At 53.8% G+C, this 57,671-nt stretch carries 47 protein-coding genes and 1 riboswitch (1 of these 48 only partly in view); of the genes, 20 read left to right on the top strand and 27 right to left on the bottom strand.

What is annotated here, in order from left to right; all coding sequences use genetic code 11:
* Positions 1 to 242: 242 nt before the first annotated feature.
* The gene (locus CRO19_RS26315; protein WP_320204532.1) at positions 243 to 371 is read left to right on the top strand and encodes a hypothetical protein; all 129 of its coding nucleotides are present in this window, start codon (positions 243 to 245) and stop codon (positions 369 to 371) included.
* Positions 372 to 411: 40 nt separating this feature from the next.
* Here CRO19_RS26315 and CRO19_RS23785 read toward each other — a convergent pair whose 3' ends face one another.
* Complete coding sequence (locus CRO19_RS23785) at positions 412 to 855, bottom strand: VOC family protein (protein ID WP_097098292.1); 444 nt, start codon at positions 853 to 855, stop codon at positions 412 to 414.
* 475 nt (positions 856 to 1,330) lie between these two features.
* Here CRO19_RS23785 and CRO19_RS23780 point away from each other — a divergent pair, with 475 nt between their 5' ends.
* Together CRO19_RS23780 and CRO19_RS23775 are read left to right on the top strand one after the other, a co-directional pair.
* Entirely contained in the window at positions 1,331 to 1,564 is a 234-nt protein-coding gene (locus CRO19_RS23780) for a YgdI/YgdR family lipoprotein (protein ID WP_097098291.1), read from the top strand.
* A gap of 20 nt (positions 1,565 to 1,584) precedes the next feature.
* A complete protein-coding gene (locus CRO19_RS23775; RefSeq protein WP_097098290.1) occupies positions 1,585 to 1,815 on the top strand; it encodes a YgdI/YgdR family lipoprotein in 231 nt (76 codons plus the stop codon).
* Positions 1,816 to 1,918: 103 nt separating this feature from the next.
* Here CRO19_RS23775 and malT read toward each other — a convergent pair whose 3' ends face one another.
* Positions 1,919 to 4,621, bottom strand: coding sequence for an HTH-type transcriptional regulator MalT (gene malT / locus CRO19_RS23770; protein WP_097098289.1), 2,703 nt, complete (start codon positions 4,619 to 4,621; stop codon positions 1,919 to 1,921).
* 274 nt (positions 4,622 to 4,895) lie between these two features.
* Between malT and malP the strand changes: the two genes are divergently transcribed.
* Together malP and malQ are read left to right on the top strand one after the other, a co-directional pair.
* Complete coding sequence (malP, locus tag CRO19_RS23765; RefSeq protein WP_097098288.1) at positions 4,896 to 7,289, top strand: maltodextrin phosphorylase; 2,394 nt, start codon at positions 4,896 to 4,898, stop codon at positions 7,287 to 7,289.
* On the top strand, positions 7,286 to 9,340 hold the full coding sequence (malQ, locus tag CRO19_RS23760; RefSeq protein WP_097098287.1) for a 4-alpha-glucanotransferase: 2,055 nt from the start codon (positions 7,286 to 7,288) through the stop codon (positions 9,338 to 9,340). Before malP ends, malQ begins: the two co-directional genes overlap by 4 nt.
* A gap of 293 nt (positions 9,341 to 9,633) precedes the next feature.
* Here the strand turns inward: malQ and malM are convergent, their stop codons facing one another.
* The 3 genes from malM to malK all read right to left on the bottom strand — a co-directional run bounded on the left by malM (position 9,634) and on the right by malK (position 13,107).
* A complete protein-coding gene (gene malM, locus CRO19_RS23755; protein WP_097098286.1) occupies positions 9,634 to 10,557 on the bottom strand; it encodes a maltose operon protein MalM in 924 nt (307 codons plus the stop codon).
* 97 nt (positions 10,558 to 10,654) lie between these two features.
* On the bottom strand, positions 10,655 to 11,956 hold the full coding sequence (locus CRO19_RS23750) for a maltoporin (RefSeq protein WP_097098285.1): 1,302 nt from the start codon (positions 11,954 to 11,956) through the stop codon (positions 10,655 to 10,657).
* Positions 11,957 to 11,997: 41 nt separating this feature from the next.
* Positions 11,998 to 13,107, bottom strand: coding sequence for a maltose/maltodextrin ABC transporter ATP-binding protein MalK (gene malK / locus CRO19_RS23745; RefSeq protein ID WP_097098284.1), 1,110 nt, complete (start codon positions 13,105 to 13,107; stop codon positions 11,998 to 12,000).
* Between the two features lie 359 nt (positions 13,108 to 13,466).
* Between malK and malE the strand changes: the two genes are divergently transcribed.
* Genes malE through malG form a run of 3 tightly spaced genes read left to right on the top strand, consistent with a single transcriptional unit; the run spans position 13,467 to position 17,138 of the window.
* Positions 13,467 to 14,657, top strand: a complete 1,191-nt coding sequence (gene malE / locus CRO19_RS23740; RefSeq protein WP_141400280.1) for a maltose/maltodextrin ABC transporter substrate-binding protein MalE — start codon at positions 13,467 to 13,469, stop codon at positions 14,655 to 14,657.
* 60 nt (positions 14,658 to 14,717) lie between these two features.
* Positions 14,718 to 16,238 (top strand): maltose ABC transporter permease MalF, encoded by a 1,521-nt coding sequence (malF, locus tag CRO19_RS23735; protein ID WP_097098282.1) that lies wholly within the window; start codon positions 14,718 to 14,720, stop codon positions 16,236 to 16,238.
* Between the two features lie 9 nt (positions 16,239 to 16,247).
* Positions 16,248 to 17,138, top strand: a complete 891-nt coding sequence (gene malG / locus CRO19_RS23730; protein WP_097098281.1) for a maltose ABC transporter permease MalG — start codon at positions 16,248 to 16,250, stop codon at positions 17,136 to 17,138.
* A gap of 83 nt (positions 17,139 to 17,221) precedes the next feature.
* On the opposite strand, the gene CRO19_RS23725 is transcribed toward malG, so the two are convergent.
* The 6 genes from CRO19_RS23725 to CRO19_RS23695 all read right to left on the bottom strand — a co-directional run bounded on the left by CRO19_RS23725 (position 17,222) and on the right by CRO19_RS23695 (position 22,905).
* A complete protein-coding gene (locus CRO19_RS23725) occupies positions 17,222 to 17,752 on the bottom strand; it encodes an O-acetyl-ADP-ribose deacetylase (RefSeq protein WP_097098280.1) in 531 nt (176 codons plus the stop codon).
* Between the two features lie 60 nt (positions 17,753 to 17,812).
* Positions 17,813 to 18,292 carry an Hcp family type VI secretion system effector gene (locus CRO19_RS23720; RefSeq protein ID WP_097098279.1) on the bottom strand — a complete coding sequence of 160 codons (480 nt, stop codon included), beginning with the start codon at positions 18,290 to 18,292 and terminating at the stop codon, positions 17,813 to 17,815.
* 197 nt (positions 18,293 to 18,489) lie between these two features.
* Positions 18,490 to 19,188, bottom strand: a complete 699-nt coding sequence (locus CRO19_RS23710; RefSeq protein WP_097098277.1) for a hypothetical protein — start codon at positions 19,186 to 19,188, stop codon at positions 18,490 to 18,492.
* Between the two features lie 335 nt (positions 19,189 to 19,523).
* Positions 19,524 to 20,291: a 3-oxoacyl-ACP reductase gene (locus CRO19_RS23705; RefSeq protein WP_097098276.1), complete on the bottom strand. Its 768-nt coding sequence runs from the start codon at positions 20,289 to 20,291 to the stop codon at positions 19,524 to 19,526.
* Positions 20,292 to 20,377: 86 nt separating this feature from the next.
* The gene (locus tag CRO19_RS23700; RefSeq protein WP_097098275.1) at positions 20,378 to 21,826 is read right to left on the bottom strand and encodes an acyl-CoA reductase; all 1,449 of its coding nucleotides are present in this window, start codon (positions 21,824 to 21,826) and stop codon (positions 20,378 to 20,380) included.
* Positions 21,823 to 22,905, bottom strand: a complete 1,083-nt coding sequence (locus tag CRO19_RS23695) for a LuxE/PaaK family acyltransferase (RefSeq protein ID WP_097098274.1) — start codon at positions 22,903 to 22,905, stop codon at positions 21,823 to 21,825. Before CRO19_RS23695 ends, CRO19_RS23700 begins: the two co-directional genes overlap by 4 nt.
* A gap of 99 nt (positions 22,906 to 23,004) precedes the next feature.
* Positions 23,005 to 23,131, bottom strand: a riboswitch (TPP riboswitch).
* A 136-nt stretch (positions 23,132 to 23,267) separates the two neighbouring features.
* Between CRO19_RS23695 and CRO19_RS23690 the strand changes: the two genes are divergently transcribed.
* Positions 23,268 to 23,534, top strand: a complete 267-nt coding sequence (locus CRO19_RS23690; RefSeq protein ID WP_097098273.1) for a DksA/TraR family C4-type zinc finger protein — start codon at positions 23,268 to 23,270, stop codon at positions 23,532 to 23,534.
* Positions 23,535 to 23,540: 6 nt separating this feature from the next.
* Here the strand turns inward: CRO19_RS23690 and CRO19_RS23685 are convergent, their stop codons facing one another.
* Positions 23,541 to 24,545 carry a helix-turn-helix domain-containing protein gene (locus tag CRO19_RS23685; RefSeq protein ID WP_097098355.1) on the bottom strand — a complete coding sequence of 335 codons (1,005 nt, stop codon included), beginning with the start codon at positions 24,543 to 24,545 and terminating at the stop codon, positions 23,541 to 23,543.
* Positions 24,546 to 24,662: 117 nt separating this feature from the next.
* Between CRO19_RS23685 and CRO19_RS23680 the strand changes: the two genes are divergently transcribed.
* A complete protein-coding gene (locus CRO19_RS23680; protein WP_097098272.1) occupies positions 24,663 to 26,165 on the top strand; it encodes an MFS transporter in 1,503 nt (500 codons plus the stop codon).
* A gap of 19 nt (positions 26,166 to 26,184) precedes the next feature.
* Here the strand turns inward: CRO19_RS23680 and CRO19_RS23675 are convergent, their stop codons facing one another.
* From CRO19_RS23675 to CRO19_RS23665, 3 genes are all read right to left on the bottom strand, one after another.
* Positions 26,185 to 27,396 carry an MFS transporter gene (locus CRO19_RS23675; protein WP_097098271.1) on the bottom strand — a complete coding sequence of 404 codons (1,212 nt, stop codon included), beginning with the start codon at positions 27,394 to 27,396 and terminating at the stop codon, positions 26,185 to 26,187.
* A 158-nt stretch (positions 27,397 to 27,554) separates the two neighbouring features.
* The gene (locus CRO19_RS23670; RefSeq protein WP_097098270.1) at positions 27,555 to 28,592 is read right to left on the bottom strand and encodes an AI-2E family transporter; all 1,038 of its coding nucleotides are present in this window, start codon (positions 28,590 to 28,592) and stop codon (positions 27,555 to 27,557) included.
* Between the two features lie 149 nt (positions 28,593 to 28,741).
* Positions 28,742 to 31,429: a cation-transporting P-type ATPase gene (locus CRO19_RS23665; protein ID WP_097098269.1), complete on the bottom strand. Its 2,688-nt coding sequence runs from the start codon at positions 31,427 to 31,429 to the stop codon at positions 28,742 to 28,744.
* A 755-nt stretch (positions 31,430 to 32,184) separates the two neighbouring features.
* Between CRO19_RS23665 and CRO19_RS23660 the strand changes: the two genes are divergently transcribed.
* Genes CRO19_RS23660 through CRO19_RS23650 form a run of 3 tightly spaced genes read left to right on the top strand, consistent with a single transcriptional unit; the run spans position 32,185 to position 37,285 of the window.
* Positions 32,185 to 33,270: an efflux RND transporter periplasmic adaptor subunit gene (locus CRO19_RS23660; RefSeq protein ID WP_097098268.1), complete on the top strand. Its 1,086-nt coding sequence runs from the start codon at positions 32,185 to 32,187 to the stop codon at positions 33,268 to 33,270.
* The gene (locus CRO19_RS23655; protein WP_097098267.1) at positions 33,270 to 36,323 is read left to right on the top strand and encodes an efflux RND transporter permease subunit; all 3,054 of its coding nucleotides are present in this window, start codon (positions 33,270 to 33,272) and stop codon (positions 36,321 to 36,323) included. The genes CRO19_RS23660 and CRO19_RS23655 overlap by 1 nt, the downstream gene beginning before the upstream one ends.
* Positions 36,320 to 37,285: an acyltransferase gene (locus CRO19_RS23650; RefSeq protein WP_097098266.1), complete on the top strand. Its 966-nt coding sequence runs from the start codon at positions 36,320 to 36,322 to the stop codon at positions 37,283 to 37,285. Before CRO19_RS23655 ends, CRO19_RS23650 begins: the two co-directional genes overlap by 4 nt.
* Here the strand turns inward: CRO19_RS23650 and CRO19_RS23645 are convergent.
* From CRO19_RS23645 to CRO19_RS23630, 4 genes are all read right to left on the bottom strand, one after another.
* The gene (locus CRO19_RS23645) at positions 37,272 to 38,789 is read right to left on the bottom strand and encodes an alpha/beta hydrolase (protein WP_097098265.1); all 1,518 of its coding nucleotides are present in this window, start codon (positions 38,787 to 38,789) and stop codon (positions 37,272 to 37,274) included. The genes CRO19_RS23650 and CRO19_RS23645 overlap by 14 nt on opposite strands.
* The gene (pagP, locus tag CRO19_RS23640) at positions 38,779 to 39,336 is read right to left on the bottom strand and encodes a lipid IV(A) palmitoyltransferase PagP (RefSeq protein ID WP_097098264.1); all 558 of its coding nucleotides are present in this window, start codon (positions 39,334 to 39,336) and stop codon (positions 38,779 to 38,781) included. Before pagP ends, CRO19_RS23645 begins: the two co-directional genes overlap by 11 nt.
* 219 nt (positions 39,337 to 39,555) lie before the next feature.
* On the bottom strand, positions 39,556 to 40,953 hold the full coding sequence (locus CRO19_RS23635; RefSeq protein WP_097098263.1) for a YfcC family protein: 1,398 nt from the start codon (positions 40,951 to 40,953) through the stop codon (positions 39,556 to 39,558).
* Positions 40,941 to 42,092 carry a M20 family metallopeptidase gene (locus CRO19_RS23630; RefSeq protein ID WP_097098262.1) on the bottom strand — a complete coding sequence of 384 codons (1,152 nt, stop codon included), beginning with the start codon at positions 42,090 to 42,092 and terminating at the stop codon, positions 40,941 to 40,943. Before CRO19_RS23630 ends, CRO19_RS23635 begins: the two co-directional genes overlap by 13 nt.
* 114 nt (positions 42,093 to 42,206) lie before the next feature.
* On the opposite strand from CRO19_RS23630, the gene CRO19_RS23625 reads away from it, so the two are divergent.
* Positions 42,207 to 43,130: a LysR family transcriptional regulator gene (locus tag CRO19_RS23625; protein ID WP_097098261.1), complete on the top strand. Its 924-nt coding sequence runs from the start codon at positions 42,207 to 42,209 to the stop codon at positions 43,128 to 43,130.
* Between the two features lie 171 nt (positions 43,131 to 43,301).
* Here the strand turns inward: CRO19_RS23625 and CRO19_RS23620 are convergent, their stop codons facing one another.
* Positions 43,302 to 44,120 carry a LysR family transcriptional regulator gene (locus CRO19_RS23620; protein WP_097098260.1) on the bottom strand — a complete coding sequence of 273 codons (819 nt, stop codon included), beginning with the start codon at positions 44,118 to 44,120 and terminating at the stop codon, positions 43,302 to 43,304.
* A 108-nt stretch (positions 44,121 to 44,228) separates the two neighbouring features.
* On the opposite strand from CRO19_RS23620, the gene CRO19_RS23615 reads away from it, so the two are divergent.
* Positions 44,229 to 44,963 (top strand): SDR family oxidoreductase, encoded by a 735-nt coding sequence (locus CRO19_RS23615; RefSeq protein ID WP_097098259.1) that lies wholly within the window; start codon positions 44,229 to 44,231, stop codon positions 44,961 to 44,963.
* A 76-nt stretch (positions 44,964 to 45,039) separates the two neighbouring features.
* Here the strand turns inward: CRO19_RS23615 and CRO19_RS26490 are convergent, their stop codons facing one another.
* Complete coding sequence (locus CRO19_RS26490; RefSeq protein WP_370659833.1) at positions 45,040 to 45,633, bottom strand: nucleoside/nucleotide kinase family protein; 594 nt, start codon at positions 45,631 to 45,633, stop codon at positions 45,040 to 45,042.
* A 565-nt stretch (positions 45,634 to 46,198) separates the two neighbouring features.
* Between CRO19_RS26490 and CRO19_RS23605 the strand changes: the two genes are divergently transcribed.
* Together CRO19_RS23605 and cspE are read left to right on the top strand one after the other, a co-directional pair.
* Positions 46,199 to 46,951, top strand: a complete 753-nt coding sequence (locus tag CRO19_RS23605; protein ID WP_097098257.1) for an SDR family oxidoreductase — start codon at positions 46,199 to 46,201, stop codon at positions 46,949 to 46,951.
* 421 nt (positions 46,952 to 47,372) lie between these two features.
* Positions 47,373 to 47,585 carry a transcription antiterminator/RNA stability regulator CspE gene (gene cspE / locus CRO19_RS23600; protein ID WP_007885867.1) on the top strand — a complete coding sequence of 71 codons (213 nt, stop codon included), beginning with the start codon at positions 47,373 to 47,375 and terminating at the stop codon, positions 47,583 to 47,585.
* Positions 47,586 to 47,703: 118 nt separating this feature from the next.
* Here cspE and CRO19_RS23595 read toward each other — a convergent pair whose 3' ends face one another.
* Entirely contained in the window at positions 47,704 to 48,585 is an 882-nt protein-coding gene (locus tag CRO19_RS23595; RefSeq protein ID WP_097098256.1) for a LysR family transcriptional regulator, read from the bottom strand.
* A 227-nt stretch (positions 48,586 to 48,812) separates the two neighbouring features.
* Between CRO19_RS23595 and CRO19_RS23590 the strand changes: the two genes are divergently transcribed.
* The gene (locus tag CRO19_RS23590; RefSeq protein WP_097098255.1) at positions 48,813 to 50,000 is read left to right on the top strand and encodes an MFS transporter; all 1,188 of its coding nucleotides are present in this window, start codon (positions 48,813 to 48,815) and stop codon (positions 49,998 to 50,000) included.
* Positions 50,001 to 50,051: 51 nt separating this feature from the next.
* Here the strand turns inward: CRO19_RS23590 and CRO19_RS23585 are convergent, their stop codons facing one another.
* Positions 50,052 to 51,386 (bottom strand): aminotransferase-like domain-containing protein, encoded by a 1,335-nt coding sequence (locus CRO19_RS23585; protein ID WP_097098254.1) that lies wholly within the window; start codon positions 51,384 to 51,386, stop codon positions 50,052 to 50,054.
* 153 nt (positions 51,387 to 51,539) lie between these two features.
* Here CRO19_RS23585 and CRO19_RS23580 point away from each other — a divergent pair, with 153 nt between their 5' ends.
* Positions 51,540 to 52,391 (top strand): DMT family transporter, encoded by an 852-nt coding sequence (locus CRO19_RS23580; RefSeq protein ID WP_097098354.1) that lies wholly within the window; start codon positions 51,540 to 51,542, stop codon positions 52,389 to 52,391.
* Between the two features lie 69 nt (positions 52,392 to 52,460).
* Here CRO19_RS23580 and CRO19_RS23575 read toward each other — a convergent pair whose 3' ends face one another.
* Positions 52,461 to 53,363, bottom strand: coding sequence for a LysR family transcriptional regulator (locus tag CRO19_RS23575; RefSeq protein WP_097098253.1), 903 nt, complete (start codon positions 53,361 to 53,363; stop codon positions 52,461 to 52,463).
* Positions 53,364 to 53,458: 95 nt separating this feature from the next.
* On the opposite strand from CRO19_RS23575, the gene CRO19_RS23570 reads away from it, so the two are divergent.
* A complete protein-coding gene (locus CRO19_RS23570) occupies positions 53,459 to 54,466 on the top strand; it encodes a zinc-dependent alcohol dehydrogenase family protein (RefSeq protein ID WP_097098252.1) in 1,008 nt (335 codons plus the stop codon).
* A gap of 124 nt (positions 54,467 to 54,590) precedes the next feature.
* Here the strand turns inward: CRO19_RS23570 and CRO19_RS23565 are convergent, their stop codons facing one another.
* The 3 genes from CRO19_RS23565 to CRO19_RS23555 all read right to left on the bottom strand — a co-directional run.
* A complete protein-coding gene (locus CRO19_RS23565) occupies positions 54,591 to 55,058 on the bottom strand; it encodes a GNAT family N-acetyltransferase (RefSeq protein WP_097098251.1) in 468 nt (155 codons plus the stop codon).
* 153 nt (positions 55,059 to 55,211) lie between these two features.
* Positions 55,212 to 56,288 (bottom strand): diguanylate cyclase, encoded by a 1,077-nt coding sequence (locus tag CRO19_RS23560; RefSeq protein ID WP_097098250.1) that lies wholly within the window; start codon positions 56,286 to 56,288, stop codon positions 55,212 to 55,214.
* Between the two features lie 147 nt (positions 56,289 to 56,435).
* Positions 56,436 to 57,671 carry the 3' portion of a methyl-accepting chemotaxis protein gene (locus CRO19_RS23555; RefSeq protein WP_097098249.1) on the bottom strand. Its footprint extends 600 nt past the window's final position, so the window shows 1,236 of its 1,836 coding nt (coding positions 601-1,836); its start codon lies beyond the right edge, outside the window — the gene reads right to left on this strand; it ends in the stop codon at positions 56,436 to 56,438.

The following is a 57,671-nucleotide window of genomic DNA, read 5'->3' as shown; positions in this document are numbered from 1 at the left end:
TAGCAGTTAGCGCTATCTGTTTGTGTAAGCCTGCGGAATCCAACTAGTGTTCTACGATGCGTTGTTTGGCGAAGAATCAGTGTTGAAGCATTGGTATTAGACAACTAAAGCCACAATTTGCTCGTGCGTCGAAAATGCAGACGCCTATTGTATAGCACGAAGGCGATATTCAAAGGCTCACACTTGCCAAGCCACTAAGGTCTGTTCTTGGCACAAAGCGGACAGATACGGGAGCCGTTCAAATGAAGCTCGGCTACACGCCCAATGCGGATACGGGCGGCCGTTTAATTGAGCCGCCAGCAAACCCAGCCTGCGTAGCGTTTTTTGCGGTCAAAGGCTGGATGCCGCCAGACAGGCGCAGCGGTAATTAACAGCCGATGTCGAATGTCGCTCTTACGAGTAACACGCTGATCAATCTCTATTTGAAAGCCGGTGAGCGATAATCTCCAAACCAATCTGTTGACCGAGTGAAAGCTCAAGCGTGTTGCCATCAGGATCGGCAAAAAATGCCCAGTAACCTACCGGTGCTGATGATTGCTGCGCTGGACGACGTAAAACGCCCTCTTGTTCCGCTAAAGCCACTTTGGCATCAATTTCTTCCCTGGTTTTACAGGCTACGCCAATGTGACCAAAAGGTCCCAACGGGGTATCTACAGTAGTTTGAGACTGCACGAGTACCAATGCAAACGGACGGGTCAAATCGGAAAGCCATGCCACCTTTTGCGCTTCTGCAATTCCAGGTTCGCGCTCATGGATCACCTGCATTCCGGCGTAACGCTGATAGAAATCGACGCTACTTTCTATATCTCTCACTTGCAGCGCTATATGGCTAAAACCAATATCGTGTTCCAACATATTCCATTCCTTTAAAATAAGCAGGATTTGAATATGCCATAAATCATTAATAGCATTTGTTCTCAGGTGCTTTTACGTTCTGGCTCCACAATATGCATCTCTCACATCAGGTGCGGCATGTATTTAAACACGACATTTCTCGCTTTATTTTTTTAAATAACCCAAAAATCTTACCTAACCAAAATATAAAGTTTTAATCATGAATTCTGTATTGATATATTCAGATTAATATTCATCATCCGCCCTTGAATAATCAGCTCCGCATGGATTATTTACGTAAGGTTATCATTATATTGTTAAGTAATATTGTCTGGTAGATGTCCTGCTCAAAACGAAAACGGTGCAAGGATCGGCGCGTTTTTTATAGCCGAAATGAGGAGTTCGTGCCATGTTCTGCTCCCTCGCCTGGCTGTTTGTAAAATATGTTCTAAGCTAGTTGAGTAGTTAAAATTATTTCTGAAAGGAACTCATTACGATGAAAAAAACAGTGCTGTTAACCGCTTTTCTGGGCTCTTTTGTGGCTTTAACCTTGGCAGGTTGCTCATCTAATCAGGCAATCAAGACAACGGACGGGCGCACTATCGTCACTTCTGGCAAGCCGCAAATTGACAGTGACACCGGCCTGGTTTCTTACAAAGATGCGCAAACGGGTAAAACTGAGCAGATTAATCGCGACAAGATTACCAACATGAGCGAACTGGATAACTAATAACGCGCCTGGAGAGAGTGATGAAAAAAGCCCTATTGATCTCTGTTGCTGCAGTTGTGGCACTATCTGCCCTGACGGGCTGTACTCGCACCTCTTACGCCATCCATACCAACGATGGTCGTACTATCGTGGCCGATGGTAAACCGCAAGATGCGGAAACCGGTCTGCTGGGTTACACCGATGCCAACGGCGTCAAGCAGCAGATGAATAAGAGTGATGTGAAAGAAATTTCCGAAATCCCGAAAAAATAGGTTTTTGCAGTAAAGCGCCCGCTGTATGGGAAAATCCCATACAGCGGAGCGAAATTAAAACCTCGTAGCTAAATGTCCGTTCGCTCTCCACTCATCGTCGCTCTCATACATATCCCATCATCCTCAACATGGCCTGCGCCTGATTCATGGCGTCTGCACGATGCGTTACGCCCAATTTCTGATAAAGATTGCGAATATGCGTTTTGATGGTGGTGGCGGCAACATCCAGTTCGCCGGCAATCTGATCGTTACTGTAGCCCGAATAGATCAACCCTAATACCTGCCACTCTCGCTGGGTGAGGGGGCTGGTGCGGATAAGCTCCGGTACATCAGGATGGTTAAGCAATCGACTCACAAAACCTTCATCAAAGTGGGCAAACTTGTGACGATGATATTTATTGATCTCACTCAGAATGCGTCTGGCGCGATGATTATCGAGCTCATCCAACGTATTGAGCTGGATGAGCTGTCGCAGCTGCTGCGCCATCGCTTCTCCCTCAATAACAAAATGGCTGACGAAACCGGTGCTGCGCGCCAGTTTTAGCGCGTCTGTTAACGCCTGCTGCGCCTCGGCTTTGCGCTCGCTTTGCCAGTAAATCTGGTTCAACAGCAGCAGGTTGCGGTTCATGTCGCTCATCAGGTTGAGCGCGCGAGCATTATCATTCAGCTCATCCAGCACCACTTCGGCCTGGCTCATATTCCCCAGCAAAATTTGTGCGCGCGCCACGTTGCGCCACTGCCCTTGTAAGAAATGGTTATTGGCAAACTCAGGTTTCGCCGTCTGCCGCATCCAGTTGCTGGCGCTCTGGCTGTCGCCGGTCATCTGCCAAAAAATCACTCTGACTTTATCGGCATTGGCGATCCAGTCGCTGTGTAATGACCCATTGTTAAGCAGGTTCTCAAGACGACTCAGGTGGCTGCGCGCGTTATCGAGATTGCCGCGCGCCAGCGAACACTGCACCAGCAAACCCAGACACTGAATCTGCTGCTGCGGCTGATACCCTTTCAGGACTTTAATCCCTTCGCGCGCGGCATGCTCCGCTTCGTCCAGCCGGCCCCAGGCCCACAGCAGCTGCGCCCGGATGCGCAGCAGAAATTCATGCATTGGGAACTGCGCCAGATGCTGCTCGTTAACCAGCGCAAAGGCTCGTTCCTGCATCTCATACGCAGACTGCAAGAAACCCTGCGCGAATAAGATTTCACTCTGCTGGATCAGGCTCCACAGCGCGTAATTCCACGCTTCTTCACGACGCGCCATCTGCTCCGTTTGGCGCATGAGCTTCAGCGAGCTGCTGAGTTCACCTTTGCAGTGCATCACTTCACCCAGCACGGACGTGGCGACAATGCAGCTGTATTGACGGCTCTGCGGCAGCACATTGAGTGCCAGCAATGCCAGACGTTCGGCTTCCTCGGCATTGCCATCATTCATGGAAACCTGCGCCAGTAGCGCATTGAATTCCCCACGCAGCGCATCGTCAATTTCGCTGCTGCAGGATTGTTCAAAACGCATCAGCAGCGTGTTCACTTCGGAAAAACGGTGCTGGCTTTGCAGCAGCCAGGCCTGAAGCAGTAGCAGCTTAGGGTTTTCCTGCAGGATCGCCCACGGCAGCGCCTTTAATGACGTCTCCAGCAGCGTAAGCTCGCTTTGATTAAACAGCGCCCAGGCATACTCAAGTAAAACATCACGTAGCATCAGCGCATCACCGGCGGCCAGCGCATGATGAATGGCTTCACCGGGAAAACCCAGCGTCATCCAGCTCTCGGCCGCCGCGCGATGCAGCGCGGGCAGTTCTGCCGCTAGCTCCCACTGACAGCGCTGACGTAAAAAATTGCCAAACAGCGGATGATAGCTAAACCATTCGCCTGAGTTATCCATGCGCTGTAAAAACAGCCCTTGCCGCTCAATCTCTTCCAGCCGCATCTGCCCTTGTTCTTCCCTGGTTACGCAGGCGATCAGCGTGTCGTTCATGGAGCGCAGCAGCGCACTTTTCAGCAGAAACTGACGCGTGGCGCTATCGACGTTATTCAGCACTTCCTCAACCAAATAATCAGCTAAATGGCTGGCGTTGATACCAGAAAGACGACGCGCGGAATCCTGCGCCGAGCTGGCACCCTGGCGGGTGGAGAGCGCGATCAGCTGCAAGGCCGTTGCCCATCCCGCCACATCATCACACAAGCGTCCGCTCTCATCCGACGCCAAAGGCGTGCTCAGGCGGCAATCGAAAAATTGCTTAGCTTCATGATGAGTGAATGCCAGCTGCTGGCTGCCTAATTCAATCAGCTGCTCGCGCACGCGCAGATTGGCAATACCGAGCTGTGGCAAATTACGTGACAGCAAAATCAGCGTCACATTCTCCGGCTGATTACGTAAGAAGAAGCGCATCGCATCATGGATGGCAGGGTTGGTGATGTGGTGATAATCGTCAATGATCAACCACACCGGTTGCTGCCACAACGTCAGTTCACTGAGCAGCTGAGCAAACAAGGCGTTGAGGTTGATGTATTGCCGCTTCTGCGCCAGTGCTTCGCTGCGGGCACAGCCGCCAAGCGTTGCCTGCTGCAGGGCCGCAATCAGGTAATCAACGAAACGTTCAGGCTGATTGTCGCCCTCATCCAGTGAATACCAGCCAAGATTGGGCTTGCCTGCTGCCCATTGGGATATCAGCGTGGTTTTGCCATATCCCGCCGGACTGGTTACCAGCACCAGACGATAATTCCCCGCGGCGCTCAGTTTCTGAATCAGGCGATTACGCGCTACCGTGCTCTCGAGGCGGACTGGACGGCTGAGTTTTGAGGGTATTAACATCGGCGAACGTTTCTCCCTTAACGTGGCGCATCATTATTTTACGCTTCGTAATTAATAGTCACATACGTTCAGATATTCGTTTACCTATTGCAAGCGAACCCATAAAGCAATCTTAACAAAAGCGAGGGTTATCACATTCCTGCCACGCTTTCAGATTTCCCTCAGCCTCTCCACCCCGATCATCCTCCCCCCTGAATTTTTCGCAGGAGGAGGAGCGCCAAAAGCCCGTCGCGCAGAATGGCAGGCACTTCCTCTCGTATTGGATAACCTGGTTATGAAATTTGATCGCACCCGTTTTAAACACGCGCTGACCCGCCAGTGGCAACGATTTGGTCTGCAGGATGCAAAAGAGATGACGCCGGATCAGTGGTGGCAGGCGCTCAGCGGTGCGCTGGCCGATATGCTGGCCGACAGGCCCGCTGCGCCGCCGGCCACCTCACAGCGTCATGTGAATTACATCTCTATGGAATTTTTGCTGGGCCGCCTGACCGGCAACAATCTGCTGAACCTTGGCTGGTATGACGACGTCAATGCAGCGCTAGCCGAGTGGGATATCTCACTGAGTGACGTGGAAGAGCGTGAAATCGATCCGGCGCTGGGTAACGGAGGCCTGGGGCGTCTCGCGGCCTGTTTTCTGGATTCAATGGCGACGGTGGGACAGTCGGCCACCGGCTACGGCCTTAATTACCAGTACGGACTGTTCCGCCAGCATTTTGTTGATGGCGCCCAGCAGGAGCAACCGGATAACTGGCAGCGCGACCGCTATCCCTGGTTTAACCACAATGCGGCGCTCACGGTAGAGGTTAAGCTGGGCGGAAAAGTCATCACGCAGAACGGTGTTCCACATTGGGAACCCGCGGTGCAGATATTGGGGGAAGCCTGGGATCTGCCGGTTGTGGGTTACCAAAACGGCGTGACGCAGCCTCTGCGCCTGTGGCAGGCGAAACAGGCGCAACCGTTTGATTTGCAACGCTTCAATAACGGCGATTTTCTGCGGGCCGAGCAGCGCGGCATTGACGCTGAAAAACTGACGAAAGTGCTCTACCCCAACGACAACCACGACAGCGGCAAAAAACTGCGCCTGATGCAGCAATATTTCCAGTGTGCCTGCTCGCTGGCGGACATCCTGCGCCGTCATCATCGCGCCGGACGCCCTATTGAATCTTTGCCAGATTATGAGGTGATTCAGCTTAACGATACCCATCCGACCCTGGCGATTCCGGAACTGATGCGCCTGCTGCTGGACGAGCATCAACTGAGCTGGGAAAACGCGTGGCAGATTACGCAGCACACTTTTGCCTACACTAACCACACCTTAATGCCTGAAGCGCTGGAGTGTTGGGACGTGCGCATGGTGCGCGCCCTGCTGCCGCGCCATATGATGATTATCAACACCTTAAACGCACAGTTGAAGAAGCAAGTTAACGCGCGCTGGCCTGGTGAGGACGCGATCTGGACGAAGCTGGCGCTGGTGCACAATAATCAGCTACGCATGGCAAATCTCTGCGTCACCAGCGGTTTTGCGGTGAACGGCGTGGCCGCGCTGCACTCACAGCTGGTGGTCAACGATCTCTTCCCCGAATACCACGCGCTGTGGCCAGAGAAATTTCATAACGTCACCAATGGCATCACCCCACGCCGCTGGATCAATCAGTGCAATCCCGCGCTTGCCGCGCTGATTAGCCAAACGCTCGACCAGCCGTGGTTAACCGATCTGAGCAAGCTTGAGGCGCTAGAGGTGTACGCCGATCATGCCGCATTCCAGGCGCAATACCGCGCGATTAAGCAGCAAAATAAGCTGGCACTCACGGCCTGGATTGCAGAACGCACCGGCGTGGTAGTGAATCCCGAGGCGATGTTTGATGTGCAAATCAAACGCCTGCACGAATATAAACGTCAGCATCTTGCGCTGCTGCACATCATTGCCTTGTGGCAAACCTTAGTAAGCGACCCGCAGGCCAATCTGGCGCCGCGCGTGGTGCTGTTTGGCGCGAAAGCCGCACCGGGATATGTACTGGCGAAAAATATCATCTACGCCATTAACAAAGTGGCGGCCACTATCAACAACGATCCGCGCATTGGCGACCGCCTAAAAGTCGTGTTTATTCCGGATTACAATGTGTCGGTGGCGGAACGACTGATTCCGGCGGCGGATTTATCCGAGCAGATTTCCACGGCAGGCAAAGAGGCTTCCGGCACCGGCAACATGAAGCTGGCGCTCAACGGGGCGTTAACCATCGGCACGCTGGACGGCGCTAATGTGGAGATCGCCGAGCAGGTTGGCAGTGAAAATATCTTTATCTTCGGGCATACAGTGGATCAGGTCCGCGCGCTGAAGGCCAATGGATACGCGCCTGACGCCTGGCGGAAAAAAGATCCGCAGCTCGATAGGGTGCTCAAGGCGTTAGAAGATGGCACCTTTAGCGACGGCGACGCCAGCGCTTTCGCCCCCTTATTGCAAAGTCTTAGCACTGCGGGCGGCGATCCCTATCTGGTGCTGGCCGATTTTCGCCACTACCTGAACGCCCAGGCGCAGGCAGAGGCTTTGTGGGCCGATCAACATGGCTGGACGCGCGCCGCCATCCTCAACACCGCGCGCTGCGGTATGTTCAGCTCCGACCGCGCAATACGAGACTATCAGCAACGCATCTGGCAGGCCGCGCGATGAGCAGCACCATGACACCAGCATTTGAAATCGAGTCTGCCATCGCCAGCGATTACATCGACGCGCATGGTCGTTTGCAATCCGTCTCCGCCGTTACCCGCCAGCGTCTGCTGGCGGCTATGCATCCTCGCCGGCAGAGATCCTCACCGCTGCCGCCGGTCTGGATCGTGCACGCGCAATCGGCTGAAATTGTGCTGCCCGCGTCTGACGTAAGTGCGGCCTGGCAACTGGTGAGTGAACAGGGCGAAAGCTGGAGCGGCCAATGCGTAGCCAACCAGCCGATCGCCTTGCCGTCGCTGCCGTTGGGCTACCACCAACTGACTGTGCACGCGCAGCCGCAGCCGTTGCACTGCAGTATTATCGTCGCACCCGTTCGCTGCTATGAGCCGCCGGCCATCACGCAGGGACAATCGTTGTGGGGTGCGTGTATTCAGCTGTATACCCTGCGCTCTGCCACCAACTGGGGCATCGGCGACTTCGGCGATCTCCAGCAGATGCTGGCAGAGGTAGCCCAGCGCGGCGCGGCCTGCGTTGGCCTTAATCCTTTGCACGCGCTGTTCCCGGCACTGCCGGAGAGTGCCAGCCCTTATAGCCCGTCGTCGCGTCGCTGGCTCAATATGCTGTATATCGACGTCGCCGCCGTAGAGGACTTTAAGCAGAGTGAAGAGGCGCAGCGCTGGTGGCATTCGGCTGCGACACAGCAGGCTTTGCAGGCGGCGCGTGATGCTGAGTGGGTCGATTATTCGGCCGTTACCCACCTTAAGCTGGAAGCGCTGCGCCTTGCCTGGCAGCACTTCAGAAAGCGCGATGCTGACGATAAGCAAGTGAACGCTTTTGCTGCTTTTATCGCAGAAGGCGGAGAAAGTTTGCTGCATCAGGGCGTTTTTGATGCGCTGCACGCCGCACAAATCGCCGAGGATCCTCAACGCTACGACTGGACAACCTGGCCTGCCGCCTTGCAATCACCTGATAGCCCGGTGGTACGGGCATTTCGTATCGAGCATACCTACGAGGTGCGCTTCTATCTGTGGCTGCAATGGCTGGCCGCCAGCCAGTTCGCTGCCTGCTGGGCTGTTTGTCAAAAACACCGGATGCCGATTGGTTTATACCGCGATCTGGCGGTTGGCGTGGCACAGGGTGGCGCAGAAACCTGGAGCGATCGCGAGCTGTACTGCTTGCAGGCCAGCGTCGGCGCGCCACCGGATATTCTCGGCCCGCTGGGACAGAACTGGGGACTGCCACCGATGGATCCGCAAATCATGCAGGCCCGCGCTTACGAGCCGTGGATTGCACTACTGCGCGCCAATATGCGCGACTGTGGCGCACTGCGTATCGATCACGTGATGGCGCTGCTGCGACTGTGGTGGATCCCGCTGGGAGAAACCGCTGCAGAAGGCGCTTACGTTCATTATCCTATCGACGATTTGCTCGCCATTCTCGCGCTGGAAAGCCAGCGCCATCGGTGCATGGTTATCGGCGAGGATTTGGGCACGGTACCGGAAAAGATTATCGGCAAACTGCAGCAGGCGGGCGTTTACTCCTACAAAGTGCTCTACTTTGAACAGACGTCAAAAACGGCGTTTCGTCCCCCTTCTCACTGGCCACGTCAGGCGATGGCGGTGGCAACCACGCACGATATGCCGACGCTGCGCGGCTGGTGGCAAAGTGACGATTTGCGCCTCGGGAGTGAGCTTGGGTTGTATCCGGATAAGCAGATTCTGGCTGGGCTTCACAAAGCGCGCTTAGCGGCCACGCAAGCATTGTTCAAGACTTTGCAACGCAGCGGCTATCTGTTAGATCGGGTTGACACACCGATAATGAATCAAGCATTAAGCGCGGCGCTGCATCGCTATCTGGCTGACAGCCGCAGCGCGCTGCTGGGATTGCAACCCGAGGACTGGCTGGATATGGCAGCCCCGGTGAATATTCCCGGCACCACCACGCACTATCCCAACTGGCGACGCAAGCTGAGCGCCTCGCTGGAGGAGATGTTCGCCAACCCGCAGATTAACGCCTTGCTGGCGGATATCGATCGGCGGCGAAAGCTGGTTTGAAATGTTGTAGGGTGCGCATTAATGCGCACCGGGTCGCCATAAATGACGACCCTACAGGATCCGCGGCGCATGCATTTCCGCGCCAGGGTTTCCTGATGCACGGTTTTGTAGGGCGCGTATTGATGCGCACCGGGTCGCCATTAATGACGACCCTACAGGATCCGTGGCGCATGCATTTCCACGCCAGGGTTTCCTGATGCACGGTTTCGTAGGGTGCGCATTAATGCGCACCTGGCATAAAAAAGGTGCGCCGAAGCGCACCAGATGGAACAAATCAACACTGTCGGGGCGCTTTACCCCTTGCCTTTAACACTGCTGATAAAAACTTTCCTCGCCGAGGTTGAGCCCAAACGCTCGGCCTCATCCAGCAGCTTCAACGCTTTATCGATATTGCCCTGATCGACCGCCTGACGAATGCTCTGATTAAAATAGCCTTCGGTATCGGTCATGATCGGTTCACGTTTGGCGTCCGGTGCAGGTGCTGCGTGATACACCGCAGGCGCAACCGGCTGGGTATTTCCCACCGTTACCGGCGCGGGGCCAGATGAACCAAACAACGGCCCGACCAAAATGGATGAACCTGAACTGGTTTTTACTTTCAGCTTCAACGTGCCTTCACGGCTGTGGCGCGCAATAGGATCGGGAATATCCGGTATCGCATTGCCGGTGCCTTTGGCGTACGCCTTAGCCGGATCCAGTAACGTAGTGGTTTCGGTCAAATCCTTATCAGTGGTGAACACCAGCAGATATATCTTTTGCTGCCCGAGCGCAGGGGTCAGCTTCATCACGCCTTCCAGCCGATCCGCGGCCATTACGCCCGGTTGCTGATAGGTGAAGAAGCGTGCCGGGAACCAGGCCGCAGGGCGCATATTCTCATCCAGAACCAGCACATTCGGCGCAAATACCCGATTTTGCTGCACTTCGCTGCTTAGCGTGATGGTGAGTTCACCGATGTTAGCCGGCAGGCTATAGGCAGCCACCGCTCCCGTTACGCCTGCGGCATTCAAATTCGTTCCCTTTTCCGTCAGCGTGGTGGCCTGGGTGCGGGACGTATCCACCGGCAGCCAGCTTAAAGTTTGCAGGCTGGAGGCAGGAATCGTTGGCGCGGCTGAGAGATCCTGCGGCACCAGATTCACTTCGGCGAAGGCCGGTAAACTCTGGCCAGCCAGCAGCGCCGCGCTCAGGCAGAGCGCAAAAACCGTTTTTTTCATTCTCATTGTGATACCTCAAAAAGCTGTCAGGCAGCGGCGCGAACCAGGCAATGGCGCGCCGCGCCGAAAAGAGATGGTCTCAGTCAGGACATCAGCGGGAGCATTACCACCAAATCTCCATCTGCGCCCCGAACGTCCACTCATCGTTGTTGCCACGGCTGTTGGTTAAAATGCCGTTGCCGCTGCTGTCGTTAGACGCAAATGAGGTCAAGTCGCCGGCGCTGTCTTTGCTGTAACCCCACTTCTCATCCCACTTGGCGTAAGTGGCGAACAGACGCAATGCCGGACGCGACCAGATGCTATCGCCCGCCTGCCACTGTTGCGCCAGTGTCACTTTGTATTGGCCGTTGCGCTCGCTCACCTGCTGCGACTTCACGTTGTCGTAGCCCACTTCCAGCAAGGTGCTCATGATTGGCGTCCATTTGTACATTGGGCGCACGCCCACGGTGTACCACTCGGTACCGCGGTTGTTATCAAGATCGGTGTTCTGGTACATGGCGACATACATCAGATCCCAGCGTTCGGCGAGGTTGATCGCGCCGTGATCGAGCACGCGGTACATGCTGCCGCTGTTATTGATATTGGTGCCCTGCGGCAACCCTTTGCCCTGCGAGGTCAACGCATCGGTGGCGTATTGCAGCACGAATTTGTTGTAGCCCTTCATCATGCTTTGGGTATGTTCGGCAGTGAACATCCAACCATCTTTGGAGGCGTTATCTTCCAGACGATAGCCATCACGCGCGTTGGCGCGGCCGTAATCGACGCCCAGTTCCAGCACGCCGTCCGGGTTGGTCTCAATGCCCGCCAGACGTACATCGAACACGTCGTTCGCAGTACTGGTGGCGTAATCACGGATCCGATCGCTGGAGAAGGTGTAAGAACCGCCGGCTTCTGAGGAGCGCGTGGCGGCGAACGAAAGTTTACCGAAGCCGAGGTCAACATCTTCCAGACCGGCACCCGGACCGGAGATATCCCAGTAGTAGAAGTCGATCATGTGGACGTCATGGCGCTGATAGAAACGCTTACCGGCCCAGATGGTGGATCCCGGCAGGGCGTCAATCAGGTTTTTTCCTTTTACGTTGGCTTCACGAAATGCCGGGGACGTCGCTTCCCAGTCATTCTGTTGTGAGACGGAGTAGGCGACGTTGGTATCGAAATAGAAGCTCTTATCGCCCTCTTTCCACACTTCCTGGCCCAGTTTCAGTTCAGCGTAGGTTTCACATTCGTTCCCCAAACGGTATTTACTTTGAGCACCGGTGGCCTGAAAACATTGCTGTTCCCCGCCGCTGCCGGTCCAGCCGATGCCCGAACGAGCATAGCCGGTAAAATCGACTGCCATTGACGGGGCAGAGAGCGTGCCCGCCGCGATAGCAACCGCGAGAGGGAGTTTGCGCAGAGTTAACATTTTCTATCTCCTGAGGTCATTGCTTTTATTGTTTTGCAGGGCTAAACACCGGGCTCCTGATGAAGCCTGCGACAGGCGCTGCCATCTTCACGGAAAAGATGGCAACGCTCCGGCGGCAGGCCGATGCCCATCAGGGCGCCCTCTTCTACCAGCACGACGTCATCCTGGCGATAAACCAGGCTTTGACGAATAGCGGGAATTTGGATGTGAATTTGCGTTTCGTGACCCAACTGCTCGACGACCATCACCTCGCCTTCGAGGGTGACGTCGGCAATATCGCTGGAGAGCAGATGCTCGGGCCGGATGCCTAACGACATGTTGCTGCCCACCTGAACGTCGGCGCTATCGACCGGCAGCCACACCAGCTGCGTGTTGGGTAAGCGCACCTGAACCTGATCGATCGCGGTGGCGGTCACTTTTACCGGTAAGAAATTCATGCGTGGCGAACCGATAAAGCCGGCGACGAAACGATTGGCGGGATAGTGATAAAGCTCGAGCGGCTTGCCGACCTGGGCAACGCGTCCGGCATCCAGCACCACGATTTTGTCGGCCAGCGTCATCGCTTCGGTTTGATCGTGGGTGACATAAATCATGGTGCGATTCAGGCGCTTATGCAGGCGAGAGATCTCAATTCGCATCTGCACGCGCAGTGCCGCGTCGAGGTTAGAGAGTGGCTCATCCAGTAAAAACACGCGGGGTTCTGCCACCAGCGTACGACCAATCGCCACGCGCTGGCGCTGCCCGCCGGAGAGCGCTTTAGGACGGCGATCCAGCAGATGCGCCAGCTGCAACACCTCCGCGACCTGGTTGACCCGCTGCTGGATTTCCGCTTTACGCGTTCCGGCCAACTTCAGGCCAAATGACATGTTCTCCGCCACCGAAAGATGCGGGTACAGCGCGTAAGACTGGAACACCATGCCGATGCCGCGCTCCGCAGGCGGCACTTCGTTCATGCGTTGGTCACCAATAAACAGATCGCCGCTGGTGATGGTTTCGAGACCGGCAATCATGCGCAGCAGCGTCGATTTTCCACAGCCTGAAGGGCCGACAAACACCACGAACTCCCCTTCAGCTATTTCCAGGCTGATGTTTTTCGACACCTCGGTATCACCCCACACTTTGGAGACGCCGCGTAACGTAACGCTCGACATGATCATTTCCTCTCAGCTCACTCTTGTCCGCAGGTTGGCGGACAGACCCCGGCGACCACTATGGGCAAGGACGCTACGCCCGACATCCTCCACCGCAGCGCATCCGCGTGGGGGAGGAGACGGGAGGAGGAGAACGCGAGGAGTCAGGCGTTAAAGCGCGGAAGGCGATGATTTTTGTGATCGATAACGCAGAGCTGCGCGGTAATTTTGTGCGCCAACCCGTGATAAGGGGGCGGTTTTGTAACGCAGATCACAGTGGATGAGCGGCAGGCGTAGAGCTGGGGAGGATGAGAAGCCGAGACAGATACGCACAATGTGGTGGGTAAAACGATTTCCGTTTCCGCTAACAGGATGGAGTTATGACAATGAAAACCGGTGCACGCATTCTTGCCCTTTCCGCCCTGACGGCCGTGCTGTTTTCAGCTTCCGCCGTTGCCAAAATTGAAGAGGGAAAGCTGGTCATCTGGATCAACGGCGATAAGGGCTATAACGGCCTGGCTGAAGTGGGTAAAAAATTTGAGCAGGAGACCGGCATTAAGGTCACGGTTGAGCATCCGGACAAAATGGAAGAGAAGTATCCGCAGGTTGCCGCCACCGGCGACGGACCGGACATCATCTTCTGGGCGCACGACCGTTTCGGCGGTTACGCGCAGTCAGGCTTGTTAGCGGAGATCTCACCGGACGCCACTTTCCAACAGAAGATTTTCCCGTTCACCTGGGATGCGGTGCGCTTCAACGGCAAACTGATCGGTTATCCGATTTCAGTCGAGTCGTTATCGCTGATTTACAACAAGGATCTGCTGCCTGAGCCGCCAAAAAGCTGGGAAGAGATCGCTGCGCTAGACAAAAAAATGCGCGCGCAAGGCAAGAGCGCCATGATGTTCAACCTGCAAGAGCCGTACTTCACCTGGCCACTGCTGGCAGCCGGTGGCGCCTATGCCTTTAAGCTTAACGATGGCCGCTACGACGTGAAGGATACCGGTGTCGATAATGCCGGCGCTAAAGCGGGCATGACCTTCCTTGTCGATCAGGTGAAGGCGAAAACGCTGAATGCCGACACCGATTACTCCATCGCCGAAGCCGCCTTCAACAAGGGGCAAACCGCCATGACCATTAACGGGCCGTGGGCGTGGAGCAACATCGATAAGAGCAAGATTAACTACGGCGTCACGCTGCTGCCTACGCTCAATGGCAAACCCTCGAAAACCTTTGTCGGCGTGCTGAGTGCGGGTATCAATGCCGCCAGCCCGAACAAAGAGCTGGCGAAAGAGTTTCTGGAAAACTACCTGCTGACCGATGCTGGCCTCGACGCCGTCAACAAAGACAAGCCGTTAGGCGCAGTGGCGCTGAAATCTTTCCAGCAGACGCTGGAGAAGGATGAACGCATCGCCGCCACTATGAATAACGCGCGTAACGGCGACATCATGCCAAACATTCCGCAGATGGCCGCCTTCTGGTACGCCATGCGCACCGCCACGCTAAATGCGCTGAGCGGTCGTCAAAGCGTGGACGCGGCACTGAAAGATGCGCAGGCGCGTCTCAACAAGTAATCCTCTCTACCAGAGCCGGATCGCTCCGGCTCGTTACTGGCTGTTAAGGAAAACCGCATCATGTCAGGAAAACCGAAAACAGCACGCTACGGCGCCGTGCTGAAGGCTCTTTTTCTCGGTATCTGCTGTCTGCTGGTCGGCTATCTGCTCGTGCTGATGTATGCAAAAGGTGAATATCTGTTTGCGCTGGTGACGCTGATTATCAGCGCCGTCGGCATCTGGATTTATGCAAATCGTCGCGCCTACGCCTGGCGCTATGTCTATCCCGGGCTGGCGGGCATGGCGCTGTTCGTGCTGTTTCCCCTCGCCTGCACCGTTGCGATTGCTTTCACTAACTACAGCAGCACCAACCAGCTGACGCTGGAGCGGGCGCAACAGGTGTTGCTGAGCCGACAGTATCAGGATGGCTCGGCGCTCAATTTTTCGCTGTTTCCGGCGGGCGATCGTTGGCAGTTGGTGCTGACGGAAGCCTCCAACGGGCAAACCTTTGTTTCCCCCGCATTTGCCTTTGGCGGCGCGCAACAGCTGAAACTCACCAGCGCCCCGCCCCCTGCCGGTGAACGTGCCACGCTGCGCATCGTCACCAGCAATCGCCAGGCGCTGAACCAGATTCAGGCTGAACTGCCGGATGGTCGTCGCGTGGTGATGAGCTCGCTGAGGCAGTTCTCCGGCACGCGGCCGCTCTATGCGTTGCAGCCGAACGGGGATCTGAAGAATCAACAAAGCGGCGCGCTGTATCAGGCCAATCGTGACACCGGCTTCTATCAGAACGCCAGTGGTGAAGCGCTCAGCCCGGGCTTCACGGTGAACAGCGGCTGGAAAAACTTCATCCGTGTGTTTACTGATGAAGGGATTCAGAAGCCGTTTCTGGCCATTTTTGGCTGGACGCTGCTGTTCTCATTCATCACCGTGATCCTGACCGTGGCGGTCGGTATGGTATTAGCCTGTTTGGTGCAGTGGGAAGCGCTGAAAGGCAAGGCGGTGTATCGCGTGATGTTGATTTTGCCGTATGCCGTGCCGGCGTTTATCTCGATCCTGATCTTTAAAGGGCTGTTCAACCAGAGCTTCGGTGAAATCAACGTGATGCTAAAGGCGCTGTTTGGTTTTCAGCCCGCCTGGTTCAGCGATCCGACGCTGGCGCGCACCATGCTGGTGATTGTGAACACCTGGCTCGGTTATCCCTACATGATGATTCTGTGTATGGGATTGCTGAAAGCGATTCCGGACGATCTCTATGAAGCGTCGGCAATGGACGGCGCCGGGCCGATGCAGAATTTCTTCCTGATTACCCTGCCGCTGCTATTGAAGCCGCTGATGCCGCTGATGATCGCCAGTTTTGCCTTTAACTTTAATAACTTTGTGCTGGTGCAGCTGCTGACCAACGGCGGGCCAGATCGTATCGGCACCACCACGCCGGCCGGCTATACCGATTTACTGGTGAATTACACCTGGCGTATCGCGTTTGAAGGCGGCGGCGGGCAGGACTTTGGCCTGGCGGCAGCGATTGCCACGCTGATCTTCCTGCTGGTGGGCGCGCTGGCGGTGATCAATCTGAAAGCCGTGCGGATGAAATTCGATTAAGGAGGCGTTATGGCTATGGTACAACCCAAGTCGCAAAAGCTGCGTCTGTTGATGACGCATCTGCTGCTGCTGATGTTTATTGCGGGGATACTGTTTCCGCTGCTGATGGTCTTCGCCATCTCACTGCGCGCCGGTAATTTCGCTACTGGCTCGCTGATTCCGGATCAGATTTCCTGGGAACACTGGCAGCTAGCGCTAGGCTTCAGCGTGGAGCACGCCGACGGCCGCGTGACGCCACCGCCGTTCCCGGTGCTGCTATGGCTGTGGAACTCGGTAAAGATCGCCGCCATCAGCGCCATTGGCATTGTGGCGCTCTCCACCACCTGCGCCTACGCTTTTGCGCGCATGCGCTTTGCCGGACGCGCCACCTTGTTAAAAGGCATGCTGATTTTCCAGATGTTCCCCGCTGTGCTGTCGCTGGTGGCGCTCTATGCGCTGTTTGATCGCCTGGGACAATATCTGCCGTTTATCGGCCTCAACACCCATGGCGGCGTGATCTTTGCCTACCTTGGCGGCATTGCCCTGCACGTCTGGACTATTAAAGGCTATTTCGAAACCATCGATGGCTCGCTGGAAGAAGCCGCCGCGCTGGATGGTGCCACGCCGTGGCAGGCATTCCGACTGGTGCTGCTGCCGCTGTCGGTACCGATTCTGGCGGTGGTGTTTATTCTGGCGTTTATCGCCGCTGTAACGGAAGTGCCGGTTGCATCGCTGCTGCTGCGCGATGTGAACAGCTACACGCTGGCGGTCGGCATGCAGCAATATCTCAACCCGCAAAACTATCTGTGGGGCGACTTTGCCGCTGCGGCGGTGTTGTCTGCGATTCCGATTACGCTGGTGTTCTTACTGGCACAACGCTGGCTGGTCAGCGGCCTGACGGCCGGTGGCGTGAAAGGCTAATCCGATTATTATCCTCCTTCCTCAACGTTCACTGCAGTTGAGGTTTTTGGCGGCCTTAGGGCCGCTTTTTTTATTCTGAAGAATTATTGATCATGTTGTTCATCCAACATTTTTAAATACAGACCGTAATTTTCCTCGTCAAAGCAGACCAAATTGACTCTCTCGATTTTGGGGTTATCACGCAAACTTTGGTTAATCACATCCAGCGCGATTTGAGCCGCCAGCGCTTTAGGAAATTTGTAAATACCAGTGCTGATATTGGGAAACGAAACGGTTTGAATGCCATATTCAGCGATCAGTTTAAAACAGCTCAGATAGGCATTTTTCAACAACGTTTCTTCGTCATGTTTCCCATCATGCCAGTGTGGTCCAACGGTGTGAATGACATATTTTACCGGCAAATCTCCCGCCGTGGTGATGACTGCATCTCCGACTTTACAGCCACCTTGTCGATTCCTGATTTTCTGGCATTCAGCCAGAATCGCTGGCCCACCTGCCCGATGGATGGCACCATCAACACCGCCTCCGCCCAGTAAGGAGGTGTTGGCGGCGTTCACAATAGCGTCTGCCGGAACTTTGGTTATGTCATCTTTGAGCAATACTATTTTGTTCATGTTAGTTCTCCTCCTTAAAATCAGCTGTCCTGGACTTTACAGTCACAGCATCAAACGAGATTAAGCGATCATTCTCTCATTCCATCCATCCTTAAACACAATGTTGCCGTCGACATATTTCCATGTGATCGTTTCATATCGTAGCTCAATATTTTCCAGATGCGTGCTGGTCTGGCCGTTTGGCAGCAGGGCCGGAGAGATGCTCGAGATTTTGACGTTATCCAGGAGAATATTAAAATATTCAATTTCAATGCCCGCTTCGTTAATTCGGTACATCTTGATAGTGGCAGATTTCAGCGTTCTGGCCTGACATAATGCACGCAACAGCACCGGCGTTGTTCTATCGAACTCCTTTTGAATGGATATCGGTGCATGAATCCGTGTGGCTGTCAGCCTTCCCGTATGCGAATCCACCGGAATCGTAATATTGTGCATGACCGAATTGAGCTCTATCGAACCAAGTCTTGTCGGCATTGTGCACGAACCCACAATCGGAGAACCACTTTCATCTTCTAACCAGAGATGTGCTGGAGTTGACATATTTAATCCTTTAAATTAACGAAATTTATAAACAAAAAATGTCAGAGCGCATAGATAAAATATCCCCACACTCAACATCCCACTATCTGGATAATAAATTACCTTTAACACGCCAAATATTAAAGTAGTTATAACCGGGCCATAGATACATAACAAAAACTTTCCTTCAGTTATTAACCACTGTTTTAAAAATCTCTTCATGCTTTTCTCATTAATTTCATTAAAACTTCAGCGATCTCATAATCTGAAAGCCATTCGTTTTTAAGTGCGCCTGCACGCATTAGCGTAGTTTCAACAAGGAAATACATCATTTCGAGCTCACGGACATATAATGCGTGATAATAAGGCGGATGCATTAACTGCAGGCGCTTCGCGCTATCTGCTGCATTCTGAACTACCCCATAAATTCCCAAGCCACCGGCCATAACCCCAACGACTTGTCCAATGTTTCTTCCAACAGGTAGCGTAATGTTGAGTCCCGCTACGACCGCAAGAGTCGCGCCCAGACTAAATGAAGATGAAGTGAGTGTACTTGCAGCGATATGGATGTTAGCCCGCATTAGATGCATTTTTATTACTTCAAGCTGCCGGAAGTTTCTGTTTTGCAGTTGATAATCTAAGTATGTTTTTAGCAGTGAGAAAACAATATTTCGCTCTTTTACTAACTGCGCTACCCCCATCAGGAATCGATTATCTTCGAACGCCTGTTTTTTACAAACATCATAATATTCATCAGTAAAACACGATGCATAAAATGAAAGCCGGGTCGCACCTTTATTGATCTTACTGACTTGATCCGAAACGGCATCAATAACGCCTGCAACCGCATTGTCGAGTTTTTCTGCCAGAATCCTTTGCGCCTGAAGCTGCCGTATCACCGCATCACTGTGGTACATAAATATCCCTATCGTTAATTCCGTTAACCACAAAAACTATAGGGGAATGATAAAATTCAATGAAGCTAAATTTTAGCCAGTTATGATCCGTATTCATAAAAATAACATCGCTGAAAACCGCCCTTAGCAATGCGATTTACTCTTTCAACTAAGGAAATTTCTGAGGTGGATCAGTTAGCGTATTATCTATTATTTAATGCGCTAACTCATCGTTGATTAGCACAATTAGTTGCGGCGCGATTATCGCGCGTATTGCTGACAGCACCGCACCTATCCACATATTGCGCAATAAATTGCGCCGCTACGACGCGTGCAGATAGGTTTATGCGCACGCATCAGCTCATCACCAATCCACCATCCACATACAACGTCTGCCCGGTGACAAATTCGCTCCAGTCTGATGCCAGAAACAGCACCGGTCCGGTGATATCTTCCGGTCGTGCGATGCGGCGCAGCGGGGTTTGTGCGGTGAGGAAATCGCGCACCTCTTCGCGCGTTGCCTGGCTGGCATCGGTGGGATAAACCAATCCCGGAGCCACGCAGTTGACGCGAATCCCCAGCGGGCCGAGTTCTGTGGCCAGCGTGCGGCTAAAACCGATCAGCCCCGCTTTCGCAGTGATGTAATCGTGATAAGGCACGGAAGGACGCGCCACCAGATCACTGACGATATTGACGATGCTGCCGCGCACCCGTGCGCGCATCAGCGGCAGCGCCGCCTGGCACAGGTTATAGGCGGCTTTGACCGAGCCATCGAACTGTGCCTGATAGGCTGACCACGGCGTTTCCCAGAAACGCTGGCGAAGGTCGGTATCAAACACATAGGGAGCAAAGGCGTTGTTGATTACGGCATCAAGGCAGCCGGTGGCGCTGACGATCTGCTCCATCATGGCGTTGACCTGCTGCTCAGAGGTGACATCTGCCGCGATGGCTAATGCCTCTCCGCCCAGCGACCGGCACGCCTCAACCACGCTAGCGGCAGCGTCTGCATTGCGCAGATAATTGACCACCACAAAAGCGCCTTCCGCGGCGAAGGCTTTGGCAAGGGCAGCGCCAATGCCCCGGCTTGCACCGGTAACCAGCACCGTGCGGTTAGTGAATTTCATTAAAGGCTCCTGAAATATGGGATGTGATGCAGCGAAATCTTAGAGGTGTCTGGGTACGTATGAATGCGCGCCCTGCAATATGCATATCAGTCTGCATAGGGCGCGAATCGATCAGCCGCCGCCTCTGCGCCCTGCTCGATCTCGGTGATAGTGACCAGATCAAGCAGGCTAAAACGGCCATCGTGATGCCAGCCCGCTTCTGGCGACGTCATGTCACCGAACGCCGTAATGCGGGTAACACCCGCCTGGCCCAGCAAAGCGGAAAGACGAAACAGTTCGGCAGGCGTTGCAGCCACGCCTGCCGTCTGGAGAACCTGGCGCTGCTGCGCTAACGCCTGTATAGCCTCCTCCAGCGCATCAACGGCGACCACTTTCAGCGTGCGTCCGAGTGCGGAAGGTAACAGCGCTTCCGCTTGTGCCACGCTCACCACCGCCCAGCCGTCGGTGGGATGGCCGTAAAGCGTTCGGCCATCCGCCAGCGCACGCATCTCTTCGCCATTACGCCATGCCGCGAGGCTGTTCATCTCTTCAATAGCCAGTGGGCGGCGCGGATGTTTACGTGCCAACGCGGCAAGTTCATGCGCGATATAGGCGGCGAATTCGTCCGATGACACCGCTCCTCCGCGCTCGACAAACAGCATCTGCGGCGAGTAGCAGCCGGCCTGGTCGTAACGCATCACGTCATAAGCCACGCGTCGTGCCAGTTCTGCGCCCTGACGGGTATTGAGCGCCGAGGCGGCTACCAGGCCAACGCTGATTTTATGGCCGTGCGGCAGGAAACGCGTGGTGACAGGCAAACGCTGCTGAATGGCGGCGAGCGTGTTGTTGCCACCATAGGCCAGCACCACATCCGCTTGCCGTAACCAGGTCGGCTCAGTTTCCGCGCTACCGCCCTGCCACCAAACCACCGCCAGACACGCGCCAAGCTGAGGATCGATTTCGGCCAGCAGCTGCGCAAACCAGCTCGCCATCAGCGGTTCATTGCCGGGTAATTTGCCAATGGTGCCGGCCTTCACCAGCAAACCACAAATCAGGCTCCACAGCGGTAAGCCCGGCACATTGCCAGCCCAGATATGCAGCAGGAGTTCCGGGCCAAACGCACGGGCAAAACCGCCTTTGGGCCGTGGCTGAAAATCATCCAGCATCTGCGGATGGGCGAAGTCCTCCGCCAGAAAGCGCTTAAGCTGCGGCTGGCGAAATGTCTTGAGATAACCGGTGAGGCCAAGGCGCACCATGTCTGCGTCATAGCCCGTCACGATCGGCAGCAGCTTTTCGGCCTTGATGCGCAAGGGATGCGTGCGATCCAGCAGTCGCGCCACCGCTTCATCAATAATGGTGATGATCTGCGCCACGCTCAGCTGATGCAGATAGGCGCGCGCATTGGCGCGTACGCGGGCAGTCAGCACGATGATTTGCGCTTCGTTCAGCGCCGGAACATCCACTTCCACGATCTCACTACCCTGACCAAATCGCAGCGTGTGCCATTGCACTTCGCTGGCGCATAAGCCCGGCAGATGCCCCGCCACTTCTTTCACGGATTCACCTGCGCGGCAGCCAGAAAATCTTCCATGGTCAGTGAGCATCCCTTTGCATTCGCGCCGGTTACCCGTCCAAGCAGGTGAAAACCGCCAGGCACGATGACGCCCGCATCCTCCGTCAGCAAAGCGGAAACGGAATTGAAATGCGCCAGATCGTGATGTACCAGCACGCCAACTTCGCCATCGGGCATGTCGTCGCCGGTTAATGGGTTCACCACACGCGTGCGGATCCAGTGCGGGCCGGATTTGACCGGCGGACAGATTTCATTGCCCTCGTCATAAAATTGCGTGCTGATTTCCGTCATGCCGTACATGTTGATGCACTGCGCGCGTGGAATGCCAAAGGCATTGGCAAGCGATGTGTAAAATGCCTCTGCGGCAACCTCGCGGGATTGGCCTTTAAATCCGCCGGTGTCAAGAATACGGCTGCCGGCGGGAAGGGAGAAACGACGCTGCTGGCGCTGCATTTCGTCCAGCAGCGGTACAAAGCTGTAGCTGGCACCCAGCAGCGCATAGGGTTCACCGCTGTTTTCAGCCTGCTCAAGCGCGGCGAATACGCGTTCCACGTCGAGGCCGTGTTCACCCACCATCACTTCACTTGCGGGTGTACCAAAGGCCTGTACCGCCAGCGCCAGGTATGTCGCCAGCGAGGAGTTTGGCATCGCGACGGTATCCGGAAACAGAATCCCCATACGAATGCGATCGACGCCTGCCATAAAGCGCTGGCGGAAATTCAGCATCATCGAACATTGCCAAACGTCCAGCGTTGGATGGTAGCTGCGACCTTTGACTGTACCGGTGGTGCCGCTGGTCATAAAAACAGCCTGCATCGCTTCGATGGGGCCACAGCTCAGGGTAAAGTCTTTGAAAGCGGTAATCGGAATCGCCGGAATATTGCGCCAGTGTTTGACCGTCAGCGGCGTGCGTCCTCGCTGGATGGCGAAGCGGCGATAGGGTTGGTTGTGGGCGAATTGATAGGCGAAGATTTCGAGGGCCAGCTGGTTGAAATCGTCATCCGAGCTGTCGCTGCGCTGGAGGAAAGCCAGCAACGTTGAGATTATTGCCGATTCGGTCATGTTCGTAGCCACCTTTGCGATTGCATTAAAACTCCCCGGCATCACCCGAAGAGCGCGAACTGTCCGCTACAAAGCACAAAGATGGAATCAGGGCGTGCAAGCCCTGCGGTTCCGCATCCCTACGCCGGTATTAGCCGGATCAGGTTCGGAGGGTCACTACGATGCCAGTAAAAAACACCAGCCGGCAGAATCTCAGCCCCCTAACAGGGCACCCCTTGGAACAAGCCGCAGTCTAGGATGGTGCCTGATGATGTGTCAATAGGAGTAAAAAAACGGCTGATGTTGCACGGCATCGTTGCCTGACCGGCATTTATTGCATGTTGCCTTATACTTAGTTCATGGCTTTGCGTAAGAGGTGAAATATGGCGGGCGGTTGGTCTGATGATGGTGCAGTAAACAAACAAATTGATGCCACGGTAGATGATGCCGTGGCACGGGCGCGCAGTCATCTCGGACACGGTGAAAGTGCCGAGTTTTGCGATGAGTGCGGCGCTCCCATCCCGGAAGCGCGCCGTGCGGCGTTAAAGGGCGTGCGTTACTGTGTAAATTGTCAGAGTAACATTGATAAAAAACAGGCGGCGATTGGCGGTTACAACCGTCGAGGCAGTAAAGATAGCCAGCTGAGGTAATCCCCATCACCCGACTGCCACCCGTGCACTAAACGCCTTGCGCCACTTAGTCGGCGTGGTGTTAAGCCGCTGCCGAAAGTGATGGCGCAACGTTTCGGGCGATCCAAAACCGGCCTGCTCGGCTACCCGCTCAATACTCAGCATGCCGCTCTCAAGCAGCGCGCAGGCTTTCTCCAGACGAATGCTCAACATCCACTCGCCGGGCGTGGTACCGGTGGCATCATGAAAGCGACGCAAAAACGTGCGTCGACTCATACCGGCTTGCCTGGCCAGCTGCTCAATAACCAGCGGCGTATTCAGATTGCCGCGTAAATCATCCAGCAGCGGAGAGAGCGTTTTTGCCTGACGCTGCGGCACCGGTTGCTGAAGCAACTGCGCCTGATTGCCTTCACGCAGCGGCGGCGTCACCATTCTGCGGGCGGTACGATTGGCGACTTCAATACCATAATCCCTTCGAATCAGGTGCAGACATAAATCGACACCCGCCGCACCACCTGCTGAAGTGATGATGTCGCCCTCATCAACATAAATCATGCCATGCTCAACGTGAACCGCCGGGAACCTTTGCGCCAAAATATTGGTGCTGTTCCAGTGGGCCGTGGCACGCTTTCCATCCAGTATTCCGGCCGCTCCCAATACAAAACTTCCGGCACAGATGGAAACAATGCGCGTCCCCTTGCTGTGCGCTTGCTGTAACGCCGCAATCAGCCGGGGCGATGCAGGCTCATGCACGCTGCGCCAACCGGGAATAACAATGGTGCCCGCGGCTTCCAGCAGTTCAAGCCCGCCATCCACCACCAGGCGAATTCCCCCCTGCGCGCCAAAGGTGCCCTCTTCCACTGAGGCTACGCTCAAATCATATAACGGTGCGCCAAAAACCTCGTCTACCCTACCGAAAGCCTCAACGGCCGTACCGAATTCGAAGGTACAAAGGCATTCATACGCAAGAAGCACCAGGCGGCGATTGATGGGTGCAGGAGAATCGGCGCGGCGCGCTGAGGTGATGTGCATATAAGGTCTATCCGCAATATTGGCATGATCTTGACGATATATGGCATCGCGCGCAATTTCCATCATCACGTCACTGTTTCATGCTGGCACTCACTTACCGTTTTACAGGGATTGCGTATGAAGAACATGTTAGCGCTGATGGCGGTTTGTCTCGCCGCTTTAATGTCTGGTCTGGAAATATCCAGCGTGCCGGTAATTTTGCCGGTGCTTGAGCGCGAAATGCACGCCAGTTTCCGCGAGTTGCAGTGGATCATGAACGCCTATACGCTCGCCTGCACCGCAGTGCTCATGGCCACCGGCACGCTGGCGGACACCTATGGACGCAAGCGTGTTTTCCTCATCAGTATCATGGCGTTTAGCCTCACCTCACTGATGTGTGGCGTGGTCGACAGTGCGCGCTGGCTGATTATTGGACGCGCGCTACAAGGGTTAAGCGGTGGTGCCATGCTGACGTGCCTGATTGCCATCCTTTCATCCCAGTTCCCGCAGGGAAAATCACGCAGCCGCGCGTTTGCGGCATGGGGGATGACGTTTGGCTTTGGTCTGGGGTTTGGGCCGATCATTGGCGGCATGCTGGTGGCCTGGTTCAGCTGGCAATGGGTATTTTTGGTACACGGTTTTATCGCGTTACTCACCCTGATTCTGGCGATGAAAAACGTGGTGGAGTCACGAGATAGCGAAGCCAAAAAACTCGATTTTGCTGGGCTGGTGACGCTATCTCTCAGCGTAGTGGGCATCACCTACCTTATCACCCAAGGGCGTTCCCTGGGTTGGGGCAGCGCAATCGTGCAGCTCTGTATGCTGGTCACCGCGGTCAGCGCGCTGCTGTTTGTGTGGATTGAAACACGCCATCCTCACCCGATGTTTGATTTCACCGTGTTTCGCATTCGCCCATTCTCTGGCGCGCTGATGGGCTCGATTGGCATGAACTTTAGCTTCTGGCCGCTAATAATTTATCTGCCGGTTTATTATCAGAGCGGTCTGGGCTACAGCAGCATGGCAACCGGGCTGGCGCTGCTGGCCTATACCTTGCCTACGCTGCTGATGCCGCCGATTGGTGAAAAACTGGTGGTCCGTTTTGGCGCGGCGCGCTTGATTCCGCTGGGTTTGTTGAGCATCGGCGTGGGCTTCATATTGATGAAATTCGCCGCTGAATATCACACCAGTTTATTACCCGGCGCGCTGCTGGCAGGCATGGCGTTGGGGCTCACCAATACACCGGTGACAAACACCACCACCGGTTCAGTGCCCGGTAACCGAGCGGGCATGGCATCAGGAATTGATATCAGCGCGCGGCTGATTACGCTGGCAATCAATATCGCCTTGATGGGGAGTTTGCTGGTAGCCAGCGTGGCGGCAAGTTTGAAACGCATCATACCAACCCTCAACGATGCGCACGCGCTGGCAGAACAGATTGCCAGCGGTGGCGAGGTTGCGCTTGCTCATGACGTGGCGCAGCAGGTGCTTACTGAGGGATTTTCAGCGGTGCTGACGTATGGCGCGACCGGCGTGTGCGGCCTGGCGCTGGCGAGTTATTGGTTATTCAACGGCAAATCGAAGCGCACGCGTACCATCGCCGATAAGGGCTTTGTCGGGTGCACTGTTAAGCGCACCCGCTAGAACATAGCCCGAAATCTTCCTATTCAGGCGTCTGTGAGGAGGAACGATTATTCGATGACAAAGAGATGCCCAGGCCTAATGCCGCCATTGCAACGATTGGAATGCCGATCATCCACGGCAGGGTAAACGTCACAGCAAACAGCGCCGTGCCCGTTGCCGGCCCCACGGAGTCACGCAGATCGCTGACCACGGATAGAGCGGCCATATAGGTTGCCCGCAGCCGGACCGGAGCCAGTTGATTGACTGCTGCGGGCATCAACGGTCCGACCATCATTTGGGAAAGGGAGTAGAAACAGACGGCCACGATCAGGGAGAAGAGATGAGAGAAAATCAAAAGCACGGCAAAAGCCAGTATCAACGTCGCGCCAGCACTGAGAATGATGAACATCGGCGAACGCAGAGCCAGCATTCTGGTCAATGTTAACTGCCCAAGTGTGTTAAGCACCGCGCCCAAAGTGAAGAGCAGCCCGACATTGGCGCTGCTGATCCCCAGTTGATTATAGGCATAAAGCGGCATGACGGCTTCGACCCAGCTGCCAGCAACACCCAGCAGCAGCGCCCAAATCAATAATGCGGCAAGTCGGCGATCGCGAAAAGCGGGCATTAACGCACTAAAGCCCTCCTCCTCTTCAGCGTCTTCGTCTGCAAGTTGCTGCCGGGTTTCGGGCAAGAGAATAACCAGCATCACGCCACCGCAAAGCATAGAAATGCCACTGGCCAAAAACACGTAACCCAGGTTGCTTTGCACGATTAGCGCTCCCAGCAGCGGCCCCGCGATCCCCCCCGCGCAGGCGAAAACGCGAGCTTTACTGAATTGGTTGCGATGCTCAGCCTCTGGGGTTACATCAGCGATCAGCGTGTATATCGTCGGATGAAGTACGGATTCAAAAATCCCGATGATAACCAACACGCAGGCGGTTTCTACCACGCCATGGGTGAAAAAGAGGGCGATGAAACCAAGGCCGATGCCGCTAGCCGACCCAATTAGCACCGGCCTACGACCAATGCGGTCGGCAATGCCGCCAATAAACGGAGCGGCGATCAGTTCACCGCCGGCATAGCAGCCAAACAAAAAACCGATTAGACCAATGGGAATCGCCGCCGAGTGCTGAGCCCAAAGTGGAAAGAAAGGCACCATAAGACCGTCAGCGAAGCCCGCAATAAAGAAGAGAATGAAGCCAGCAATTTGTGGGTGGGGAAATGAAATCAGCGGAAGAGAAATTTTAGACATGTAATCGTTACCTGCACACCAGAAATACTCCATTTCGGAGTAGGAGGATGTGCGTTGGCTAACGTAAACGCTTACGACCTTGTTAGGGCTCTGCTAAAGTAATCAATAATTTTTTAGCATTCAACAATAATGTGCAAACTGCCTACAGCTTCAGGGTTTTATTCTGCATTATTGCGGGCTTCATTCACCTGTTGCTGAGCGTAACTCGCCAGCCACATTTTTTTCAGCAAAAAGGTTAGCGGAATGGCCAAAATCGCGCCAATGATGCCGAGCAGCGATTGCCAGATAAGGAATGCCAGCAGTTGCGTAGTTAGCGCCATATTCAAACGCTTGCCTAATAACAACGGCTCAATGACTGAACTGAGTAGTAAATTCAGAGCGACAAAGAACAGCGCCACTATCACCGCGGTTTGAATATCAAACAGCATATAACTTTGCAGAACCGGTGGGATCGCTGCCATAAACGATCCCAGCACCGGAATATAGTTAAACACAAACATCAGTACGCCCCAGAAGAAAGCGAATTTAAGTCCGAGAAAGTGCGCGCCAGCCCAGACAACAATGCCACCGAGAATACTGGTGAGGGTTTTGACCTGCGCATAAACGATCACGCTTTGAATGCCCTGTTCAAGCGCAATGTAATAGGGCTGATATTTATCCGCGGCGCGTTTATGTAGCGCGAGTTTTAGGTTCTTCATTTCGTAGAGCATAAAAAACAGCATCAGAAATACCATCAGCCACCAGGAAAGGATGCTGGGTATTTGCGTGAGAAACCCGGTAACAAAACGCACCACTTCACCGGCATCAATAAAGGCCAGCATATCGTTGGGCGTCAGGACAATACCCAAATGGCCAAAAGCCTGGGTAATGGGTTCGAAGCGATCGGCCAGTAGCTGCGGCGCCTGGCGGCTCAGCTGTATAAGATCGGGCGTTAAAACAGTGAGTTTGATGATGGTGAAGACAATCACCAGCAGCAGTAAAACAATCACCAGCAGTGATGAGACCACGCGTGGCACGCGCTTTCGCTCGAGCTGATTAATGAGGGGATCAAGCATGATCGCCAGGAAAAGAGAGAGTAACACCTGACTAATTAGCGGGGAGGCGAGATAAATGCCGGTGAGAATAATGGTCAGCGTGGCAAGAATGAATAGCACGCGCAAAAACATCGGCCAAAAAGAAAATCCATTCAGTCCCATCTTGAAGATCCTTTAGCGAATACCACGGATATTATAGAGAAAAATCTATCCGCCGAACCCTCTTTAACACGTCCTGGAGAACGATGATATTCCCGACATCCAGACACGATGATTGCTGGTCTGGATGTTATCCTCTGCTATCTCCGCAATTACCGGGTTCTGAATCGCCTTGTGAGGGGTTTCTCAATTTCCACTATCAAAAACATCACGAAGCCGATGAGTAGGGTAATAACCCAATAACTGAAAGGCAGCGCGGTAGTACCAAACAGCAGTTGCATAAAGGGTGCATAGATAATCAACAGTTGCAGCACCAGCAGTACCGCACTCACAATCCAGATGCCTTTATTCAGCAGCAAACCTTTGCTTAATGAAAAACCGTCGGAGACGCGGCAGTTCAGCATATAGAACCACTGAGCCGTCACCAGCGTCTGCAATAACACGGTGCGAATAAACTCGGGCGAATAGCCGCGCGGTTGTAACCATGCTTCCAGCACAAAGGCGCTGATGGCAATCATTGAACCGACAAAAATGACTCGCCAGATGGCAAATCCATCCATCACATGCAGCTTAGGATCGCGCGGCGGGCGTCGCATAATATTTTGCTCTCCGGCCTCAAAGGCCAGGCCGAAAGAGAGCGTGGCGGAGGTAGCCATGTTCATCCACAGAATTAATACCGGTGTGAGCGGAATTAAATTCCCTGCCAGCAGTGCAATGATGATCAGTAACCCCTGCGCGAGGTTCGTCGGCATAATAAAGAGAATGGTTTTTTTCAGGTTATCATAAACCCGCCGCCCTTCTCTGACGGCGCTAGCGATGGTGGCAAAGTTATCGTCTGTCAGCACCATGTCCGCGGCTTCTTTAGTGACCTCGGTACCTTTGATTCCCATGGCGATGCCGACATCTGCCTGCTTCAATGCAGGCGCATCATTCACGCCATCGCCGGTCATCCCGACGACCTCTTTTTTGCTCTGCAGCGCCTGCACCAGGCGGAACTTATCCTCGGGGCTGGTACGGGCAAAGATGTCATAAGATTGCGCCGCTTCACTGAGTTGATGATCGTCCATCACTTCCAGTTCACGTCCGGTAATGGCGCTCGCGGCGTTACCAATACCCAACATCTGACCAATACTCATGGCCGTTTGCGGGTGGTCACCGGTGATCATTTTGACGCGAATCCCGGCTTGCAGGCAGTCGCCAATTGCGGTGATGGCTTCCGGCCGCGGGGGATCCATCATTCCGGCAATCCCCAGCAAAATCATGCCGTGATGCAGATCCTGATGGGTTATTTCACTTTGTCCTGGCGTGGCGGGTTTCCAGGCCGCTGCCACCATGCGTAATCCTTCGCGCGCATACTCTTCAATTTTGGCCTCCCACCAGGCGAGGTCGAGTGGCTGCAGACCGGTTTCCGTCTGCTGCTGCTGGCAATGCCTGAATAACACATCGGGTGCTCCGGTGAGCAGCACACACTCCTCTTCGCCAATGCGATAGTGGGTAGACATATATTTGTATTGCGAATCAAAAGGAATCTTACTGCGCAGCTCCGTGATCACCGACGGTAGCTGCCCTTTTGCCGCCAACACCTTCAGCGCGCCTTCGGTGGGGCCGCCGGTGATCTTCCATAGCCCGTTCTCATCTTTAATCAGCTGGCTGTCATTACACAAATCAATGGTGCGCAGATAGCGCTCCAGCAGCGACCCTTGGATAATCGTCAAAGGTGCAGCATCGTCAGCTTTATGAATGGCCCCCACCGGTTCATAGCTTACGCCCTCCACGCGGTAAATCTGATCGGCGGTGATAATGGCCTTTACGGTCATTTCATTCATGGTCAGCGTGCCGGTTTTATCCGAGCAGATTACGGTCATCGCCCCCAAGGTTTCCACGGTGGGCAATTTACGAATGATCGCCTGCTGCCGGGCCATGGTTTGCACACCCAGGGAAAGAATGATGGAGATAATGGCGGGTAATCCCTCGGGAACCGAGGCAACGGCAAGGCTAATCAGTGAAAGCATGAGCTCGGAAACCGGCATATCGCGGAACAACACACTGAAGACAAACAAGGCTGCCATCATCGCCAGAATAATCAGGAAAATGGCTTTACCCAGTTTGTCCATTTGCACGAGTAGCGGGGTGCGATGCTTCTCGATATCGGACATCATCTGGTTGATGTGGCCCAGTTCCGTGGCGCCGCCGGTCGCCACCACCAGCCCTTTTCCGCCCCCCGAACTCACGGTGGTGCCGGAGAACAGCAAATTCGTGCGATCGCCCAGCGGCAGTTCTCCACTCAGGGCCTCTGTACCCTTCTCAACGACTGTGGATTCGCCGGTAAGAATCGCTTCTTCAACCCGCAAATTATGGGCTTCGATAACGCGCAGATCAGCCGGGATGCGATCGCCCGCGCGGATAACCACCACATCGCCGGGTACCAATGCGGTGGTTGCCAGCGTCTCGTGATGACCAGCACGGATAACCACCGTTTCACTGGAAAGCATATTGCGAATGCTCTGCAGGGATTTTTCCGCGTTGCTCTCCTGAATGTGACCAATCAGGGCGTTCACTACCGCAACACCGAGGATCACCAGCGTATCCACCCAGTGGCCCATCACCGCCGTCAGGACCGCGGCCGCCAGCAATACATAGATTAAAACATCGTTAAAATGGGCCAAAAAGCGCAGCCAGGCTGGCTTGCCGGGCTTTTGAGGAAGCGCATTTTCTCCATACTGCTTTAATCTTGCTTCCGCTTCGGAACCACTTATCCCCTCGGTTGAACTGCCGGTATGCGTCAGCGCTTCATCGACAGAAAGCTGATAATAGGTACTTTCCGGTTTAGCTGTATTCATCGCTTTCTCCTCAAATCCTGTTTCGGAAATCAAGGCGGTGATATCTGGTTATGCACAGATTGCCATTAAACGAAAAGCGCAGACTCATTATTCCAGGCTGGAAAGAGGCACGCTCAGGATTGAAAAATAGGTAATTAATGGCTGCCAGCCCTAAGCTGAGCAGCTAAAATGCTGTAAGGCAAACGCTATAAATTTGAAAAATGAACGCTATAAACGTAGCACAGGTAAATTCAGCGCATTCATTTAGCAAAAGAAATAAGCAATGTGAGCGGGAAACTTATTCGCGCCCTTCACATCGTAATAGATAATAAAAAAATCAGTGTAAATTCATTGTAATGCTAGAAGTCCCACGTCTATTATGAAAACATTATGGCGATACAAAACTCTAGCCACCTGGATTTAATAACTATAAAAATAGCATTTTGTAGATTTTTGTTTTATTGATTTCAATAAAAATATTACAAATCATCTCCCTTTACTTTTTTTGACTTATCGGTCTATGCTCATCCATAACAAAATATCTCATTGAACCCTTTCCCGTTTATAGCGATGACGCCGTTTTACTGCGGCCCTGGTTAATGGAGGCAGCTATGCCTGTCTACAGCCTTTTTCGTATCAGCCTGTATGTTGTCCTGGCGATTATCACCTGCTCTGCCGTTGGCTTATTTACCTACGCGGTAGTTTCGATGTTGGGAAACTAATAAGCCACTAATAATAAAGTTGATAATTAACGCATTATTTCTGAGGGTAATACAGTGACGCGTTATTTTACTCTGCTTGCCATTGTTATTTTTATAACAACCGCTTGCGATCAAAAAAAGCAGGAAGTCGCTCCGCCACCGCGCATGGTCAAAGTTTTTGACGTTATGGCTTCCGGCGCATCGCAACAGCGCATATTTCCGGCTCGCATTGAGTCTGGCGACTCCACAGAGGTGTCATTTAAGCGTGGAGGGCAGATTGAGTCACTGGATATTCGTCAGGGAACCCGCGTGGTGCAGGGGCAGCAAATCGCCAGATTAACCGCACGCGAAGCCCAGCAACGCGTTAATGAACGACAAACTGCCGCCACGCTTGCCCAGCGCCAGTTTGCCCGCTTTCAAACGCTTTCAGGCCGGCAGGCAATTTCGCAGGCAGAGATGGACGTGCAGCGTGCCAATCGGGATGCCGCCAATGCAGCGCTACAAATCGCGCGCGAAGAGTTGGGTCAAATGACGCTGACCGCGCCCTTTAGCGGTATTGCCGCTACGGTTAATGTTCGCAATCATCAGGTGGTTGCCGCCGGTCAAACCATCGCCACCCTCACCCGCACCGATCTACTCGACGTGGTGTTTAGCGTGCCGGAGAACCTGTTTACCGCGTTAGATATGCGCAACATGACTTATCGACCCGTGGTGCGCATTAATAGCCTGCCGGATCGTGAATTCCAGGCAGAATACAAGGAACACACCGGCAGCAGCAGCAGTAACACCCTGACATGGCAAATTATTTTGACTATGCCGCGCCCAGCAGATTTTCCTGCAGTAGGCGGAGTGAGCGGCACGGTGACGATTAATCTCGCCAATTTGCCAGCCAATGTGGATCGTGAATCCCTCGTAGTACCTGTTGAAGCCGTGTTCAATCCGGATAACAGCCAGCGTAACGAACCCCACGTATGGGTTGTGCAGGGCAGCGGCGATCGGCTGCACGTGGAGGATCGAAAAGTCAGCGTCGGTGCAGTGACCGATCGCGGCGTGGTGATTACCGCCGGACTTCAGGCAGGGGAACGCGTGGTCGCCGCCGGGGTGAATGAACTGCATGCCCAGCAGCCGGTGCGCATCTGGACGCGTGAGCGGGGGTTGTAATGGATATCTCCCGGCAGTTTATTGATAATCCGGTACGCGTCTGGCTGGCGATTTTGTTACTGGGCGTCGGCGGTATTTTTGCCCTGCTCAATATTGGTCGCCTCGAAGATCCCGCGTTTACCATTAAAACCGCGGTGGTGGTTACGCATTATCCCGGTGCCTCCGCTCAGCAGGTGGAAGAGGAAGTCACTTTGCCACTGGAGAACGCGCTGCAGCAGTTGCCGTACCTAGACAACGTCAGTTCGATCTCATCTAATGGGCTGTCACAGATTACAGTGAACATTGCCTCACGCTACCATTCCCGTGAATTGCCGCAAATATGGGATGAACTGCGGCGCAGAGTGGGCGACGCGGCGCGTTTCTTTCCTCCCGGCGTTTCTGCACCGTTCGTCAATGATGATTTCGGCGATGTCTTCGGTTTTTTCTTCACGATTTCAGGCGATAACTTCAGTAATTCGGAGTTAGTGCAGTACGCGGAGCAGCTGCGTCGTGAACTGGTGCTGGTTCCGGGCGTGGGGAAAGTGGCGCTCGGCGGAGTGATCCCCCAGCAAATTAACGTCGATGTTTCGCTGACGATGATGGCTGCGCGCGGCATCACCCTGCCGCAACTTGCCAGCGTGCTGAGCCGCCTGAATGTGGTTTCAAGCGCGGGAGAGATCAAAGCCGGGACGGAATCTATCCGCCTGCATCCCACCGGTGAGTTTCAAAACATCGAAGAGTTAAGCAATCTGCTGGTGAGCCCGCCGGGCGACCACGCCACCACCCGATTACGCGATATCGCTACGCTCTCGCGTGGGCTGAGCGATTCGCCCTCCAGCATTTACCATGCCAACGTACGTCCGGCGGTGACCATGGGAATTTCGTTTATCCCTGGGGTAAACGTGATTGACGTTGGTCGTGCGCTGGAGGCCAAACTGCAGCAGATGTCGGCAGAAAAGCCAGCGGGCATCCAACTCAATGTGTTTTACGATCAGGCTGCGGAAGTGGCGCACTCCGTGAATGGCTTTATTGCTAATTTCCTCATGGCATTAGCGATTGTGGTCGGCGTGCTGCTGATTTTTATGGGCGTGCGCAGCGGCATAATTATTGCGCTTTCACTGGCGCTGAATGTGCTGGGTACGCTGCTGATCATGTATCTGTGCGGTATTGAGCTACAGCGTATCTCGCTGGGCGCGCTCATCATCGCCCTCAGTATGCTGGTGGATAATGCCATTGTGATTGTCGAAGGCGTGCTGATGGCGCGCCAGCAAAACTCGCCCCTCATGACCACCATCAACTTCGTTATTCGCCGCACCGCCTTCCCCCTCTTGGGAGCGACAATCATCGCCATTCTGGCGTTTGCCCCCATCGGATTATCGCAGGATTCTACCGGTGAATACTGCAAATCGCTGTTTCAGGTGTTGCTGATTTCCCTGCTGCTGAGCTGGTTTTGCGCCCTCACTATCACACCGGTACTGATCAAATGGTGGCTGTTTAACGCGCAGGCGTCAGCAGCCGCCGCGGTCAGTGTCTCACCTTATGAGGGTGGCTTTTATCGGCTTTATCAGCGGATGTTGCAGGTGCTGCTCACGCAGAAAACCCTCACGCTTTCTCTGATGGCGGTGCTGCTGGCGTTAGCAATTTGGGGATTCGGCTCGGTACGGCAAAATTTCTTTCCGTCTGCCAATACGCCGATCTTCTTTGTCGATCTCTGGTTACCTTACGGCACCGACATCAAATCTACTGAAAACATGGCCAGCGAGATTGAGAAATCGATTACCGGCCAGCAGGGCGTGATCTCGACGGTAACCACCATTGGTCAGGGCAGCATGCGCTTTATTCTCACTTACAACGGGCAGCGCCAGTACAGCAATTACGCGCAGATCATGGTGCGCATGGACGATCAGCGCAATATCACCGCCCTTACCCGGCGTATTGACAGCTACATTGCACGCCAGTATCCGCAGGTGAACGCCAGCACCAAACGGGTGATGTTTGGCCCTTCCGGCGGCAGCGCGATCGAGGTGCGTATTAAGGGACCCGATCCCGACAGAATGCGGCTGATTGCCAGCCAGGTTGATGCCATCCTGACTCAGGATTCCGCCACTGATAGCGTGCGGAATGATTGGCAAAACCGCAGCAAAGTTATTCGCCCGCAGTACAATCTGGCGCTCGGCCGTGAGTTAGGCGTGGATAAACAGGATGTTGATAACGCGCTGGAGATGAATTTCTCAGGCAGCCGCGTGGGGCTTTATCGTGAAGGCGCCGATTTGCTGCCGGTAATGGTGCGGCCACCGGCCAGCGAGCGGCAGGACGCCAATCATCTGAATAATGTGCTGGTGTGGAGCCAGAGCCAGCAGCAGTATATTCCGCTCAGTAATGTTGTAAGCGGCTTCAGCTTGCAATGGGAAGATCCGCTGATTCTGCGCCGCGATCGCAGCCGGGTGCTGACGGTTCAGACCGACCCGAATCCGCTCAGCAACGATACGTCCGGTGATATTCTGGCGCGCGTAAAGCCGCTGATTGATCACATCCCGCTGCCGCACGGATACAGCATCGAATGGGGAGGCGATGCCGAAAGTTCCAGTGAGGCGCAGCAAGGAGTGTTTACCTCGCTGCCGCTGGGGTATCTGGTGATGTTCGTCATTACCGTGCTGATGTTCAGCTCACTGAAGAATGCCGTTGCCATCTGGCTGACGGTGCCGCTGGCGCTAATCGGTGTCACGCCCGGTTTCTTGATCACCGGCATTCCGTTTGGTTTTATGGCCCTTATTGGCCTGTTAAGCCTGAGTGGCATGTTGATCCGTAACGGAATTGTGCTGGTTGAGGAGATTGAACAACAGAAGCTGTTGAAGCCGCTGGGAGAAGCGATCCTCTATGCCGCCACCTCGCGTTTGCGCCCGATTTTGCTCACGGCTTTCACTACCGTGCTGGGACTCGCGCCGCTGCTGCGTGATGTATTTTTTCAAAGCATGGCGGTGGTGATTATGTTCGGCCTGGGCTTTGCAACCGTACTGACGCTGCTGGTTCTGCCGGTGATCTATGCCTGCTTCCATCGCCAAACCGCGTCATGAATAATACCGGGCTCAATGTCATCAAAACCCTGGGTTGCATGGCGGCAGTGACGTTCTTCACCCTGTACAACACCTGGGATCGCTACGATTATGATTACCACTGGATTCTGGCGTTTCTTACCTTTATTTCCACCATTGCTACGCCGCTGTTTTTTGTCGTCGCCGGGATTATGGATGCGCGCGCCGAGCAGGATGTGCACTGGCAGATAGGAAAGATCAGAAATGTGGTGATCGTGTTTCTCTTCTGGATGACGATCTATTACCTGTGGGAACCTTATCAGCGCGGCTATTTGATTCAACCGTGGTTCGTTTTCTCATTCATTATTATCTACAGTTTTCATCCGCTGCTGCTCTGGCTTAGCCGGCATCGGCTGCTGTTCTGTGGGCTGGTGTTTAGCCTGCTGGTCTTTTCTTACGGCTACGACCTGCTCTCGGTTTTGTATCCTGATGAGCACCTCTTTAGTCTTGAACCGCAATATCGCCTCTGGACGTGGCTGCTGTTTTACTTAACCGGCCAGCTGCTGGGCGATGCGCTAATTGCCGACTGGATGGCGCGCAAAAAGGTGGCGCGCGGCGCGATTATCGCCCTGCCCGTTATTTATCTTTTCACCTGGTTTTACGAGCAGCACTTCTTCTTTGCGCTGTTTAAAGCCGATCGCAATGCCTTCATCCTGACCGGATCGCAAATCTATCTGCTGGTGGTGGCGCTGGTCATTGCCGCCAGCGAGGTGCGCTTTCGCCGCAATGCGGCCATAAAAGAAGCCCTGCTGGGGACCATTAGCAAAACCATGACCGGAGTCTACATCCTGCATTATTCGGTATTCCACCTGGTGACAGCGCTGATTCCGATTACCTCGTTAGCCACCAAGCTGACGCTGATTGTGGTCACCTTTGCCGCCTCGGTGTTGCTGTCGCGGCTGATTCTCGCCAGCGGCTGGTTGAAACAAGTCATAACGCTTTAAGGCAGGGTTGAACATCAGCCTGGCTGCTGCAATCGATGCGCCCTTTTATCTGCAGCATCATAAAATCAAAAAACGGATTGGATGTATTGCGCATCAGGGTATCAAGCCCAACGATCAGGCTGGCGGTTTCGCCACGCAGTGAAATGGTGCCAAAGCTAATGCCATAACGGTTCCTTTCGCTCGGTTCGCGGCCATACAACGAATCGCTAAGCGGAAATGGCAGCGCAATATGCGATAGAGAATACGTATCCTGCGGCCACGCCGCATGCAATGAACGCACTCTCTCTTGAGTTTCTTCAGCCGGGGTAATACGCGCCACGGTGTCATAGGTATTGGGCGACGCATTGGTGATCACCGTGGATGTGTAGCGACGCGGTGCCGGGGGCAATAAACTGTTTGCTGCCGAATACAGTGCGGGTCTGAAGAGCGCGCGTAGGTTTGCCGCCTGATTGATGTCGAACATCACCAGCTCGCTGCCGTTATCCGGCAAATAGCGATAAAACGCATTCACGACCGCGCGGGTGCTGATGGTGGAATCCAGCACGGACTGGAAGGTCAGCACCGGTGGAAATGCCTGCATTTTTCCGCTGCGTATGATGTGCAGCATTTGATCCTGCATGGCCTGGGTTAATAGCCAGGATTGACGCGCGGCGCGCACAGGAAATGAGTTGTATTTAAAGGGATTATATTCCGGAACGATACTCAGCCAGGCGGCTTTGGCGAATCCTGGAATGGCTGCTGGCCAGCCTGCTAATCCGGCAAATCGCGCATAGGCGGTGACGCCAATCATCGGCGACAACAGCACAATCTGCTGCGGTTTACGCAGCGCGTTATTTTGCAGGCTATCGAGGCTGTACTTCACGGCTAATGCGCCGCCGTTGGAGTAGCCAACCAGATGTAAGGGCACATTGTTTCCCGCCAGGCGCGTGGCTTCGCGCACCGCTAAGCGGGTCACCGCCATCCACATTTGCCAGTCGACTTTAGTGAGCGAGCCGGGTGCCGTGCCGTGACCGGGCAAGCGCGGCACCACCGCTACAAAGCCCTTTTGCTGATAGGCCTGCGCCAGATAACGCATGCTGTAGGGCGAATCGGTTAACCCATGCAGCAATACCACAGCACCTTTCACCTCACCTTCTGGTTCAAGAATAAAAGAGCGATTCCAGTCGGTATCAAACCGCGCTGGATAAACTGAACTGTGTTGGTTAAAGCGGTTAAGTGGCGTTTTATCCTCATCACTGAGTTGATCGGTTACATTGACTTTCATGTCATGGAAAATGGCATCTTCTCGCGCCAGATAATCAGCGAAGCTGGCGCGATCAATCTCATCTTTCGCCATTTCATGTGCGGCCCAGGTATGCCAGCGGTGCAATGGCGGCCCCTGCTCGGATTGATAACCGCGAATCCCCAGAAACACGATGAGTAAAACCAACACGCCCACGGCTGTTCGCTTAAGGAGTTTGCCAATTTTATCTTTGTACAGTGCGTTAGCGGCATCAGAACGCATAGCGTAACCAGGCGAACAGCACGTTGCCGTTATTGTAGGTGCCGGGAATGTAAGTGAACTGCACGTTGAGGCGTTTATAGCCCGCAGAGAACAGCGGCAGGACAATGGGCAGCGGGACATAATTGGCGAAATCATCCCGTGCCGTAATGCCAGCGGTTAGCCCCAGACCGAGACGAAAATCGCGCTGCTGGTCCAGATACCAACCTTTCTCCCAACCATAGCCAACAATCGGCTGCCATTCATTATGCGAATCTTTAAATGCCATCGCATAGAGCGCGCTCCAGTTACCCTCTTCATTGATGCGTGAAACGCCGAAGCCACCGCCCCACGGCGTTTCATTATAGTTGTCCGTTTTCTCTTTATCGTAAGCGAAGCGCGCGTGCCAGCTAATAAAGGGCAAATAGAGATCGTAATACTGCGGTTCCTGCCAGGTTTGAGAAACGTCCTGCTTGAGCCATTCCCAGCCATCACTCAGCGTGCCAGCCGCGCTGGCAGGAAAGACACTCAGAATCAAGATAAGAGACCAGGTCGCCTGAAGACTTCGCATAGTTTATGCCTCTGAAATTCATCGACATGAAAAGGGGGTGGAAAAGCTGACGTGCTAAGAGAGCAGATCAAGCCACTTAACCGGGTAGATTATAGTTGCTTGTTATTGCTATAGGAAATTTCTGACGGGCCAAATGCCCATGGCTATGGGCCGATAAAATCCGTTTTATAAACGTATCAGAAGCGGCCAGGAAGCCCTTTCGCGCTTCCTGGTTTTATATCAGAACGGTCCCCAGTTTATCGCCACGCCAATCAGCAGCATCACTACGCAGATAACAAACCACACGGCGATGACCGGCGCAACAAAACGCAGCCATTTGCCAAACGACACGTTCGCCGTGGCCAAAACCGCCATCAGCACGCCTGATGTAGGGCTCATGCAGTTTACGATGCCTTCACCCAGCAGCACCGTCTGCACCATTACCTGACGCGTCAAACCAAGGTTATCGCCGAGCGGTGAGAAGATGGGAATCAGCAAAGCAGACTCGCCGGAACCGGAAGAGATGCCGAAGTGCATCAAGGCGGCACTGATAAACATGCCAATCGCTGCTGCGGTTGGCGGAATAGGCGCCAGCAAATCAGACAGGAAACCGACAATCGGGTCCAGCACGTTGCCCTGCTGCAGCACCAGCGAAATCGAGGCTGCCATGCCGACGATAAACCCGCCCTTCACCAGCTTCGAACAGCCGCTGAGGAAGGTGTTGGCGATATCCGAACCCGACATGCGCCCCATCAACCCCACGGCAATTGAGAGTAAGATAAACATCGCCGACATCTCACTGGTGCCCCAGTGAAACTTCACCGCCCCGCTAATGAACAGCAGCAGCGACAGCCCGACCGTACTTAAAATGAGCTTATGACGACCAGTAACCTTCGCCGTTTGCTCAGCGCCCTGCGCCTGTTTTGGCCGCAGATACCCATCCTGACGCGCGCGACGGATTGACCAGATCAGGTAAGCAATCGCGCTGACGACAAACAGCAAACAGGTAATACCGCGAAGTAGCATGCCTGAGAACAACGGCAGCTGTGCCAGATGCTGAGTTAAACCGGTGGTCGCCGGGTTGAGGATTGCCACGTTGAAACCCGCCGCGCAGGTGAGGTAAACCAGCGACGCGCCCAAAATTGGCGGCAACCCCATTGAGCGCGCCACCAGCAGGCCAATGGGCACAAACGCCACCACCGCGTTGACCACGACACCGGTAGTGCCTAACAAGGCAAAGATAGTGCCGAAAATCAGCACCATGCGCGTGTCACTGAGGCGCGTGCTGCGCGACAGGGAATTCAACGCCGTGGCGATGGCACCCGTTTCCTCAACCACCGCCAGCACGCCACCGGTAAATAGAATCAGAAAGATAATCGGTGCGGATTTCACCATCCCTTTGGCAATCGCCGTAAAGATTTCCAGCGGATAAACCCCGCTTTGCGGTACCGCATGCAAACTGTCTTTTACGGCAAATTTGATCCCGTCACGCGTGACGAAATCAAAGACGCCGGCCGGAATTAGCCATGTTGCTACCGCCGCCAGAACCAAAATGATAAACAGCAAAAGATAAGGACTCTGCCCGCTTTCCTGCACGGGCGCTGCGCTGCTGGCCTGCTGAATGTTTAGTTGTGACATGGCGTGACCTCCTCACTGTCTGCGAGGATCATGCCTGCCACTAACGCTGCGCGCGGGACGATGTCAGCAATAATAATGTGCTCATGACGTGCGTGGATGCCCGCACCGGTTGCGCCGAGACCGTCCAGCGTCGGTAATCCCAAAGCCGCCGTAAAATTGCCGTCGCTGCCGCCGCCGACCGATTTTCCTTCCAGCGAAAAGCCCAGCGCCTGCGCCACCCGCTGGGCGCGCGTTAACAGCAGCAGCGAGGCGGACGTCTGGCGCATCGGCGGACGCTTCTGTCCACCGCTGATGCGTAAACCAATCCCCGCGCTAAATGGCTGAAGTTGATTGATGGCCGCATCAATGCGCTGTGCCTCTTCTTCGCACGTGACGCGCGTATCAATACCGAGTTGCGCGTGGTCCGCCACCACATTGATGCGACCGCCGCCGTTGGCGATGCCGACATTGACCGTGGTGCCGCGCTCTGGCGCATTCAGGGCATGCAGCACCAGAATTTGCTGGGCCATCTCCTGAATTGCACTCACGCCCTCTTCCGGATTATTGCCGGCGTGGGCAGCTTGCCCGGCGATGGTGATGTCATAACGTCCGGTGCCTTTGCGCGCCACTTTCAGCGCCCCGCTGCCCGCCACGGCAGGCTCAACCACTAAAACCTGATCGGCTCCCGGCGCATGTTGCGCCAGCCAGTCGCTGGAGCTCGGGCTGCCTAACTCCTCATCGCTGTTACACAGGAAAACGATGCGTTTGCCCACCAGCCGATCCAGCGCCTGCAAGGCGCGCACTGCCCAAATCGCCTGAACCAGCCCGGCTTTCATATCCAGTACGCCTGGCCCGAATAACTTGCCCTCTTCTTCGCGTAGCGTCAGTTCGCCCCGATCCCAGACGGTATCGAAATGGCCGATGATAGTTGTTTGCGGCCCGCTATCGCCCAAGGTGAATTTGAGGTGATTGCCGTACTCCTGCTGCCGCGACACGCTAGCGCTAATGCCTAACCGTTGCTGAAACAGGCTTTGCAACACTTCACCACACTCGTCAACCGCCAGTTTGTCGTGCGAAGGCGATTCCGCCGCCACCAGACGTTTGATGTCTCCCAGAATTTCATCGGCATGGTGCTGCAAATAATCTTTTATATTTTTCATGTTATTACCCATCTGTCTTAGTGTCACAGCCAGTATGCGCAGAAATATTGACGTTAAAAAATGAGGAGTAAATGTTAATATTGTTGCTCTGAGAGCAACAGATTGGCAAAAAGTATGACGTTGTCCACTTATCCTGAGAAATCCATAAGCTATTTGTATGAAGTTGGATTGCATGGCGGTATTCGCCGCGCGGCAGATGCGCTGGGAATCAATCCCTCAGTGATTAGCCGGCAGCTTTCATCTTTGGAACGCAGCCTGCAACTGCCGCTGCTGGAGCGGCGCGGACGCAACGTGGTGTTGACCGAAGCGGGCAAAATGCTGGCGGAGGATTTCGCCCAAACCAGCCAGCGCCGTAAGATGCTGGAGCGGCAGCTGCAGGATTTGCGTCATATGCGCGGCGGCTCAATTAACCTGCGCGTCGGACAAGGCATGGTGGACGATGTCGTCAGGCATGTGGTGCAGGCATTTTCTCTCGCCTACCCTGGCGTGTTTGTGAACATCATGTCAGGCGATATGCAAACCACGGTGATGCTGATAGCAAAAGGAGAAGTGGATATGGCGGTGAGCTTCGGCCCAGCGGGACCGCCGGGCGTGAAATGCCTGAGTTTTCAGCGCGGCCCTATTTGCGCCATCGTGCCGCCGGATCATCCGCTGGCAGGGCTTACAGCCGTCAGCGCCAGCCAATTAACCCAGCATCGTTTAATTGCCATGGATGAAAAGTTTGGTTTGCAGCGTTACATCAACGCCATCTTCAAAAGTGAAGGGATTATTTTTACGCCTTCCTACTGTTGCAATCTGTTTTCCAGCGCCATTGCGCTAACGCAGGCCGGTTTAGGCATCTCATTTATGACTGCTCAATCGGTGAAAGCACCGCTGCAACGCGGCGAACTGGTGGCTGTTCCCATTGATCATCGCATCGCCAAAGAAAGTCAGTGTCATCTGCTGCGCAGCGCCGATCACCGTTTGACGCCTGCCGCGCATTATCTTTGGCAGCTGCTGTGCCAGTTCTTTACGGCTTCATTAGAGGATGAAGTTTGAGGTTAATTCCTCACTAACCAACTGCGATGGGGAACACGATAACCCCAGGTTACGCTCATAATTTTGATGGTACCCAATGAATTTCCGTCATTTCACGTCCCGGTAGAGGTGATAACGCCGAAGTTATCTACGATCTACTGGATATGATGTCGTTACCTCTAATCAATCACTTTATTCACTGACGTTAGCCAGTAATTGTTCAATTATTGGATTTAGCTGCGTATGCATCGCATAGCAAATTCCGGTTCGGCGCATGAGTGGATAACCGGGAAGAGAACGAAAAGCCACATTACACTGCTCTTCAACTAATGAAACCGGAGCGATAGTTAAGCCAACACCCGCGGCAACCAGGTTCAGTGCTAACGTGAAACTTCCCGCGTTAGCACGAGGAAAATTGCCAGAAGTGCCATATAGCGGCAGGAAACGCTGATGGGATTCGTGCTCCGGAGACATCACCCAAGGTTGATCGTTGAGCTGCTTAGCGGTTAATTCGGTGATTTGACTCATCGGGTGATTGAGTGGAAAAGCCAGCACATAGCGCTCATCAAATAGCGGAATAAAGAGTTCGTCTTCGCAAAGCTGACCTTCGCAGCCCAGGCGGATATCGCCGCTACATCCAGGCGTCAGCGTTAATAACACATCTGGCAAATTATGATTGATTCGTTCCAGCAGGGTGATCAGTTGGGATGAGGCAATATCCTGTTCAATACCTAAACTGAGCGGAAACTTATCATGCTTTTTGCGGAATCGAGCGGTTAACGCACTCATTTCGCCCATCATTCGTCGGGCGTGAGGATAAAGGACTCGTGCGTCTTCGGTCACCTCCACTCCACGTGGTTTACGCACGAATAACTGCGTACCTAACTCTTCTTCAAGAGCTTTGATGGTAGCGGAGAGTGCGGGTTGGGTCAGACTTAGCTCTGCAGCCGCCCGGGTAATATTGCGTTCTTCAAACACACAAAGGAAAGCTGTCAGCTGTCGCTTATCCATAATTAAATTTTATGCCTGTAAAAGAAATAAACGATTTTTCATCAAAATTACGCCAATTTAAAGTGATGCCCACCATTAAGCTATCATTTTTATTTATGAGGAATGTTGATGAGCAATTCAGCCAAAGCTTTAGTTGTTATTACTGGAGCAAGTTCTGGTATCGGGTTGGCCACCGCTAAGTTGTTGTCTGCTCGCGGCCATGCGCTGCTGCTGCTGGCACGCCGTGTTGACCGTATGAACGCCTTAAACTTGCCCAATACGCTGTGCCGTGCGGTAGACATCACTGATATTGATGCATTTACTGCAGCAGTAAATGAAGCTGAGCAGCAGTTTGGGCCGGTAGATGCGCTGGTTAACAACGCGGGTGTGATGCTGCTGGGCACTGTTGAACATCAGGCCCCGCATGAGTGGGAGCAAATGCTTAATGTGAATGTGAAAGGCCTATTGAATGGCGTCCATGCTGTTACTAAGGGCATGATTGAACGTAAAGCGGGCACCATTATCAACATCAGTTCCGTTGCGGGGCGTAAGACTTTCCCAAATCATGTTGTTTATGTTGGAACCAAATTTGCCGTTCATGGTATGTCAGAAAATTTACGTGAGGAGCTCTCCCCACATAACGTGCGCGTTATTGTGATTGCACCCGGAGCGGTTGAAACCGAGCTGCTAAGCCATACAACGAATGATGATATCAAAACCGGATATAACCAGTGGAAGCAAGAGATGGGCGGTAAAGTATTGAGTGCGGAAGATGTGGCTCATGCGATTGAGTATGCCTATTCGCAACCTGAATACGTATGCGTTCGGGAAATTGTATTAGCCGCGACGCGGCAGAATGCTTAAAACGGTTTTTTGAGGGGCTTGAGAGCCCCTTGTTCTAATAGGGTGTTGTGACAATCCAGAAAGAGGCATCAAATAATTATTGTATTTCTGAGCTTAACATTACCGGGGTGTCATAGTGGGTATTATCCAGTACGATGTCGGAGATCGCTTTGGGAGAATCCTCTTCCAGGTAACGATGGTGAACAGGAATATATCGACTTCTGTATAAATCGAGAATGCTGTGACCAAATTTCGGCACATCCCGGACGGTTCCCCGTCGTAGCATTTCCTTGTCCGATATATCCAAAAAAATCTTATAGTTTAAAAAAGGCAGTATGGGCGCTCGGAACAGCAAAACCCCCTCCAGAATAACGATGGTTTTTACATCAATATCCAGGTGAATTTTTTTCGTCTGCTGACCGCTGCCAAGATCTATACAGTCAATTTCTTTGTTGAGTACACCTTTTTCTTCCAGTGGGATGAGGACTTCATTAATGAGTTTCCCGCTATCGAAGGCCTTATTATAAAAAGCATTTATTTCGTCGTCACGTCCATCTGTCCACTGTATGGCAGGGAAAGGATGATGAAAATCATCATAATGAATAATCTGAACTTTCTTTCCCTGACTCTGTAAGTACCGGGCGAGCCCTGCCGAAAAAAGGGTTTTACCAGAAGTATACGTTCCGCTAATACCGATACTAAATAATACTTAATCCTAATCCATAAAAATAAAAGGCTATATCTGGCCCTGCTGCATTTTGATAAAAATATGTGGATGATTGAGGTATTTCATCTTATTGATTAATCTTGTCACAGTCTCTGCTGATATTTCGTTTGGTTAAAATAAAACTGAATTGACAACAAATAACTATATTTTGGGTCTATCAATTCAAGGTATCACTCGTGCGGGTGTGCTGCGGTAATACGCAAATCAAGCGATAAAGAGGTGCGGCAGACGGACGCGGGTTGACAATTGAGAGGCCTCAAAGATACAGTTGATTTCGCAGCCATCTTTATGGTCTTGCCGCAGGCGTTATCGTTATCCAACGCGCCCAATACCGAGAGGGCCTCAGCAGAGGGAACTCGGAACAGGCGCCACGGTATTGCCTTCATTCTTCTCTTTTTGGTGGATCCCTGAACCGAACTTGCACAGTATGGCTACATTAGCCATGTGGGCTTTCGAAGATCCCCTGCACCAGAATTCATGAAAATTATCGTGGCCTTCCCCTTAGCACCCTGATGGAAAGGTAACCACCATGAAGATGACTGAAAACACTATTCTGATTACTGGCGGCACAAGTGGTATAGGCCGTGCGCTCGCTGAGGCATTTCATGACCGCGGAAATCGCGTTATTGTCACTGGGCGCCGTCAAAACTTGCTCGACGAAATTATTGCAAAACGTCCAGCTATCGTCGGCTTACCGTTGGATCTCGGCGACCCTATTTCACTGGCCCGCCTCGCTGAAGACATCCACGCCAGATTTCCGGATCTTAATGTACTCATTGCAAATGCCGGCATTTCTCGGTCAGAGGACGTCACGGCGGATAGCTGGGACGTAACGGACGCTGAGGAGATCATCGAAACTAACATCCTGGGCGTAGTCCGCGTGACGTCGGCCTTGCTGCCAGTGCTGAAAAAGAATCCAAATGCGACAATCATGGCAACCAGTTCTGCTCTGGCATTCCTCCCTCTTACCAGTTATCCAACCTATTGTGCGAGTAAAGCTTTTCTACATTCCTGGCTTACGTCTCTACGTCATCAACTCCGCAAGATTCCTGTGGAAGTGCTGGAGCTTTCACCACCCTATGTGCAAACGGAACTGACGGGCGTACAGCAGGCCGCCGATCCTCGCGCCATGCCGACTGGCGACTACATCGCACAGGTGATGCAACTTCTCGAACGTGACGAGATCACCCGAGGAGAGCTTCTGCTGGAGCGCGATCATGCGCGGCGGTGGGCTGAGCGAGATGGCACCTACGATGCTATCTTTGGAGCCATGAACCCGTAATATTAAGCTCCAGTGCAGCGCCCATAACATCACACTCGACGTTTAAGGTGTGCTTCCGCCAATAATTATTAACGTTACTATTTTGGGGCTTTTATCTGGCCCCTTTCTCAAAGAGCTTCAGTAAAAAAACAATAATTACCCTGCAATCAGCTGAAATTTACAGGCATATAGCCATCTGGGCATTTAAGCGGTTAAAATAATTATACCTTAATGTTGCTAAATTAATTTCTCTATGTCTTAATAGCGCCATCGGTTTGGAATACAGACCTTATGAAAGCAGTTTTAGTAAAGCAGTCCTCAGTTCAGGTGTTATCTCAAGATACCCTTCTTCGTGAGCCTCCTCCTAAGTGCCCAATAAGTCACTCTCTAACTACAGGCCATCATCGCCGCTCTTAGTGGCTCATCAATTAAGGAAGTATCTATGTCTAATAAAATGACTGGTTTAGTAAAATGGTTTAACTCGGATAAAGGTTTTGGCTTTATCACGCCGAACGACGGCAGCAAGGATGTCTTTGTCCATTTCTCTGCGATTCAGAGCGACAATTACAAAACCCTCGATGAAGGTCAGCAAGTCTCTTTCACCATTGAAAATGGTGCTAAAGGTCCAGCTGCTGGAAACGTTACGCCGCTGTAATCGGCGTTATTATCAGTGGCGCTTACAATAGCGATGAAGACAATAGTCTGAGCAGTTAAGCTCTCGTGATAATAAAATAAACCCGCCCAGCGCGGGTTTTTTATTACCTTTATTTTGCTCATGGCAGCGCCAATTTATCTTTCTGCTCATCAAATACGGCAATTAAATGATCAGCGATTGCTCTGACTCTGCGTGAGCCAGCTAAGTCAGAATGCATCACCAGCCATAATGCCTGATCCGCACCGATATCAGCGGTCACACAATGCAGACCGTTTTCCCTCGCCATAAAGTGCGGTAACACGCCTAATCCCAGCCCCGCAGCCACTGCTGAAACCTGCGCAACCAGCGTGTTCGCCTCTAATCTGCATGGCCTGCCTCGAAGTTTTCGTGTGACCCAACGCGCAGCAGGCAGGTGCTGATGTGCGTCAGTCCAGGTCACATATTGAGCCTCGTCCAGCGGTAAACTCCCGAGAGCTTCAAGATACTTTTTGGCACCGTATACGCCAAAACCTACGGTTCCCAACCGTTTTAACGTCAGATTCCCGGCATCAGGCTTGACCATGCGAATGGCTAAATCTGCGTCCCTGCGGTGCAGGTTGACGGACTGCACGCCGCTGTGTAACTCCAGCCGCAGGTCGGGATAGCGATTTAGAAGCCTTGTCAGTGACGGCAAAATAACATGCGTGGCCAGATTGTCCGATGTTGCCAGCCGAACCAGCCCGGCCACATTACCCTGCAGTTTCGCCGTCTCGCCGAATGTAAGGCCTGCATATTCCAGCGCCTCCGCCCGCTCCAGCAGTGCCTCACCATCGTCCGTTAGCCGGTATCCACTTTGGTGCCTGCTGAAAAGCGGTATTGCCAGCGATTGCTCAAGCCGATCCAGCCTTCTGGAAATCGTAGCAATGCCCATATCTAACGCTTCAGCCGCGCCACTCAACGTTCCCGCTCGAGCAATGGCCAGGAAAATCCGCGTGTCGTCCCAGTTGAAATCTCTCTTCATGCTTTTTCCATTTATGGAAAACGGCTCTCCGTTTTCAGCTCTGTTTTATCACTTTAAGAGGGATGATACTGCCACCTTCACAAGGAGATAAACATGCAAACACATAATTCGAGGCTATCACTCAACGTATCCGCCAGAAGGGATGAAAGGCGTAGGTGCCTGTATCTAGCCGGTCCTAAACGTTCCCTCGCAGACTTCTCACGATTTTATTGAAGGATATTGATTACATGAGCGATACCGTTTTACACGTACGGCCGTCACCTGCACGCGCCTGGATAGCTGTGATTGCGCTGGGAATCAGTGCTTTTTCCATTGTAACCAGCGAGCTGGCACCTGTTGGTATGCTCAGCATGTTAGCGAAGGATCTGCAGCAGACTGAATCTGGCACAGGTCTTGTCGTGACAGCCTATGGCTGGGTTGGCGCACTGGCCGCGCTACTGTCCGGGACCATACCAGCACGGATTTCCCGCAAAGCGCTGCTTGTGGTTCTGATGCTGGTCCTTGCGCTTTCATGTATGGCGGCGACCCAATCCCACTCATTAAACACGTTTATGAGTGCGCGTATGGCAGGCGCACTGGCACACGGGGCTTTCTGGGCACTCATCGGCACCGTGGCAGTACAGTTGGTTCCCATCGAAAAGTTGGGGCTTGCCACCTCAATTATCTTTGGCGGCGTTTCGGCTGCCAGCGTTCTGGGTGTCCCGCTGTCCAGTTTTATTGCGGATATCGCCGGATGGCGTAATGCATTTATGGCCATTTCTCTGCTGGCACTTGCCACGGCCTGTGCTTTGTACTGGACGCTTCCGACGCTGGCGGCATCGCAACCCCTAAAGCTGCAGGTTTATTGCGGGATCATCAAAAACCCGCTGCTCCTCAGCCTTTACGTGGCAACTGCCTGCATTATTTCGGCGCACTTTGCGGCGTTCACCTACCTTGAACCCCTGCTGACGCAGGCTCAGGCGGTACCGGCGGCCTCCATTTCTGCCCTGCTGCTGACGTTAGGGCTTGCCGGTCTGGTGGGAAATGTTATTGCCGGTAAGCTGATTGATCGTCATATCAAAGGGCTAATTTTCATTGCACTTCTCATGAGTGCTGGCGCACTCGGCCTGCTTGGCCTGGGAAGCGCGGCTCCTCTTCCTTTCTGGTGCACCGCGCTGCTGCTCGGAGTATGGGGCGCAGGGATCTCGATAGTGTTTGTGGGGTTGCAGACGTGGTTGCTTCGTAGCGCTGGAGAGGCGGCACAACCGGCGTCAGCTATATACGTGGCCATTTTCAACGCCGCGATCGGAACCGGTGCACTAGCCGGAGGCCGGGTGATAGCCGCAGCCGGTCTTCAGGGCATGGTATTACTGGCCGCCGTTGTCATCATCGGCAGCATGGTTCTGGTCTCAAGGCTGAAAAAACCTGAGGCGTAGAAAGATGCGTTATCAATGATGATGGGCAAACCGCTTTGTCGGGTGTGCGAGTCAAATATATCGCTGATATTGAATAACTTCGCCCACTTTATCCAGCGCCATTTTCAGCTTATCCAGGCTCACTGACCCCAGAGCGAGACGTATTGCGTGCGGAACGTTTGGGGCAGTACTGAACGGCTCGGCTGTTGAAACAGAAATATGCTGGTTCAACAGCTGGCGCACCACCTGTTCCGCGCGGATCTCTTCTGCCAGCGGTAGCCAGATAAAATAAGAATTCTCATGGCTAACGTAATCGAGCGATCCCAACCTTTCCCGCGCCAGAGCTTGCCGCTGGCGAGCATCTTTCCGTTTTAATGATTCCAGCCGCCTGATAGTCCCATCCTGCAGCCAACCGGCCACCAGCGTCGTCATCAGCGATGGCGTGTTCCACACCGTGGCGCGAATAGCTCGCTCGATCGCTGGGCGAAATGCTGGCGGACATACCACCGCACCCACCCGCAGCCCGGCAGCAATATTTTTAGCAAAGCCCGTCACATAAAGGGTTCTTTCGGGAGCGAGCAAGGCAAACGGCGGCGGAGAACGCTCCGCCAGATAAGCGTAGGCAGCGTCCTCAATGATCACTAAATCATGTTCGCGAGCAATGCCGGTGATCTCGCGCCGCTGCGCATGGTCGAGCACCCAGCCAAGCGGATTATGCAGAGTCGGCATCGTGTAAATGGCCTTGATACGGCGCCGTTTGCAAAGCTGTCTCAGTGCATTGAGATCGGGTCCGGTTGAGGTGACGGGCACGGGAGCCAGCTCCAGCTGATACAGCGTGGCCAGAGCTTTGAACCCCGAATAGGTCAGCGCATCAACGGCCACGACATCCCCCGGACGGAGCATCCCCATCGCGGCAACAGTCAAGCCATGCTGTGCGCCGTTCACGATGAGAATGTTTTCAGCAGCAGGCTTGAGGCCAAAACCGGTAAGCCAGCTTGCAATTGCCTCACGATCGTTCTGTCTGCCTGCATGGGGCTGATAGCGCAGCAGTGATTCCAAATCACCTGAGGTTGTGAGATTGCGTAGCGCATCGCGCAGCAGTTCGGCCTGGTGAGGTAATGAGGGATAGTTGAAATTGAGATCCACCACGTCGGTGGCGACGACTTGTTGATCCATGCCCAAGCCCGCTGGCAGGGAAATCTCCCGTACAAAGGTACCCCGTCCGGCTTCGCCGCTAACCAGCCCCATTTTCTCAAGTTCGGCATAAACGCGTGTTGCGGTGGCCAGTGAAATGCGGCGGGTCGCAGCTAAGACCCGGTGCGTAGGCAAGCGTGTACCGGCAGTCAGCTCACCCAGGCGAATGGCCGCCGCGTATTCATCAACAATTTCCTTATAGCGCGCTTTCATCCAATGTATCCATGACAATATTTTGATTGTTATGGATTGTGGCGTTTACCATTCGTAGCGTCAACGCGTCTAGAGAAGCGTCGTCTTCATCCATCCATTGAAAAGAGGTTTAGCGTGGCTAATACGGTGGTGCATAAACATGATAAAGCTGCGATGTCTGGCTGGCTGAACGGTCTACTGGGCGTCATTATTTTCAGCGGCTCACTTCCGGCAACGCGCATTGCCGTTCAGGATATCGACCCGTTTTTTTTGACCTTCAGCCGCGCGTCAATCGCGGGAGCGCTGGCGCTGATGCTTATCTGCGGCTTCAGAGAAAAATGCCCATCTCTTCGCCACATCGTCTCGTTAATCGTGGTATCACTCGGCGTGGTGGTTGGTTTTCCGCTCTTGACCGCAATGGCTTTGCAGCATGTTACCTCGGCCCACTCGATTGTGTTTTTAGGCCTGCTGCCGCTTGCCACCGCCCTGTTTGGTTTGATTCGTGGAGGCGAGCGGCCACGGCTCGCTTTCTGGATTTTTTCCATCATAGGTAGTCTGCTGGTGGTTGGTTTCGCGCTTTCTCAGAACGTCGCCGTCTCTTTAACCGGCGATGTGCTGATGCTTGCAGCCGTGGTGGTCTGTGGTTTGGGCTACGCAGAAGGAGCCAAACTTTCACGCCAGCTAGGCGGCTGGCAGGTCATCAGTTGGTCACTGATCGTGTCGCTCCCTTTCACGCTGGCGGCGTCGTTTGTCACTTTGCCTGAATCCGTTAGCCAAATTAGTACTTCTGCCTGGCTAGCGCTTGGCTATGTTTCCCTCTTCAGCATGCTGATTGGGTTTATCTTCTGGTACAAAGGCCTCGCTAGCGGTGGCATCGCTGCAGTCGGCCAGCTTCAGCTATTACAACCCTTTTTTGGCCTTGGCTTGTCTGCTTCGTTACTGAATGAAGCCGTCAGCCCTTTGATGATTGCTATCACGCTGGGAGTCATTCTTTGCGTGGTAGGATCGCGCAAGTTCGCACGTTAGGTGTTAAGCCGTTCGTGCATCAGGGCTGCATTGCCCTGAAAATGCAGCCCTGATGCGCGCCCGCCCTCTTCACCAGCGTGGGACAGCAAACCACGCGACCAGCCACTCAGTTAATGCACCAATCTTCGCTGACTGTAACTGGCTGGAAGGCTTCATCAACCAGACGCCATCTTCCCCAATCGCCTGCCAGTCCGACATTACCGGCACTAACGATCCCTCGGCCAACTCTTTTTGTACCAGCCAGTTGGCCGCCAGCAACACGCCCATACCCGCCTGAGCGGCCAGGATCAGCGCATCCATCTCATCACTCTCATAACGTGTTTGCACCGGGACTGCGATCTGTTGGCCCTCTTTTTCCAGTCGCCATTCTGGCCAACTGTGCATCGGCGTGAATCCCAGACAATCGTGCTGACGAAGATCCTGCGGGTGCGCTAACACGGGATGCTGCTGCAGATACGCTGGCGCAACGCACAGTATGCGTCGGGTGTCCGCCAACTTGCGCGCAACCAGCCTGCTATCCGTAAGGACACCAATACGGATCGCCATATCAAAATTGTCACCCAGTAGATCGACATAGCGGTCGCTGCAATTCAGCACAATGCGGATATCAGGATAAGCCTGTAAAAAGCCCGGTAGCGCATGCACGACCCAGCTTCGTCCAAAGGATGCGGGTACCGTTAGACGAATAGTACCCGCCGGGCGGGCTGCCAACGCACGCGCTTCTTCTTCCGCTTCACGCAGCATTTCATCGGCTAACTCTATTTTATGCCGATAGCGCTGGCCTTCTTCTGTGGGTCGGATGCGACGCGTGGTACGTTCGATGAGACGAATACCGAGACGTTTCTCTAACGCAGCGATACGGCGGGAAATGACCGAAACATCACGTCCCAACGCGCGTGCCCCTGCACTAAAACTCCCGGCACGTACCACCGCTAAAAAAGCTTCGCGCTGACGGAAATCGTCATCCTGCATTCTTGCTCCCTGTGCAACAGTTATTTGGTTTTGGCATCAATTATAGCGTCTGTTTATACCACACACTGGTTGCACTTATTTAACAGGAGAACGCTATGCAAGCCATTCAGCTAACGGCCCCCACCATTAACAATCTTAAATTCTGCGAACTGCCACGCCCACAACCGGCCTATGGTGAGGTGGTGATTCGTCAACATGCGGTGAGTCTTAACTACCTTGATTTAGCCTTGGCTACCGGTCAGTTTGGTACCCTCGCGCAGCCCATTATTCCGGGTGCAGACAGCGCGGGAGAGATTGTTGAGTTAGGCGCAGGGGTGAGTGACTGGCACATCGGCGAACGAGTGGTGCCCGGCATGATGTACAGCTGGCATGCTGGCGCGATTCACCCTCAGCATCTTCACGCCTTGCGCGGTGTTACGATCAATGGTGGGCTGGCGGACTTCGCTGTGGTGCCCGCTGATTCGCTGGTGCGTATACCTGATTCACTCAGCTGGCAGCAGGCCGCAACGTTACCTATCGCCGCCACTACGGCATGGAACGCCATCGTACGTGGCAAAGTTCAGCCTGGCAGCACTGTTTTGCTGCTCGGCACGGGTGGCGTGAGTCTGTTTGCGCTGCAATACGCCAAAGCCGCGGGCGCACGGGTGATTATTCTTTCCTCCTCCAACGAAAAACTGGCCAGGGTTAAAGCGCTGGGCGCCGATGAAGGCATTAACTATCACGAAAAGCCCGAATGGGAACTTGAGGTACGCAAGCTGACGAACGGTCATGGCGCAGACCTGGTACTGGAATCGGTTGGTGCTGCAACATTCGCAAAATCGATCGATGCCGCAGCCTTCAACGCAACGATTTTTGTGATTGGATTTGTGGGCGGGGCAGAGCTAAAGGTGCCGGTGCTGCCGATTATGCAGAAAATGTTGAATATCGTGGGCAATAATACCGGTTCGACGGCGGATCTACGCGCTGCGGTCAGGGCGATTGAAACCAGTGCGATTAAACCTGTAATCGATCGTGTTTTTGCTTTTGCTGAAGCGCAGGAAGCTTATCGTTATCTGCAATCTGCCGCACATGTCGGGAAGGTGGTGATTGATTTGCATGTATGATGCAAAGCGCTGTGGCCGGCCGGATTCCACATTGGGCGGCATAATAGTGGCCGCCCTAATACCAGGGCGGACGCTGCCTATTCAGGAGTGAGTAAGCCAGCGGTGAACGGAATATCAGTGTAAGTCAATCACGCTTATTTTCATTGGCATAAATATCTGGCCGGGTGATAGTCCATGCATAGTTTTCCCGATTCACAGGCTCGTAGCCAAACTTTTCATAGAGCCAGGGCGCTGTTGTTGTGAACAGCATGATCCGGCGTAGTTGCTCAAATACTGGATGATGATGTATGCATTCCATCACCCATCTTCCCAGCCCCTCACCCTGATATTCTTCAAGAACGTAGACATCGCAAAGGTAAGCGAACGTAGCATAATCGGTTATCAAACGAGCGAAACCTATCTGGGTTCCATCATGATAAACACCAAAGTTAAGGCTATTTTCAATTGATGCGCTGACAACAGCCAGATTAATGCCTTTAGCCCACGAGGATCTCGTCAGATAGCGATGGATAGCCTGCACGTCAAGTTTTTCCCTGTCTGTACTTACCAGGTAGTTATCCTTATGCCATTCATATTTCTCTGAAATACTCACGTTCGTTCCTGCTTATAAGGTTCATGGAAACCTAACCTTATCATTTGATGGAAAATGGGCCACCTCTATGCGATGGCAGCATTACGCCAAAAATGGCGTTCTTACGGTAATACAGAGCAATGCTGTAGCGTGCGCGTTAAACGCATGCGGGATTCAGGCCGCGCCGGCCAGCGAGGGTTGCCATAAACGCACGCCGTTGCGTCCGGCACGCTTCACCTCATACAACGCTTCATCGGCGTGACTGAGCCAGTGGCGCATCGTCTCAGCATTAGCCGCCGAGGCGATGCCAATACTCACCGAGCAGCGAAACTCCGCCGACGCCGGTAAACGCACCTGGGCGATTTTCTCTTTAAGCCGTTCTGCCAGTAATACGATCGATTCGTCAGTGGCGTGATGCACAATCACGCCCAATTCATCGCCGCCAAAGCGTGCCGGAATATCCAGCAAACCCACCTGATTGCGCAGCAGTGCGGAGATCTCCGCCAGCAGGAAATCTCCGGCTTCGTGGCCCCACGTATCGTTGACCGATTTAAAGTAATCGAGATCCATCAGCAGCAAATAGGCGGCGCTGTCGCCACGGCGCGTGCTGAGAAATTCGCTTTCGAGGCGACGCTCGAACAGACGCCGATTTGGGATCTCCAGGCCGGGATCCATCAGCGCAATACGCTCCAGCTCGCGATTACGCTGGCGCAGCTGCCAGGTGAGATTGTACGACGCCACGCTGAGCACCAGCATATAGCTCGTTGCCAGGGGTAACGTCAACCAGACGGTTTGCATGCTAAACGTCAGATTTACCCCCGCGCCATCTACCAGCCACACCATGACAAACGCACAGAGAAAGGCCTGCATCGCCGCAATCAGCTGGGCTGGTCCCCCTGCGGCATAACGATCCGATGCCAACACCGCCATGATGATAAATGAAGGCAGCGGGCTCAGCGCCATGAGCGCAACCCAGATACCGCCGAATGCGGCATCGAGCGTTAAATTATGGCGCTCTGTGGTGGTGGAATCTTCAGCCGCCGACGCCCGACGATAAGCCAGCCATGGCCAGAGGAAAGCATTCACAAATAACAGCGCGCTAAACGCTAGATCGCGTTGCATCTCCATCAGGACCGAGAGAATTGGGAAAAAACATAAAATCGTGCCGAGCTGGCGCATGATGAACATGCGGCGGACGAAGCGTTGAGAGCGCCGCTTAAGGTGGTTATCGTCTGGTGAGTAGTAGCTCATGCACGTGAAGTATCAGGTCGACAAGATCAGCAGTTTAACGGGAAAAGTTATCAGCGGATCGCTTTATTTTAAGAATATTCACCTTGCACTTCACCGCTCAAGTAAAACGGTGGAAATCGAACTGCATCGATCTCCACCTTAAGGGTTTTACTGCCCTACCCCTTGCAGCCGGAACTGTGCGACCAACCGTTCCAGCATCATCGCATGCTCTTCCAGCGAGTTGGCCGAATGAGAAGAGGCGCTGACCAGCGTAGCATTCTGCTGCGTGGTGGTATCCAGTTCGCCAACCGCGCGCGCGATCTGCTCAATGCCGCGACTCTGCTCATCCGATGCGGCTGAGATCTCTTCCATGATCTCATTCACGCGCGCAATACTGCCGAGGATTTTATCCATGGTTTCACCCGCGCGTGCTACCTGCTGGTGGCCATTGCTAATACGTCCCACCGACTCACTGATCAGTTGCTCAATATCCTTTGCCGCGCCGGCGCTACGCTGCGCCAGATTACGCACTTCACTGGCAACCACTGCAAAACCGCGTCCCTGCTCACCAGCGCGGGCGGCTTCTACCGCGGCATTCAGTGCCAGAATATTGGTCTGGAAAGCGATGCTATTAATGACTGAAGTAATATCAGCAATCTTTTTCGAGCTATCAGAAATTTCACCCATGGTGTTCACCACATCGCGTACCGCAATGCCGCCTTTACTGGCGTTTTGCGAGGCTTCCGCGGCAATCTGGCTGGCCTGACGCGCATTGGCGGCGTTGTTCTTCACCGTAGCGGTCAGTTGCTCCATGCTGGCAGCGGTTTGCACCACTGCCGCAGCTTGTTGTTCGGTGCGCGAGGATAAATCGAGGTTGCCTTGATTGATGGCACTGGCTGCCTGCGACACGCTGCTGACGCTGCTCAACACTTCGCCAATCATGCTGCGCAATCGCTCGTTCATGCGTCCCATCGCCGACGTCAATTTACCCAGCTCATCTTTCCTATCGGTTGCGAAATGCGAACTAAGATCGCCGCTGGCGATACGCTCTGCTAGCTGCAGGTTGTGGAACACTGGCCGGGTGATTTGGCGGATGATGTACCACGCCACCAGCACGCCAAACAGGATCGCTAAACCGCCCATCAGCAACGACATCGTCGCAGAATCGTTGGCGAGCTCATCGTTGCGCGCTTTAACGATGCTGATGATCTGTTTGATTGCCGCGCTGCTTTTATCACCCGCCACTTTGACTGTATCTTCCGCAGCGCGCAGCTGACCATACGCATCCGCCGCTTGCAGGCTGAGGTTTTTGAATTTTTCGGTGTCCTGCCACAGGGCGTTAAATTCGCCCTGCTGTTCCGGCGGTAACTGGGACAGTAATGCTTGCATGCCCCGATCGGCCTG

Origin of the sequence: Candidatus Pantoea floridensis (assembly GCF_900215435.1) — a bacterium.
GTDB lineage: Bacteria > Pseudomonadota > Gammaproteobacteria > Enterobacterales > Enterobacteriaceae > Pantoea > Pantoea floridensis.
The sequence above is the reverse complement of the archived record's forward strand: the minus strand, read 5'-3'. Positions and strand labels throughout refer to the sequence as shown.

Coding starts and splice junctions, on each gene's coding strand:
- CRO19_RS23785 (WP_097098292.1), bottom strand. CDS start 855: ATGTTGGAACACGATATTGGTTTTAGCCATATAGCGCTGCAAGTGAGA.
- CRO19_RS23685 (WP_097098355.1), bottom strand. CDS start 24,545: ATGCACATCACCTCAGCGCGCCGCGCCGATTCTCCTGCACCCATCAAT.
- CRO19_RS23575 (WP_097098253.1), bottom strand. CDS start 53,363: ATGCAGGATGACGATTTCCGTCAGCGCGAAGCTTTTTTAGCGGTGGTA.
- CRO19_RS23750 (WP_097098285.1), bottom strand. CDS start 11,956: ATGTTAACTCTGCGCAAACTCCCTCTCGCGGTTGCTATCGCGGCGGGC.
- CRO19_RS23595 (WP_097098256.1), bottom strand. CDS start 48,585: ATGAAGAGAGATTTCAACTGGGACGACACGCGGATTTTCCTGGCCATT.
- malT (WP_097098289.1), bottom strand. CDS start 4,621: ATGTTAATACCCTCAAAACTCAGCCGTCCAGTCCGCCTCGAGAGCACG.
- CRO19_RS23650 (WP_097098266.1), top strand. CDS start 36,320: ATGAATAATACCGGGCTCAATGTCATCAAAACCCTGGGTTGCATGGCG.
- CRO19_RS23580 (WP_097098354.1), top strand. CDS start 51,540: ATGTCTGGCTGGCTGAACGGTCTACTGGGCGTCATTATTTTCAGCGGC.
- CRO19_RS23725 (WP_097098280.1), bottom strand. CDS start 17,752: ATGAACAAAATAGTATTGCTCAAAGATGACATAACCAAAGTTCCGGCA.
- CRO19_RS23775 (WP_097098290.1), top strand. CDS start 1,585: ATGAAAAAAGCCCTATTGATCTCTGTTGCTGCAGTTGTGGCACTATCT.
- CRO19_RS23670 (WP_097098270.1), bottom strand. CDS start 28,592: ATGGGACTGAATGGATTTTCTTTTTGGCCGATGTTTTTGCGCGTGCTA.
- malK (WP_097098284.1), bottom strand. CDS start 13,107: ATGTCGAGCGTTACGTTACGCGGCGTCTCCAAAGTGTGGGGTGATACC.
- malG (WP_097098281.1), top strand. CDS start 16,248: ATGGCTATGGTACAACCCAAGTCGCAAAAGCTGCGTCTGTTGATGACG.
- CRO19_RS23590 (WP_097098255.1), top strand. CDS start 48,813: ATGAGCGATACCGTTTTACACGTACGGCCGTCACCTGCACGCGCCTGG.
- CRO19_RS23635 (WP_097098263.1), bottom strand. CDS start 40,953: ATGTCACAACTAAACATTCAGCAGGCCAGCAGCGCAGCGCCCGTGCAG.
- malQ (WP_097098287.1), top strand. CDS start 7,286: ATGAGCAGCACCATGACACCAGCATTTGAAATCGAGTCTGCCATCGCC.
- malF (WP_097098282.1), top strand. CDS start 14,718: ATGTCAGGAAAACCGAAAACAGCACGCTACGGCGCCGTGCTGAAGGCT.
- CRO19_RS23710 (WP_097098277.1), bottom strand. CDS start 19,188: ATGTACCACAGTGATGCGGTGATACGGCAGCTTCAGGCGCAAAGGATT.
- CRO19_RS23720 (WP_097098279.1), bottom strand. CDS start 18,292: ATGTCAACTCCAGCACATCTCTGGTTAGAAGATGAAAGTGGTTCTCCG.
- CRO19_RS23615 (WP_097098259.1), top strand. CDS start 44,229: ATGAGCAATTCAGCCAAAGCTTTAGTTGTTATTACTGGAGCAAGTTCT.
- malE (WP_141400280.1), top strand. CDS start 13,467: ATGACAATGAAAACCGGTGCACGCATTCTTGCCCTTTCCGCCCTGACG.
- CRO19_RS23625 (WP_097098261.1), top strand. CDS start 42,207: ATGACGTTGTCCACTTATCCTGAGAAATCCATAAGCTATTTGTATGAA.
- pagP (WP_097098264.1), bottom strand. CDS start 39,336: ATGCGAAGTCTTCAGGCGACCTGGTCTCTTATCTTGATTCTGAGTGTC.
- CRO19_RS23620 (WP_097098260.1), bottom strand. CDS start 44,120: ATGGATAAGCGACAGCTGACAGCTTTCCTTTGTGTGTTTGAAGAACGC.
- CRO19_RS23605 (WP_097098257.1), top strand. CDS start 46,199: ATGAAGATGACTGAAAACACTATTCTGATTACTGGCGGCACAAGTGGT.
- CRO19_RS23585 (WP_097098254.1), bottom strand. CDS start 51,386: ATGAAAGCGCGCTATAAGGAAATTGTTGATGAATACGCGGCGGCCATT.
- CRO19_RS23695 (WP_097098274.1), bottom strand. CDS start 22,905: ATGACCGAATCGGCAATAATCTCAACGTTGCTGGCTTTCCTCCAGCGC.
- CRO19_RS23690 (WP_097098273.1), top strand. CDS start 23,268: ATGGCGGGCGGTTGGTCTGATGATGGTGCAGTAAACAAACAAATTGAT.
- malM (WP_097098286.1), bottom strand. CDS start 10,557: ATGAGAATGAAAAAAACGGTTTTTGCGCTCTGCCTGAGCGCGGCGCTG.
- CRO19_RS26315 (WP_320204532.1), top strand. CDS start 243: ATGAAGCTCGGCTACACGCCCAATGCGGATACGGGCGGCCGTTTAATT.
- CRO19_RS23560 (WP_097098250.1), bottom strand. CDS start 56,288: ATGAGCTACTACTCACCAGACGATAACCACCTTAAGCGGCGCTCTCAA.
- CRO19_RS23645 (WP_097098265.1), bottom strand. CDS start 38,789: ATGCGTTCTGATGCCGCTAACGCACTGTACAAAGATAAAATTGGCAAA.
- CRO19_RS23675 (WP_097098271.1), bottom strand. CDS start 27,396: ATGTCTAAAATTTCTCTTCCGCTGATTTCATTTCCCCACCCACAAATT.
- CRO19_RS23630 (WP_097098262.1), bottom strand. CDS start 42,092: ATGAAAAATATAAAAGATTATTTGCAGCACCATGCCGATGAAATTCTG.
- CRO19_RS23665 (WP_097098269.1), bottom strand. CDS start 31,429: ATGAATACAGCTAAACCGGAAAGTACCTATTATCAGCTTTCTGTCGAT.
- CRO19_RS23780 (WP_097098291.1), top strand. CDS start 1,331: ATGAAAAAAACAGTGCTGTTAACCGCTTTTCTGGGCTCTTTTGTGGCT.
- CRO19_RS23680 (WP_097098272.1), top strand. CDS start 24,663: ATGAAGAACATGTTAGCGCTGATGGCGGTTTGTCTCGCCGCTTTAATG.
- CRO19_RS23705 (WP_097098276.1), bottom strand. CDS start 20,291: ATGAAATTCACTAACCGCACGGTGCTGGTTACCGGTGCAAGCCGGGGC.
- CRO19_RS23655 (WP_097098267.1), top strand. CDS start 33,270: ATGGATATCTCCCGGCAGTTTATTGATAATCCGGTACGCGTCTGGCTG.
- cspE (WP_007885867.1), top strand. CDS start 47,373: ATGTCTAATAAAATGACTGGTTTAGTAAAATGGTTTAACTCGGATAAA.
- CRO19_RS23570 (WP_097098252.1), top strand. CDS start 53,459: ATGCAAGCCATTCAGCTAACGGCCCCCACCATTAACAATCTTAAATTC.
- malP (WP_097098288.1), top strand. CDS start 4,896: ATGAAATTTGATCGCACCCGTTTTAAACACGCGCTGACCCGCCAGTGG.